Annotated in this window: 52 protein-coding genes (1 of these 52 running past the window's edge); 28 read left to right on the plus strand and 24 right to left on the minus strand. The window is 73.7% G+C overall.

The genetic code is table 11. From position 1 onward, the window contains the following. Positions 1 to 106 precede the first annotated feature (106 nt). Positions 107 to 1588 (plus strand): alpha,alpha-trehalose-phosphate synthase (UDP-forming), encoded by a 1482-nt coding sequence (locus ACTWLT_RS22665; RefSeq protein ID WP_445320123.1) that lies wholly within the window; start codon positions 107 to 109, stop codon positions 1586 to 1588. Positions 1589 to 1606: 18 nt separating this feature from the next. Here ACTWLT_RS22665 and ACTWLT_RS22670 read toward each other — a convergent pair whose 3' ends face one another. The 6 genes from ACTWLT_RS22670 to ACTWLT_RS22695 form a co-directional block, all read right to left on the minus strand. Then, complete coding sequence (locus ACTWLT_RS22670; protein ID WP_252419616.1) at positions 1607 to 2419, minus strand: alpha/beta hydrolase; 813 nt, start codon at positions 2417 to 2419, stop codon at positions 1607 to 1609. Between the two features lie 52 nt (positions 2420 to 2471). Further along, positions 2472 to 3878 carry a flavin-containing monooxygenase gene (locus ACTWLT_RS22675; RefSeq protein WP_445320124.1) on the minus strand — a complete coding sequence of 469 codons (1407 nt, stop codon included), beginning with the start codon at positions 3876 to 3878 and terminating at the stop codon, positions 2472 to 2474. 114 nt (positions 3879 to 3992) lie between these two features. Next, positions 3993 to 4697 carry an endonuclease/exonuclease/phosphatase family protein gene (locus ACTWLT_RS22680; RefSeq protein WP_445320125.1) on the minus strand — a complete coding sequence of 235 codons (705 nt, stop codon included), beginning with the start codon at positions 4695 to 4697 and terminating at the stop codon, positions 3993 to 3995. 11 nt (positions 4698 to 4708) lie between these two features. Next, positions 4709 to 5656: an ROK family glucokinase gene (locus ACTWLT_RS22685; protein WP_445320126.1), complete on the minus strand. Its 948-nt coding sequence runs from the start codon at positions 5654 to 5656 to the stop codon at positions 4709 to 4711. Positions 5657 to 5734: 78 nt separating this feature from the next. After that, complete coding sequence (locus tag ACTWLT_RS22690; RefSeq protein ID WP_445320127.1) at positions 5735 to 6427, minus strand: hypothetical protein; 693 nt, start codon at positions 6425 to 6427, stop codon at positions 5735 to 5737. 31 nt (positions 6428 to 6458) lie between these two features. Continuing rightward, positions 6459 to 6914: an SRPBCC family protein gene (locus ACTWLT_RS22695; RefSeq protein WP_445320128.1), complete on the minus strand. Its 456-nt coding sequence runs from the start codon at positions 6912 to 6914 to the stop codon at positions 6459 to 6461. Positions 6915 to 7090: 176 nt separating this feature from the next. Between ACTWLT_RS22695 and ACTWLT_RS22700 the strand changes: the two genes are divergently transcribed. The 7 genes from ACTWLT_RS22700 to ACTWLT_RS22730 all read left to right on the plus strand — a co-directional run bounded on the left by ACTWLT_RS22700 (position 7091) and on the right by ACTWLT_RS22730 (position 15423). After that, complete coding sequence (locus tag ACTWLT_RS22700; RefSeq protein ID WP_445320129.1) at positions 7091 to 8905, plus strand: AMP-dependent synthetase/ligase; 1815 nt, start codon at positions 7091 to 7093, stop codon at positions 8903 to 8905. Positions 8906 to 8919: 14 nt separating this feature from the next. Beyond that, positions 8920 to 10611 carry a sensor histidine kinase gene (locus tag ACTWLT_RS22705; protein WP_445320130.1) on the plus strand — a complete coding sequence of 564 codons (1692 nt, stop codon included), beginning with the start codon at positions 8920 to 8922 and terminating at the stop codon, positions 10609 to 10611. A 7-nt stretch (positions 10612 to 10618) separates the two neighbouring features. Beyond that, the gene (locus ACTWLT_RS22710) at positions 10619 to 11287 is read left to right on the plus strand and encodes a response regulator transcription factor (RefSeq protein WP_007072219.1); all 669 of its coding nucleotides are present in this window, start codon (positions 10619 to 10621) and stop codon (positions 11285 to 11287) included. A gap of 188 nt (positions 11288 to 11475) precedes the next feature. Next, positions 11476 to 12285, plus strand: coding sequence for an SAM-dependent methyltransferase (locus ACTWLT_RS22715; RefSeq protein WP_445320131.1), 810 nt, complete (start codon positions 11476 to 11478; stop codon positions 12283 to 12285). A gap of 79 nt (positions 12286 to 12364) precedes the next feature. After that, positions 12365 to 14023, plus strand: a complete 1659-nt coding sequence (locus ACTWLT_RS22720) for a putative bifunctional diguanylate cyclase/phosphodiesterase (protein WP_445320174.1) — start codon at positions 12365 to 12367, stop codon at positions 14021 to 14023. 117 nt (positions 14024 to 14140) lie between these two features. Then, positions 14141 to 14782: a TetR/AcrR family transcriptional regulator gene (locus ACTWLT_RS22725; protein ID WP_445320132.1), complete on the plus strand. Its 642-nt coding sequence runs from the start codon at positions 14141 to 14143 to the stop codon at positions 14780 to 14782. After that, the gene (locus ACTWLT_RS22730) at positions 14752 to 15423 is read left to right on the plus strand and encodes a lysophospholipid acyltransferase family protein (protein ID WP_445320133.1); all 672 of its coding nucleotides are present in this window, start codon (positions 14752 to 14754) and stop codon (positions 15421 to 15423) included. The genes ACTWLT_RS22725 and ACTWLT_RS22730 overlap by 31 nt, the downstream gene beginning before the upstream one ends. A 12-nt stretch (positions 15424 to 15435) precedes the next feature. Here ACTWLT_RS22730 and ACTWLT_RS22735 read toward each other — a convergent pair whose 3' ends face one another. The 4 genes from ACTWLT_RS22735 to ACTWLT_RS22750 form a co-directional block, all read right to left on the minus strand. Then, positions 15436 to 16560, minus strand: a complete 1125-nt coding sequence (locus tag ACTWLT_RS22735) for a glycosyltransferase family 4 protein (protein ID WP_445320134.1) — start codon at positions 16558 to 16560, stop codon at positions 15436 to 15438. Further along, on the minus strand, positions 16557 to 17816 hold the full coding sequence (locus ACTWLT_RS22740; RefSeq protein WP_445320135.1) for a M48 family metallopeptidase: 1260 nt from the start codon (positions 17814 to 17816) through the stop codon (positions 16557 to 16559). Before ACTWLT_RS22740 ends, ACTWLT_RS22735 begins: the two co-directional genes overlap by 4 nt. 155 nt (positions 17817 to 17971) lie before the next feature. Continuing rightward, the gene (locus ACTWLT_RS22745) at positions 17972 to 18190 is read right to left on the minus strand and encodes a hypothetical protein (RefSeq protein WP_445320136.1); all 219 of its coding nucleotides are present in this window, start codon (positions 18188 to 18190) and stop codon (positions 17972 to 17974) included. Positions 18191 to 18377: 187 nt separating this feature from the next. Next, positions 18378 to 19832, minus strand: coding sequence for an NYN domain-containing protein (locus ACTWLT_RS22750; protein WP_445320137.1), 1455 nt, complete (start codon positions 19830 to 19832; stop codon positions 18378 to 18380). 128 nt (positions 19833 to 19960) lie between these two features. On the opposite strand from ACTWLT_RS22750, the gene ACTWLT_RS22755 reads away from it, so the two are divergent. From ACTWLT_RS22755 to ACTWLT_RS22775, 5 genes are all read left to right on the plus strand, one after another. Then, entirely contained in the window at positions 19961 to 21715 is a 1755-nt protein-coding gene (locus tag ACTWLT_RS22755; protein ID WP_445320138.1) for a DEDD exonuclease domain-containing protein, read from the plus strand. A gap of 129 nt (positions 21716 to 21844) precedes the next feature. Next, positions 21845 to 23638: a RelA/SpoT family protein gene (locus tag ACTWLT_RS22760; RefSeq protein ID WP_445320175.1), complete on the plus strand. Its 1794-nt coding sequence runs from the start codon at positions 21845 to 21847 to the stop codon at positions 23636 to 23638. A gap of 53 nt (positions 23639 to 23691) precedes the next feature. After that, positions 23692 to 24234, plus strand: coding sequence for an NUDIX hydrolase (locus ACTWLT_RS22765; RefSeq protein ID WP_252419601.1), 543 nt, complete (start codon positions 23692 to 23694; stop codon positions 24232 to 24234). Further along, on the plus strand, positions 24231 to 25127 hold the full coding sequence (locus ACTWLT_RS22770; protein ID WP_445320139.1) for a nucleotidyltransferase family protein: 897 nt from the start codon (positions 24231 to 24233) through the stop codon (positions 25125 to 25127). Before ACTWLT_RS22765 ends, ACTWLT_RS22770 begins: the two co-directional genes overlap by 4 nt. A gap of 79 nt (positions 25128 to 25206) precedes the next feature. Then, positions 25207 to 25494, plus strand: coding sequence for an Lrp/AsnC family transcriptional regulator (locus ACTWLT_RS22775; protein ID WP_074313163.1), 288 nt, complete (start codon positions 25207 to 25209; stop codon positions 25492 to 25494). A 72-nt stretch (positions 25495 to 25566) separates the two neighbouring features. Here the strand turns inward: ACTWLT_RS22775 and ACTWLT_RS22780 are convergent, their stop codons facing one another. From ACTWLT_RS22780 to ctaE, 5 genes are all read right to left on the minus strand, one after another. Beyond that, a complete protein-coding gene (locus ACTWLT_RS22780) occupies positions 25567 to 26256 on the minus strand; it encodes a DUF4142 domain-containing protein (protein WP_445320140.1) in 690 nt (229 codons plus the stop codon). 192 nt (positions 26257 to 26448) lie between these two features. Next, entirely contained in the window at positions 26449 to 28080 is a 1632-nt protein-coding gene (gene qcrB, locus ACTWLT_RS22785) for a cytochrome bc1 complex cytochrome b subunit (protein ID WP_445320141.1), read from the minus strand. Next, positions 28077 to 29159, minus strand: a complete 1083-nt coding sequence (gene qcrA / locus ACTWLT_RS22790) for a cytochrome bc1 complex Rieske iron-sulfur subunit (protein WP_445320142.1) — start codon at positions 29157 to 29159, stop codon at positions 28077 to 28079. Before qcrA ends, qcrB begins: the two co-directional genes overlap by 4 nt. Positions 29160 to 29223: 64 nt before the next feature. Continuing rightward, positions 29224 to 30060: a cytochrome bc1 complex diheme cytochrome c subunit gene (gene qcrC, locus ACTWLT_RS22795; protein WP_445320143.1), complete on the minus strand. Its 837-nt coding sequence runs from the start codon at positions 30058 to 30060 to the stop codon at positions 29224 to 29226. Positions 30061 to 30132: 72 nt separating this feature from the next. Further along, a complete protein-coding gene (ctaE, locus tag ACTWLT_RS22800) occupies positions 30133 to 30732 on the minus strand; it encodes an aa3-type cytochrome oxidase subunit III (protein WP_252419595.1) in 600 nt (199 codons plus the stop codon). 108 nt (positions 30733 to 30840) lie between these two features. Here ctaE and ACTWLT_RS22805 point away from each other — a divergent pair, with 108 nt between their 5' ends. The 4 genes from ACTWLT_RS22805 to ACTWLT_RS22820 all read left to right on the plus strand — a co-directional run bounded on the left by ACTWLT_RS22805 (position 30841) and on the right by ACTWLT_RS22820 (position 33816). After that, the gene (locus ACTWLT_RS22805; RefSeq protein WP_445320144.1) at positions 30841 to 31818 is read left to right on the plus strand and encodes a cytochrome c oxidase assembly protein; all 978 of its coding nucleotides are present in this window, start codon (positions 30841 to 30843) and stop codon (positions 31816 to 31818) included. Between the two features lie 106 nt (positions 31819 to 31924). Then, positions 31925 to 32320, plus strand: coding sequence for a response regulator (locus tag ACTWLT_RS22810; RefSeq protein ID WP_252419593.1), 396 nt, complete (start codon positions 31925 to 31927; stop codon positions 32318 to 32320). A gap of 89 nt (positions 32321 to 32409) precedes the next feature. Then, positions 32410 to 33456 carry an anthranilate phosphoribosyltransferase gene (gene trpD, locus ACTWLT_RS22815; RefSeq protein ID WP_252419592.1) on the plus strand — a complete coding sequence of 349 codons (1047 nt, stop codon included), beginning with the start codon at positions 32410 to 32412 and terminating at the stop codon, positions 33454 to 33456. Positions 33457 to 33609: 153 nt separating this feature from the next. Beyond that, positions 33610 to 33816, plus strand: coding sequence for a hypothetical protein (locus tag ACTWLT_RS22820; RefSeq protein ID WP_445320145.1), 207 nt, complete (start codon positions 33610 to 33612; stop codon positions 33814 to 33816). 114 nt (positions 33817 to 33930) lie between these two features. Here the strand turns inward: ACTWLT_RS22820 and ACTWLT_RS22825 are convergent, their stop codons facing one another. Then, positions 33931 to 34356: a cytochrome c oxidase subunit 4 gene (locus ACTWLT_RS22825; RefSeq protein WP_252419590.1), complete on the minus strand. Its 426-nt coding sequence runs from the start codon at positions 34354 to 34356 to the stop codon at positions 33931 to 33933. 9 nt (positions 34357 to 34365) lie between these two features. Further along, positions 34366 to 35337 carry an aa3-type cytochrome oxidase subunit II gene (ctaC, locus tag ACTWLT_RS22830; protein WP_252419589.1) on the minus strand — a complete coding sequence of 324 codons (972 nt, stop codon included), beginning with the start codon at positions 35335 to 35337 and terminating at the stop codon, positions 34366 to 34368. Positions 35338 to 35545: 208 nt separating this feature from the next. Here ctaC and ACTWLT_RS22835 point away from each other — a divergent pair, with 208 nt between their 5' ends. Continuing rightward, positions 35546 to 36697: a cysteine desulfurase family protein gene (locus ACTWLT_RS22835; RefSeq protein WP_445320146.1), complete on the plus strand. Its 1152-nt coding sequence runs from the start codon at positions 35546 to 35548 to the stop codon at positions 36695 to 36697. Next, positions 36694 to 36927 carry a sulfurtransferase TusA family protein gene (locus ACTWLT_RS22840; RefSeq protein WP_109820182.1) on the plus strand — a complete coding sequence of 78 codons (234 nt, stop codon included), beginning with the start codon at positions 36694 to 36696 and terminating at the stop codon, positions 36925 to 36927. The genes ACTWLT_RS22835 and ACTWLT_RS22840 overlap by 4 nt, the downstream gene beginning before the upstream one ends. 126 nt (positions 36928 to 37053) lie before the next feature. Here ACTWLT_RS22840 and ACTWLT_RS22845 read toward each other — a convergent pair whose 3' ends face one another. From ACTWLT_RS22845 to ACTWLT_RS22855, 3 genes are all read right to left on the minus strand, one after another. Further along, positions 37054 to 38031 (minus strand): carbohydrate kinase family protein, encoded by a 978-nt coding sequence (locus ACTWLT_RS22845; protein WP_252419587.1) that lies wholly within the window; start codon positions 38029 to 38031, stop codon positions 37054 to 37056. A 209-nt stretch (positions 38032 to 38240) separates the two neighbouring features. Next, positions 38241 to 38609: an iron-sulfur cluster insertion protein ErpA gene (erpA, locus tag ACTWLT_RS22850; RefSeq protein ID WP_074313193.1), complete on the minus strand. Its 369-nt coding sequence runs from the start codon at positions 38607 to 38609 to the stop codon at positions 38241 to 38243. A 181-nt stretch (positions 38610 to 38790) separates the two neighbouring features. Further along, the gene (locus ACTWLT_RS22855; protein ID WP_445320147.1) at positions 38791 to 39930 is read right to left on the minus strand and encodes a glycerate kinase family protein; all 1140 of its coding nucleotides are present in this window, start codon (positions 39928 to 39930) and stop codon (positions 38791 to 38793) included. Between the two features lie 68 nt (positions 39931 to 39998). Between ACTWLT_RS22855 and nadA the strand changes: the two genes are divergently transcribed. The 3 genes from nadA (at position 39999) to ACTWLT_RS22870 (ending at position 43488) form a co-directional block, all read left to right on the plus strand. Then, entirely contained in the window at positions 39999 to 41198 is a 1200-nt protein-coding gene (gene nadA / locus ACTWLT_RS22860) for a quinolinate synthase NadA (protein ID WP_445320148.1), read from the plus strand. A 212-nt stretch (positions 41199 to 41410) separates the two neighbouring features. Next, entirely contained in the window at positions 41411 to 42766 is a 1356-nt protein-coding gene (murA, locus tag ACTWLT_RS22865) for a UDP-N-acetylglucosamine 1-carboxyvinyltransferase (protein ID WP_308209598.1), read from the plus strand. A gap of 128 nt (positions 42767 to 42894) precedes the next feature. Beyond that, positions 42895 to 43488 (plus strand): DUF3043 domain-containing protein, encoded by a 594-nt coding sequence (locus ACTWLT_RS22870; protein WP_252419584.1) that lies wholly within the window; start codon positions 42895 to 42897, stop codon positions 43486 to 43488. Positions 43489 to 43495: 7 nt separating this feature from the next. Here ACTWLT_RS22870 and ACTWLT_RS22875 read toward each other — a convergent pair whose 3' ends face one another. Together ACTWLT_RS22875 and ACTWLT_RS22880 are read right to left on the minus strand one after the other, a co-directional pair. Next, entirely contained in the window at positions 43496 to 43804 is a 309-nt protein-coding gene (locus ACTWLT_RS22875; RefSeq protein WP_252419583.1) for a branched-chain amino acid transport AzlD family protein, read from the minus strand. Further along, entirely contained in the window at positions 43798 to 44502 is a 705-nt protein-coding gene (locus tag ACTWLT_RS22880) for an AzlC family ABC transporter permease (protein WP_445320149.1), read from the minus strand. Before ACTWLT_RS22880 ends, ACTWLT_RS22875 begins: the two co-directional genes overlap by 7 nt. A 99-nt stretch (positions 44503 to 44601) precedes the next feature. On the opposite strand from ACTWLT_RS22880, the gene ACTWLT_RS22885 reads away from it, so the two are divergent. The 3 genes from ACTWLT_RS22885 (at position 44602) to ACTWLT_RS22895 (ending at position 51594) form a co-directional block, all read left to right on the plus strand. After that, complete coding sequence (locus tag ACTWLT_RS22885; protein ID WP_252419581.1) at positions 44602 to 45162, plus strand: helix-turn-helix domain-containing protein; 561 nt, start codon at positions 44602 to 44604, stop codon at positions 45160 to 45162. 381 nt (positions 45163 to 45543) lie between these two features. Then, entirely contained in the window at positions 45544 to 50553 is a 5010-nt protein-coding gene (locus ACTWLT_RS22890) for a WG repeat-containing protein (protein WP_445320150.1), read from the plus strand. A gap of 42 nt (positions 50554 to 50595) precedes the next feature. Continuing rightward, complete coding sequence (locus tag ACTWLT_RS22895; RefSeq protein ID WP_252419579.1) at positions 50596 to 51594, plus strand: aldo/keto reductase family protein; 999 nt, start codon at positions 50596 to 50598, stop codon at positions 51592 to 51594. Positions 51595 to 51657: 63 nt separating this feature from the next. On the opposite strand, the gene ACTWLT_RS22900 is transcribed toward ACTWLT_RS22895, so the two are convergent. Together ACTWLT_RS22900 and ACTWLT_RS22905 are read right to left on the minus strand one after the other, a co-directional pair. Then, positions 51658 to 52455: a site-2 protease family protein gene (locus ACTWLT_RS22900; protein WP_252419578.1), complete on the minus strand. Its 798-nt coding sequence runs from the start codon at positions 52453 to 52455 to the stop codon at positions 51658 to 51660. Continuing rightward, entirely contained in the window at positions 52455 to 52655 is a 201-nt protein-coding gene (locus ACTWLT_RS22905; RefSeq protein ID WP_252419577.1) for a hypothetical protein, read from the minus strand. The genes ACTWLT_RS22900 and ACTWLT_RS22905 overlap by 1 nt, the downstream gene beginning before the upstream one ends. 146 nt (positions 52656 to 52801) lie before the next feature. Between ACTWLT_RS22905 and ACTWLT_RS22910 the strand changes: the two genes are divergently transcribed. The 3 genes in view from ACTWLT_RS22910 to ACTWLT_RS22920 are tightly spaced (at most 60 nt apart) and all read left to right on the plus strand, a layout consistent with a single transcriptional unit that may run on beyond the window. Continuing rightward, on the plus strand, positions 52802 to 54571 hold the full coding sequence (locus ACTWLT_RS22910; protein WP_445320151.1) for a serine/threonine-protein kinase: 1770 nt from the start codon (positions 52802 to 52804) through the stop codon (positions 54569 to 54571). 60 nt (positions 54572 to 54631) lie between these two features. Then, positions 54632 to 56545, plus strand: coding sequence for a bifunctional adenosylcobinamide kinase/adenosylcobinamide-phosphate guanylyltransferase (locus ACTWLT_RS22915; protein ID WP_445320152.1), 1914 nt, complete (start codon positions 54632 to 54634; stop codon positions 56543 to 56545). After that, a protein-coding gene (locus tag ACTWLT_RS22920) for an adenosylcobinamide-GDP ribazoletransferase (RefSeq protein ID WP_445320153.1) crosses the window boundary here: on the plus strand, positions 56535 to 56755 show its start. It continues 553 nt past the right edge of the window; 221 of the gene's 774 nt are visible here — the first part of the coding sequence; the start codon lies at positions 56535 to 56537; its stop codon lies beyond the right edge, outside the window. The genes ACTWLT_RS22915 and ACTWLT_RS22920 overlap by 11 nt, the downstream gene beginning before the upstream one ends.

Consider the following 56755-nt stretch of genomic DNA (forward strand, 5'->3'; position numbering starts at 1 on the left):
GTAACTTACTGTCAGTAGGAATACCGCCGTACGTCACTTCCCTCGCTGACTGACCGGCTTTCCCATCTTCGTGGCGGTCAGTCCTCTGCTGATCGGAATGCCCGAGATGCGACAGAGTTCCCTCGTGGTGGTGGCCAACCGCCTTCCCATCGACGACAGCGTGGCGCCCGACGGGGCCTGCGAATGGCGGCGCAGCCCAGGAGGGCTGGTCAGCGCACTGCACCCCCTGCTGCGGCACACACCGGCGACGTGGGTCGGCTGGGCCGGCGGCACCGGGCCGGCCCCCGCCCTGCCGGACGTGGACGGCGTCCGGATGCACAGCGTCGCGCTCAGCCGCGAGGACCTGCGTGACCACTACGAGGGGTTCGCCAACGCCACCCTCTGGCCGCTCTACCACGACGCCGTCGAGCAGCCGCAGCACCACCGACGCTGGTGGGAGGCGTACCAGCGGGTCAACCAGCGCTTCGCCGAGGCCACCGCCGAGGCGGCCGAGCCGGGCGGTGTGGTCTGGGTGCAGGACTACCACCTGCAACTGGTCCCCGGCCTGCTCCGTGACCTCCGACCGGACCTGCGCATCGGGTTCTTCCTGCACGTGCCGTTCCCACCACCGGAGCTGTTCATGCAGTTGCCCCGCCGGGCCGAACTGCTGCGCGGCATGCTCGGCGCCGACCTGGTGGGCTTCCAGCGCGCCCAGGCGGCGCACAACTTCGCCCAACTGGTGACCCGGGTGCTGGAGCTGCCGGCCACCGACCGGCGGATCGGCATCGACGACCGGGTGGTGCGCATCGGCGCGTTCCCCGTCTCCATCGACACCGCCGAGATGGCCGCGCTCGCCGCCCGCCCCGACGTGGCGGCCCGTGCCCGCCGGCTGCGGCAGGACCTCGGCGACCCCCGGCAGGTCATCCTCAGCGTCGACCGGATGGACTACACCAAGGGCATCGAGCAGCGGCTCAAGGCGTACAGCGAGCTGCTCGCCAACGGCGACGTCAAGGTCCGCGACACGGTGCTGGTGCAGGTGGCCATGCCGAGCCGGGAGCGCGTCGGCCAGTACCAGATCCTGCGGGAACGGATCGAGCGCGAGGTCGGCCGGATCAACGGCGAGTTCGGCCGGGTCGGGGAACCGGCCATCCACTACCTCACCCAGCCCTTCGACCGGGCCGAACTGGCCGCCCTCTACCGGGTCGCCGACGTGATGGCGGTGACCCCGCTGCGCGACGGGATGAACCTCGTCGCCAAGGAGTACGTCGCCGCCCGGGTCGACGACTCCGGCGCACTGCTGCTCAGCGAGTTCGCCGGCACCGCCGCCGAACTGTCCCAGGCGTACCTGGTCAACCCGCACGACCTGGAAGGGCTCAAGCAGGGGTTGCGCACGGCGCTGCGGGCCAGCCCGGCCGACGTCACCGAGCGGATGCGCGCCATGCGCGCCTACCTGCACCAGCACGACATCCGGGCCTGGGCCGGCTCCTACCTCAGCGCGCTCGACGAGACGGGCGCGCTGGTCGGCCGCCTGACCAGCACCGACGACACCGCCCGGGTGCCACACCCGGCGAGCCGGGCCACCCCCGCCACCCACCACGCCGGCGGCTGACCGGCGGGCGCCGGGCGCTCAGCGCGTCGCGGGCTCCTTCTCCAACCAGTCCAGAATCGCGTCGATCGGCTCCGCCCAGCGCGCGTCCAGCATCAGGTCATGCCCCATGCCGGGGAAGAGCAACGGCGCCGACCCGTACCGCCGGGCCACCCCGTTCAACGCCGACGTCGGCACCACCCGGTCATCCGGGCTGCCCAACACGAGCACCGGCGGCGCACCCACGGCGGGCTCGGCGTCCGGCGCGCCCAGCAGCGCCCACTGCGCCCGCCGGCCGGCCCGACCGAGCCGGGCGACGTGCCGCCGGGCCTCCTCGTCGGGCAACTCGCGGCTGAAGAGCTGGCCACGACTGAGCCGCAACGGGCCGCCGAACACGGCCGGCAGCGTGCCGGACGGGTTGCGGCGCAGCGCCGCACCCAGCACTCCCCAGCCGCCGAACACCGGCGCCACCAGCACCGCGCCCCGCGCCGGGTAGCGGGCCAGCGCGTGCGCCACCACCAGCGCCCCGGCGCCGTGCCCCACCAGCACCGCCTGGCGCGGCAGGCCCGCGGCCACCTGGACCACATCGTGGGCGTACGCGCGCAGCGTCGCCTCCGGCGCGGCCTCGCTCGCGCCGTGCCCGCGCAGGCTCATCGCGTACGCCGGGAACCCCCGCGACGCCGCGTGCCCCAGCCAGTGCTCGGCGAACGCCCACGCGCCGTGGCCGAACCCGGGGACGAAGAGCAGCGGCGGCCGCCCCTCCTCCAGCTCAGGAGTGGCGCTGAGCACCTCACGCCGGGCCGGCCGGACCGGCCGGGACCACTCCCGACCCCGCATGATCCGCAGCTCACTCATCGGGTCGACCTCTCGTTCGCGACTGCGGGGCTCGCAAGTTCACTCCTCGCGCTCACTTGCCCTCCAGGTCGTGCAGGGCACGCTCGACGGCGCGGAGGTAGTCGGCGTGACCGACCTCGAACCAGTGCCGGCTGCTGTCCTTGACGTGCGCCGAGTAGCGCTCCCCGGCCCGGTCCCGCACCTTCTGCGCGAACGCCGCGGCACGCTCCGGCCGGTCCCGACGGGCCAACAGCAGCCGGGCGAAGAGCACCGTCTGCCAGTGCGACAGGGTGAACAGCCCGGAGTCCGGTTGGACCAGCCCGGCCACCGCCAGCGTCGGATGCCCCGGCGTGAACGCGTTGAGCCACAACGTGGGCCGGCCCACGCCGGCACTGTCACCGAACACCGACGCGTCGAGGAACTCGAAGCGCGGCAGATAGCCGGTGGCGAAGATGACCAGCTCGGGATCGATCTCACGGCCGTCGGCCAGCTCCACCGCGTACGGGTGGAACCGGGCCACGTCCGGCACCGGGCCGATCGCGCCGTGGCCCACGTAGTAGACGAGCTGGCTGTTCGCGATCGGGTGCGTCTCGTACACCCGGTGGTCGGGCTTGGGCAGGCCGAAACGGGTCAGGTCGCCGACGGTCAGCCGCAGCGTCCAGTGGTAGAGCCACTGGCGCACCCGCAGCGGCACCCGCATCGCCAGCAGGGCGTCGTTGACCTGGTCGGCGGGACGGCCGAGCACGTACTTCGGCGCGTACCAGTAGCCCCGCCGCGTGGAGTGCCAGCAGCGCGAGGCCTGCTGGGCGGCCTCCACGGCGATGTCGCAGCCGGTGTTGCCGGCGCCGACCACCAGCACCCGCTTGCCGCGCAGCTGCGCGGGGTCCTTGTAGGACGAGGCGTGCATGATTTCGCCGCGGAACTGCTCCAACCCTTCGTACCGGGGCAGCTTCGGCGACCAGTTGTGACCGTTGGCGACCACGACGGCGGCGTACTGCGAGGTGCGTTCCGGCCCGTACCCGCCGGTGGAGCGGGTCGTCACGTCCCAGCGGTCGCCCGCGGCCGGCTCGACCCGGATCACCTCGGTGCCGAACCAGATGTGCGAACGCAGGTTGAAGTGGTCGGCGTACCGCTCGAAGTACGACAGCAGCTGGCTGTGGTGCGGGTAGTCCGGCCAGGAGTCCGGCATCGGGAAGTCGGGGAACTGGGTGAACGGCTTCGACGACAGCAGGTGGGTGCTGGCGTACACCGGGCTGCGGTCGTGCCGCCAGTTCCAGGCGCCGCCGATGCCGGTCTCCCGCTCGTAGCAGTCCACGCCGAAGCCGTGCTCGCGCAGGTTCTTGATGGCGGTGAGGCCGCTGGCCCCGGCCCCGATGACGCAGACCGTGTCGCCCCGGTCGGAGACCGGGCGGTCGTCGCGGCCCAGCGCGGACGGGGTCGCCTCCGGGTCGGGCCGGCCATGGTCGGTGGAGGTGGACACCGGGACATCTCCTTTTGTGCGGCACACGTGCCGGTCGCCGCGAAATCCTCTCCACAACGGAGCCGGATGTCCAGCCCCGGCGCGGGCCGGTTCGACGGGTCGGGCCGGTGGGGGTCAGTCGGTGGCGGGCAGCAGCAGGTCGACCAGGACCGGGAAGTGGTCGCTGGCCCGCCGGGTCTGCGGGGTGTCCACCACGTCGTAGTCGACGACGGTGATGCGCGGGTCGACGAAGAGCGCGTCGATGCGGCGGCGCGGGTCGGCGCAGGAGTAGGTGAGCCGGTCCGCCCGGTCGGCCGCCACCGCAGCGTCGGTCAGCCCGTGCGCCACGCTGGCCCAGGCCGGCCCGTCCGGGCCCTCGTTCAGGTCGGCTCCCGCCACCACCGGGCTGCTCGCCTCGTCCAGCCCACGCCGGAACTCGGCGGCCTGCGCGGGACGCTCGGCCGGGTCGGTGGACAGGTGCGAGCCGGCGAGGGTGAACCGGGCGCCGCCGACCCGGCAGTCGGCGTACGCGGCGCCGCGCAGGTGCCGGCCGGGGGTGAGCGGGAAGCGCTGGCAGCGGGTGCCGAGCACCCGCACCCGCAGGCTGGTCAGCAGCAGGTTGCCCAGCGCGGGCAGCCCACCGGCGGCCACCACCAGGCCGAACGACTCGGCCAGCGAGGCGGACTTCTGCCGCCACCGGAACCGGCGGGGTCCCTCCTGCACGATCACCACGTCCGGCGACACGGCCCGGACCACCGCCGCCAGCGCGGCGGTGTCGTCGCGCTGGCTGTGGATGTTGTACGAGACGACGCGCAGCGGTACGCCGGCAGCCTGGTCCATCCCCGCCGGCCTCAGATCCGTCGGGCCAGGTCGGCGGCGCCGATCACGCCGGCGCTGTTGCCCAGCTCCGCCGGGAGCACCTCGGCCACCGGCAGCCGTCCCCGCTGGGAGAGCGCGTCGAGGTACGAGCGGCGGGTCGGGCCGAGCAGCAGGTCACCGGCGTCGATCACACCGCCGCCGACCACCAGGGTCTGCGGGTCGAGGATCTGCGCCATGTCGGCGAGGCTCGTGCCCAGCCAGCGGCCGATCTGCGCGAACGCCTCGGCGGAGACGGGATCGCCGCCCTGCGCGGCGGTGGTCACCATCGGGCCGGTGATCGCCTCGGCCTCCCCGCCGGCCAGCTCCAGCAGCGCGGTGGCCCGGTGCGGCTCCTGCCGGGCACCGGCCCGGGCGAAGCGGACCAGGGCGCTGCCGCTGGCGTACTGCTCGATGCAGCCCAGCCGCCCGCAGCCGCACTGGTGCCCGTCCGGCACGGCCAGCATGTGGCCCAGCTCCGCGGCGACGCCGTGCGCGCCGCGCATCAGCTCGCCGCCGAGGACGATGCCGCCACCGACGCCGGTGCCGATGGTGAACATGATCATCGAGTCGTCGGCGGCCCGGGCGGCACCGTAGCGGAACTCGGCCCAGGCGGCCACATTGGCGTCGTTCTCCACGATCACCGGCAGGCCGACGGCCGTGCCGACGTACTCGCGCAGCGGTTCGTCGCGCCAGGCGAGGTTGGGGGCGAAGAGCACCGTCGAGCGGGTGGCGTCGATCCAGCCGGCCGCGCCGATACCGACCGCCTCGATCGTCCGCCCAGCAGCCAGCTCGCCGACCACCTCGATGATGACGTCACGGGTCTTGCCGACGTCATCGGCGGGGGTGTCCCGTCGGATCTGCACGAGGACCCTGCCGGTGTCGTCCACGACACCGCCGGCCACCTTCGTGCCACCGACGTCGACTCCGATGGTCAGCGTCACCGCTGCCGCTCCCCTCTGCTGTGCTGTCCGGCCCGCGCGCCGGCGGCACGCCGGTCCGGGTCGTGGATGCTTCCGCGCTCAGGCGCCGTCGCCCGGCGCGTACGCGCCGGTGTCGTCGGGCACCCGCGAGGCGGGCACCGCGCTGTGGTTGGTCGCTGCCGGTGCGGACACCGGCCCGGCCTCGTCGACGGGTGGTGCGGCGGCCGGGACGGGTGGGTCCGCCGTCCGGGTGGCGACCGACCAGACGTCCCGCTCCGGCGCCGGCTGAGAATCATGCCCGGTGCGGGTGGCATCGCGCCACACGTGATCGTCGCCGGCTTCGGTGGAAGCGCCGGCCGGGGTGGGATCCGGGACCGCTGTACCGGCGGCCGGGGCGGGCGCGGGCCGGGTCGGGTCGGCGGGCGTGTCGGGGTCGGCGGCGGGCGGCTCGGCCGGGGCGAACGCGCGGAGCAGGCTGGCGACGCCCGCCGCGAGGTCCCCGGCGCCGGTGGCGAGCCGTTCGGCGAATTCGGGACTGGGGTCACGCAACGCGGCGATGCCACGGCAGACCGGGCAGATGCAGCATTCGGGCGTACCGGTGGCGAAACCACCACCGGGGCCGGGCCGACCGCCCGGGGTGACACTGTGACCGAGGACACCGGCCACCATCCCGCCCAGCGGGCCCCACGCCCCGGCCGCCGACCCGGCGGAGGCCATGCGGGCTCCCGCGAGCAGGGTGGCGACCAGCCGCTCCGCCTCTTCCCGGGCCGAACCCGGATCCGTTCCGCCCATGGTCGGCTCCTCTACCGTGCCGCGGGACGCGTCACTGCGCCGCACCGGCTGCTTCTACCCGGCGCTTGAGCTGCTTCAACGCGGTGTCCATGATCATCTTCTCGGCTTTGCGCCGAAACATGCCGAGCATTCCCACGGACAGCTCGACCTCCAGGGTGTACGTCACCGTGGTGCCACCGTCCGCGTTACCCACCAGGTCGTACGAACCGCGCTGGCTCTTCTGCATCTTCGAGGGCGCGACCAGGTGCCACTCGATCCGGGACAGGTCCTCGGCGTACTCGTAGGCGAGCACGTACTCGTCGGCCATCACCCCGGCGTCGATGGTGAAGCGCACCTGGCTGGCGTAGCCGTCCTCGTACTCCTCGATGACCTCCGCGTGGCGCACCGCCTCGGTCCACTCGGGGTAGCGGGCGAAGTCGCAGATGACCGCCGTCACCCGGTCCGGTGCGGCGCCGATGATGATCGACTGGGTGGAGGTGTCCGCCATGGGGGGAGGCTACCCGGCGGGCACCGGCCACGGGCCGCGCCGCCCCCGCCACGCGCCGCAACGCCCCCACCGGGCAGCCTGCCTACTACACCCGACCTGGTGGCCGGGTAAGTTTCGACACAGCCGACACCCCACGGTGGCGGCCGTCCGGCCAGTGCGAGCACGAGGGAGTGCAGGTGCGCGAGTTCTCCGTTCCGCCGATCGTCACCGTCGGCGACGCCGCCAACCTCACCGACCCGGTCTGGAAGAACGCCGAGGTCGCGCCGGACGCCGTGCAGTTCGCCCGCTCCACCCCCACCGCCGACGGCACCGGCGCCGTCTGGGTCGACGTGACCTGCCTGCAGTTCCGCGACGAGGTGGCGGCAGTGGCCCGCGGCCTGATCGCCGCCGGCATCCAGCCGGGCGAGCGGGTCGCGCTGATGAGCCGGACCCGCTACGAGTGGACGCTGCTGGACTACGCGATCTGGGCGGCCGGCGCCGTCACCGTGCCGATCTACGAAACCTCCAGCGCCGAGCAGGCCGCCTGGATCCTCTCCGACTCCGGCGCGGTCGCCGTCGTGGTGGAGACCGCCGACCACGCCGCTCTCGTGGCCGGCGTCCGGGACCGGCTGCCCGAACTCAACCAGGTCTGGCAGATCGACCTCGGCGGGGTCGACGAGCTGGTCACCGCCGGTGCCGCCGTCGAGCTGACCGCGGTCGAGCAGCGACGCAGTGCGGTCCGCTCCGCCGACCTGGCCACCATCATCTACACCAGCGGCACCACCGGCCGGCCCAAGGGCTGCATGCTGACGCACCGCAACATGTACGCCGACATCGCCAACGCGGTGCCGGTGCTGCCGAACCTGTTCAACGCCGGCGCGGCCACCCTGCTCTTCCTGCCGCTGGCGCACGCCTTCGCCCGGCTCATCCAGATCGGCGTGGTGCAGGCGCGGGCCACGATGGCGCACTGTGCGGACACCAAGAACCTGGTCGCCGAGCTGCAGGAGTTCAAGCCGACCTTCGTGCTCTCCGTGCCCCGGGTGTTCGAGAAGGTCTACAACGCGGCGAAGCAGAAGGCCGAGGCCGACGGCAAGGGCGGCATCTTCGCCCGCGCCGAGCACGTCGCCATCGCGTACAGCGAGGCGCTGGAGACCTCGCGAGGGCCCGGCCTGGCGCTGCGCGCGCAGCACGCGGTCTTCGACCGGCTGGTCTACCGCAAGCTGCGCGCCGCGCTGGGCGGCCGGTGCCGGGACGCCATCTCCGGCGGCGCGCCGCTCGGCGCCCGGCTGGGTCACTTCTTCCGCGGTATCGGGGTGACGATCCTGGAGGGCTACGGCCTGACCGAGACCTCCCCCGCCGCCGCGGCGAACCTGCCCACCGCCACCCGGATCGGCACCGTCGGCCGCCCGCTGCCCGGTGTGACCGTGCGGATCGACGACGACGGCGAGATCCTGATCGCCGGCGATCTCGTCTTCCAGGGCTACTGGCACAACGAGGCGGCGACCGCCGAGACGATCAGGCCGGACGGCTGGCTCTGCACCGGCGACCTGGGCCAGCTCGACAACGACGGCTATCTCAGCATCACCGGCCGCAAGAAGGAGCTGATCGTCACCGCCGGCGGCAAGAACGTCGCCCCGGCCGTGCTGGAGGACCTGGTCCGGGCGCATCCGCTGATCAGCCAGTGCGTCGTCGTCGGCGACCGGCAGCCGTTCATCGCGGCGCTGGTCACCGTCGACGAGGAGGCGCTGCCCAAGTGGCTGGAGAACGCCGACCTGCCCCCGGACACCCGGGTCGAGGAGCTGCGCGAGCACGAGGGCCTGCGCAAGGAGATCCAGTCCGCGATCGACACGGCCAACCAGGCCGTCTCCAAGGCCGAGGCGATCAAGGTGTTCAAGGTCCTGCCCCGCGACTTCACCGAGGACACCGGCGAGCTGACCCCGTCGCTCAAGGTCAAGCGCCAGGTCGTCCACAAGACGTACGCGGCGGAGATCGCCGATATCTACCGGGGCTGACTACCATCCGTCACGTGCCCGCATCCACATCCGCCGCACCGCACCCGCATCCCCTCGCCGCGGCAGCCCGCCTGGTGATGCTGGCGCTGGTGGCCGTCCTGACCCTGTTCGCCACCCACGACGTCAGCCAGCTCTGGTGGATCGCGCTCCTGGCGGTCGCCGGGCTGCCCGCGCTGCTCGCCCCCCAGCACCGGTTGATCGGCCCGCTGAGCCGGGTCGCCGAGGTGCTCGTGCTGGGGCTGGCCGCGAGCCAGGTGGCCGCCGTGGCGTCGATCGGCGGCACGGTCGACGGGCTCGGCGCCTCGGCGGTGCTGCCGTACCTGGCCGTGCCGGTGACCGTCACCGCCCTGCGCCGCCGGTTCCGAGAGGGCGCCGCCCTGCTCGCGGTCACCGCCGGCACCCTGCTGGTCAGCGGCGCGTTGACCGAGGTCGGCGACGGGCGTCAGCTCGGCCAGCCGGGCTACCTGGCGGTCTGCGCGCAGTGGCTGATCCTGGCCGCGTTGGGGCTCTACGCCGCCGGCACGCTGCACCGGGTGATGGCGGTACGCGGTGAGGGCAAGCCCCAGCCGTACGCGGAGGCGACCCGCCTGCTGACCCAGCTGCGCACGGTGGCCCGCCAACTTCCCGGGGCGACCCTGGACCCGGGTGGCATCTCCGAGCACCTGCTGGAGGAGCTGCGCACCGTGGCCCGGGCGGACCGGGGCGCGGTGCTGTCGGCCAGCGGCGGCGGCCGGCTCGTGGTGCTCGCCCAGGCCGGCGTGGACCGGGTGGACTGGGAGACGACGCTCGACGCCGACTCGGCCATCGCCGACGCGTGGGCCAGCCAGCAGGCACAGACCGCCACCCGCTCGCAGTCCCGCTCGCACCGGGGTGGCGACGTCTCCGCGCTGATCGTCCCGCTGGCCGCCGGCGTGCGCACGGTGGGGCTGGTGGTGCTGGAGGCGGACGTCGCACAGGCGTACCCGCCGCCGGTGGTGTCCCGGGTGACCGCGCTGACCCGTCCGGCCGCGCTGCGGCTGGAGGCGGCGCTGCTCTTCGACGAGGTCCGCTCGCTGGCCACGAACGAGGAGCGGCAGCGGCTGGCCCGGGAGATCCACGACGGGGTGGCACAGGAGCTGGTGATGGTCGGCTACGGCATCGACAACGCCCTGGCCACCGTCTTCGACGACGCCGACGAGACCGCCGAGGCACTGCGTACGCTGCGCGGCGAGGTGACCCGGGTGATCACCGAGCTGCGGCTGAGCCTGTTCGAGCTGCGCAGCGAGGTCGACCGGCAGGGCGGGCTGGCCGCGGCGATCGCCGAGTACGCGCGCACCGTGGGCGCGTCCGGCGGGCTGCGGGTGCACCTGTCGCTGGACGAGTCCACCGCGCGGCTCCCGGCGGCCACCGAGGCCGAGTTGCTGCGCATCGCGCAGGAGGCGGTGACCAACGCGCGCAAGCACGCCGGAGCGTCGAATCTGTGGGTCACGTGCGAGGTGGACCCCCCGTACGCGCAGATTGAAGTGTCGGATGACGGTCAGGGCATGGCTGACCAGCGCCCCGACGGGCGGTACGGTCTTGCGATCATGGCCGAGAGGGCGGAACGTATCCGGGGCCGGTTGGAGATCAGGCCGCGGCAACCGAGCGGCACGACCGTGGCGGTCGTCCTCGGCTCCTCGTCCCGGCGCGATAACGTGCGCGGTAGCGCAGCACCAGAAGGGGAGTAACCCGAGGATGACCACAAGTCCGACACCGGCCACTCGCACCAAGGTCCTCCTTGTCGACGATCATGACCTGATTCGCAAGGGCCTGCGACACGCCTTCGAGCGGGATCGCCAGTTCGAGGTCGTCGGTGAGGCCGCCACGGCGGCGGAGGGGGTCCGTCAGGCGGGCGCTCTCCAGCCGGACGTGGTGATCATGGATCTGCGGCTGCCCGACGGCAGCGGCCTGGAGGCCACCCGCGCGCTGCGCAAGTCCAGCGCGTCGATGGGCATCGTGGTGCTGACCATGTACGCGGGCGACGACCAGCTCTTCGGCGCTCTGGAGGCCGGCGCGAGCGCGTTCGTGCCGAAGACCGCCCCGGCCGACGAGGTGGTGGCCGCCGCCCGGCACGCCGCCTCCTCGCCCAGCGCGTTCACGGCGGCCGACCTGGCCGAGGCGATGAAGCGCCGGCTCGCCCCGTCCGGTCCGCAGCTCTCCCCCCGCGAGGGTCAGGTGCTGCGACTGCTCGCCGACGGGATGAGCGTGGCGGGCATCGCCAAGCAGTTGTTCGTCAGCGAGTCCACGGCCAAGACGCACATCTCCAAGCTCTACGAGAAGCTCGGTGCGGCCAACCGGGCGCAGGCGCTGATGACCGCGCTGCGGCTCGGCCTGCTCGAGGCGCCGGACGCCCCGAAGTTCTGACCTGCGCCCGCTGGCCGAGCGGGACAGCGCGACCGACGGTCCGCGCCAGCCTCCGGGCGGGCGCGGACCGTCGCGTATCGACCGAGGTCGGCGGCGAGGTGGGCGGCAGGCTATGGTCTGGCGGGCACGGCGGGGGCACAATACCCGCGCGGGCGACGGTGCCCGCGTCGCGGACTAGGGGTGAGCGCATGCAGCGGCCGGACTGGGCACCCGAGACGATCGACATCGAGCGCCCGAGCGTCGCCCGGATGTACGACTACTACCTCGGCGGGTCGCACAACTTCGCCGCCGACCGGGCTGCGGCCCAGGCGATGGTGGCCGCGGTGCCGGAGGCGCCACTGATGGCCCAGGCCAACCGGGCGTTCCTGCGTCGGGCGGTGCACCACCTCGCCGAGGCCGGGATCCGGCAGTTCCTGGACATCGGCTCGGGGATCCCGACCGTCGGCAACGTGCACGAGATCGCCCAGCGGATCGACCCGGAGTCGCGGGTGGTCTATGTGGACGTCGACCCGGTGGCGGTCGCGCACAGCCGCGAGATCCTGGCTGGCAACGAGCGCGCCGTGGTGGTGCAGGAGGACCTGCGGCACCCGGAGAAGATCCTGGCCGACCCGACCGTGCGCGGCCTGCTCGATTTCGACCAGCCGGTGGCCGTGATGGTCGTGGCCGTGCTGCACTTCGTCTCCGATGAGGACCGACCGGCGGAGCTGCTGCGGACCCTGCGCGACGCGCTGGCCCCCGGCAGCTACCTGGTGCTGTCGCAGGCCAGTGACGACGGGCGCAGCCGGGACGAGCGGGCCGAGGCGGAACGGGTCTACCGGCGTACCGACAACCCGCTGTGGGTCCGCAGCCGGGCCGAGCTGACCGCGCTCTTCGACGGGTTCGAGCTGGTCGACCCGGGTGTGGTCTGGGTTCCGGAGTGGCGACCCGACACCCCGGAGAGCGCGGAGGACGCCGAGCGCGCGGTCTTCATGGGCGGCGTCGGGCGGCTCGGTGGCTGAGTCGCCCGGTGCGACCTCCTGCCCGGGCACGTTCGCCCGGGCGTGGGCCAAGGCGGTCTCCGGGACCAGCTACCTGCCGATGACCCAGGCGCAGCTCGAAAGCCTGCTGCACCGGCTCACCGGGCAACTGGCCGGTGCGCTGCTCGCCGAGCCGTTCGACCTGCGCGCCGGGCACCGCGTCGGCGCCGAGATGGTCGCGGCGCACATCGCGTCCGCGGAAGGGCTGGGCCGTACCGTCGAGGTCATCCAGCTCCGGCTGGTGCGCGACCTGGGCCTGGTGGCCGAGGACGTCGAGGACCGGATGGCGCGGTTGCTGGCCGCCGTGGCGACCGGCTACGCCCGCGCGTTACGCGACCGGACGCTCGACGAGCAGGAGTCGATCCGCCGGGCCGCCATGATGGCCCGGACGCACGCCGAGCGTGCGCTGCGGGCCAGCGAGGCCCGGTTCCGCCACCAGGCCACCCACGACCCGCTCACCGGCCTGCCCAACCGGACGCTGTTCACCGAGCGGCTCACCGCCGCGCTGAACGAGCCGGGCCGGGGCGCGCGGCGGATCGGGGTGTGCTTCCTCGACCTGGACCGGTTCAAGGTCGTCAACGACACCCTGGGGCACCAGATCGGTGACCGGCTGCTGACCACGGTGGCCGAGCGGCTGTGCGAGGCCCTCGGTGAGCACCTGGTCGCCCGGCTGGGCGGGGACGAGTTCGTCATCCTGGTGGAGAGCACCGGTGGCACCGACGACATGGTGAAGGTGGCCGAGGCCGCGCTGGAGGCGGTGCGGACACCGGCGCTGGTCGACGGGCACGAGCTTCAGGTCTCGGCGAGCCTGGGCATCGTCGAGCGGCGGGTGGCCGGTGCCAACCCCGGTGACCTGATGCGGGCCGCCGACAGCACCCTGCACTGGGCGAAGTCGGCCGGCGGGGCGCGTTGGGCGCTCTACGACGCCGAGCGCAACCGGCGCGAGCTGGCCCGGTACGCGCTCTCCGCGGCCATCCCGGCGGCGTTGGAGCGGGGCGAGTTCTACCTCGACTACCAGCCGCTGACGTCACTGCGCGACGGGCGGCTGATCGGCGTGGAGGCTCTGGTCCGCTGGCGGCACCCGGAGCTGGGGGTGCTGCGGCCGGACAGCTTCATCGGGCTGGCCGAGGAGACCGGTCTCATCGTGCAACTGGGCGGGTGGGTGCTGGCCGAGGCGTGCCGCGAGGCGAAGGCCTGGTCCGCCGGCGGTGCGGCGGCGCCGTTCGTGAGCGTCAACCTGGCGGTCCGGCAGGTGCACCGGCCGGGGCTGGTGCAGGAGGTCTGCGCCCTGCTGACGCAGACGGGCCTGCCGCCGGAGCGGCTCCAGCTGGAGATCACCGAGAGCACGATGATGAACACCGCCGAGGAGCCGGTGCGTGCCCTGCGGGTGCTGGCCGACCTCGGGGTGCGGATCGCCATCGATGACTTCGGCACCGGTTACAGCAACCTGGCGTACCTGCGGGACCTGCCGGTGACCGAGCTGAAGGTGGCCGGGGAGTTCGTGGCCGGGCTGCAGTCGCCGGCGGTCGGGCGCACCGACGAGCGGATCCTCGCCTCGCTGGTCTCGCTGGCGCACGCCCTGGACCTGACGGTCACCGCCGAGGGTGTGGAGACGGCCGGGCAGGCCGAGCGGCTGCGGGCGATCGGCTGTGACGCCGCCCAGGGCTGGCACTTCGGTCGGCCGGCCCCCGCCGACCGGATCCTAACCCTCATCCGCTGACACCGCGCCGGGGCGCGTCCGCACCCTCGTCTACGCGGGCGACGTGAGGTGCCGGCTGCCGCTTGTCACCGACCTTTGTCCGTAGACAACGTCTACCCCGCCTGGTAGACACTGTCTATGAGCGAGGACGGGGGCGTCCGGGCGCGGCTGGTGGCCGCCGGGGTGGACCTGGTGCTGCGCGAGGGCCAGTCGGCGGTGTCGCTGCGGGAGATCGCCCGCCGGGCCGGCCTCTCCCACGGCGCACCACGCCGCTACTTCCCCACCCACGTCGACCTGCTTTCGGCCATCGCCCGGGAAGGCTTCGCCGACCTCACCGCCCGGGTCGACGAGACGATGCGCCACGCCGGCACCGACCCGCGCGCCCGGCTGACCGCGCTCGGCCGGACGTACCTGGACTTCGCCGCCGCACACCGCGGCATGTTCGAGCTGATGTTCCGGCACGACCTGCTCGCCACCGGCCGGCTCCGGCTGCGCGAGACGAGCCTGCCCCTGTTCGCCGTCCTGACCGACCTGGTGGCCCAACTGCGCCGGCCGACCGACGCGCCCACCCCGGTGCTGGCCGGCGCGCTCTGGGCCAACCTGCACGGCATCGCCCAACTCTGGGCCTGGGGCAGCCTGCCGCTGGCCACCGGCGCCACCGACGACGGCGACCTGCTGCGCGCCGCCCTGGACGCCCACCTCGGCCCCGCCCCCGACCGAACCGTCCACCCGCGTAAAACGGAGGGCCCGTGCCCCTGCTGTACGACCTCACCAGGCTGACCGTCGGCGCGACGCTGCGGCTGGGCTGGCGGCCCCGCGTGGAGGGGCTGGAGCATCTGCCCCGGCACGGCGGCGCGATCCTCGCCGGCAACCACCTCTCGGTCGCCGACGAGCTGTTCCTCGTCTGCGCGGCACCACGGCACGTCACGTTCTGGGCGAAGGTCGAGTACTTCAACGGCCGCGGCCCGGGCGGCTGGCTCAACCGTCGCATCGTCGCCGGCATGGGCGCCATCCCCGTCGAGCGCGCCAACGGCCGGGCCGCGCTCAGCGCCCTCGACGCCGCCGTGCCGGTGCTGCGCTCCGGCGGCCTGGTCGCCATCTACCCGGAGGGCACCCGCTCCCCCGACGGGCGGCTCTACCGGGGCCGGACCGGGATGACCCGGCTGGCCCGCGACGCCGGGGTGCCGATCGTCCCGGTCGGCGCGCTCGGCACCGCCGAGGTGCTGCCGGTCGACGCGCGGTGGCCCCGCCGGCACCCGGTCACCCTGCGGTTCGGCCCGCCGATCCCGGTCGCCGGCCGGATCAACGGTCCACGCGACATCCGGACGGTCACCGACGAGGTGATGGCGGCCATCCAACGGCTCACCGGCCAGGAGTACGTCCCCCGCTACGCACCCAGACGCGCGGAGCCCCGCGGCTGAACGGGCCGGCGGTCAACCCGCGAGCAGAGCCGCCATCCGCTGCGCCTGCGCCTCCCAGCGCCACTCCCGCTCCACCCACGCCCGACCGGCCGCGCCCAACTGGCGGGCCAGATCCCGGTCGGCGAGCAGCCGGGCCACCCGGTCGGCGAGCTGGGCGACGTCCCGGCCGCCTACCACGTAGCCGGTCTCCCCCTCGCGGACCGCGTCCGGTGCGCCGCCGGAGTCGCCGGCCACCACCGGCAGACCGGTCGCGGACGCCTCCAGGTAGACGATGCCGAGCCCTTCCACGTCCAGACCACGGTTGCGGGTGCGGCAGGGCATCGCGTAGACGTCGCCGGCCGCGTAGTGCGCCGGCAACTCGGCCGCCGGCACCGAACCGGTGAAGACCACGTCCCGCTCCACCCCGGCCTGCCGGGCCAGTTTCTCCAGGGTCGCCCGGTACGGGCCGCCGCCCACGATCAGCAGCGCCGCGTCGGGCACCCGGCGACGGATCTCCGGCAGTGCCCGGATCAGCATGTCCTGGCCCTTGCGCGGCACCAGCCGGGACACGCAGACCACCACCGGCCGGTCGGCCAGCCCCAGCCGCGACCGGACGTGCTCGCCGTCGACGGTCGGGTGATAGGTGTCCACGTCCACGCCGGGCGCCAGCCGGCGCAGCTCGGTCAGCCCGTCGAGCACCCGGGCCAGCCGGGTGCGGGTGTACTCGCCCAGGTAGGTGGTGACGTCGACACCTCGACCGATGCGCCGCAGCGCCGGCCGGGCGGCCGGCAGCGCCGCCCAACCGACCTCGTGGCCGTGGGTCTGGGCCACCACCCGGCGCACCCCGGCCCGCCGGCGCAGACCGGCGGCGAGCAGGCCGAGCGGGGCGGCCGCCCCGAACCACACCGTGTCGCAGTCGTACTCGCGGGCCAACCGGGCCGCCCGGCGGGCGATCAGCGGGGTGGGCAGCAGCACCCGGGTGCGTTCCCGGATCACCTCGAACGGTTGGTCGGCGTCGAACTTCGCCGCCCCCCGCCAGCTCGACGCATAGACGACCACCGAGCCGGCCGGCTGGCGCACCGCCAGGTTGTGCACGAAGGACTGGATCCCGCCCGGGCGGGGCGGGAAGTCGTTGGTGATCAGCAGTGTTCGGCTCATCGGCCGGCCTCCCGGGCGTACGCGCGGGCAGCGGCCATCCGCTCCACGGTGGACGGATGCGTGGCCGAGTAGAGGTACTCCCAGCGAGGCGGATCGGGATCGCCGAGGTTGATCGAGCCGAGCCGGCGCTGCATCGACTCGAAGGCCGCCGGGTCGCCGGTCAGCGCCAGCGCGTGCGCGTCAGCCCGCGCCTCGACCCGTCGGGACATCAGCGCCTGCACCGGCGCGGCGAGCAGCCCGGCCACCGTGACCAGGGCGACCAGCAGCGGGAACGCGCGCGGTTGGGCGACCGAGTCGACACCGGCCAGCCGCAGCAGCGGCCCCCACGAGCCGAGCAGGTAGAGCGCCACCACCGCGGCGGCGGCCCCCAGCGCCCCGGTCAACGTGCCGACCGTGACGTCCCGGTCCTTCGCGTGCCCCAGCTCGTGTGCCACCACGGCGGTCACCTCGGCGGGGGTGGCCTCGCGCAGCAGCGTGTCGTAGACCACCACCCGCCGGGTCGGCCCGAGACCGGAGACGTACGCGTTGACGGCCCTGGTCCGGCGGGAGGCGTCGGCGACCAGCACGTCGCGCACCGGAACCCCGTCGCGGGCGGCCATGCTGATCAGCTCGGTGCGCAGCGGCCCCTGCTCCAGCGGGGTGAACCGGTTGAACACCGGCTCCACGAGCACCGGCAGCACGAACGACAGGAGCACCACCAGCAGGGCCGCGCCGGCCGCGCCGAACGCCCACCACCAGCGCGGGGCGAGCCGGATGACCGCGTAGAAGCCGAACAGCGCCACCGCACCGATCACGGCGCTGACCGCGTACGACTTGAGCAGGTCCACCGCCCAGCCGCCCCAGCCGTTGGTGCTCAGCCCGTAGCGGGTGAGGACGCTCTGCCGCCAGGCGGCGAACGGGAGGGTGACCAGGTCGGCGACGAGCACCACGGCCAGCCCGCCGAGCACCGCCTGCGCGGCCCAGTGCCCGCCGAACGGCCGGCCCGCCAGCTCGACCAGGCGGCTGCCCAGCGGGGTCAGCCCGAGCGCGAGGGCGACCAACAGGCCCACGGCGAGCGCCGTGTAGCCGCCGGGGCGCAACGCGGCGCGGAACTCCCGCCCCCGGGCCACCTGGTCGGCGGGCAGGTCACGCAGCGCGGCGAGCTGGTCGGCCCGGGGCGCCGGCGGCCGGTGCCACGGGACGAGCAGCGCGGCCGTCACCAGCAGGGCGAGCGTCAACCCGGCCAGGGTCAGCAGCGCCCAGCCGCGCGGGGTCACCGGCACACCGCCGTACCCGCCGCTGCGCGGGCTTCCTCACCGTTGCCGGCAGGCGCGCCGTCGTCGCGTCGTACCCCGCTCATCTGGCCGCTCCTCCCGCCGTGACCGCCCATCCTATGGCCCGCGAAAAGCCCGCTCCGGGCGCGGTGTTGGGGTCAGGCCACGCGGCGCGGGGCGCGCCGGCGGGCGGCCCCCGGGCGTGCGGGCGCGGACAGCACGTCCACGTCGAAGCCGGCCCGGGCGAACACCTCGATCGCCTGGATCTCGGCGGCGGCCAGCCCGGCCGTCGGGGAATCCTCGTCGAACAGGGCGGCCACCAGGCAGTCGGAACATCCGTCCGCCCGCCTCGCGCACCCGTCGCAGTCGATGAGCATCACGCCTCCTGATCCGTTCGCGATGAACGGCCGGCACAGTGTCGTCGCCGGCCGAGCACCGTCGGTCACATCGACGCTAGCCACCGGGTATGACAGAAACCCGGACAACCGCCCCGAGCGGCCGTTTGAGGGAGAGATCGACTCCAGATCAGCGATATCGGGGTATCACGGCCGACGCGAGCGGGCGTCAGGAACGGGCGAGGCGCCGCAGCAGCGAGTCGGCTCCCAGCGGGTACGCCCCGTGCCGGCGTACCCCGTCGGCGACCTCGCGGTCGGAGGAGACCACGACGACCGGACGGCCCGCCGGCTCGGCCCGGACCAGCCGCCGGATCAGCTCGTCGGCGGTCTCCCCCTTGCGGGAGAAGAGCACCCGTACGCCGCGCGGCGCCGGCGGCAGCCCGTGCATCCGCTCGGCGCCGTCGAAGACCACGGTGACCTCGTCGCCGGTCTGCGCGGCGATCCCGCCGAGCCCGGTGATCAGGCGTTTGCGCTGCTGCTCCAGCGACATCTCGCCGAAGCCGCGCTTGGTGACGTTGTAGCCGTCCACCACCAGGTGCGCCCGGGGCAGGGCGAGCAGCTGGTCGAGGCGGGCCGGGTCGTCGGTGTCCCGGGCACGCGCGGACGGGCCGGCCGGCGCGGTGCCGGGCTGCTCGGCGAACGCGTCGGCGACGAAATCGGCGGGGAGCTTGTCGACCGGGTCCAGTGCCAGCTCCCGGCGCAGCCCGACGGCGGCCTGGCCGATGGTCTCCAGCAGCAGCCAGAGCCGGGCGTCGTCGACCGAGCGGGCCTCCTTGGCGCTGGCCCGGGCCACCCCGGCGGCGGCCTCGGCCTCGGCCAGCCGGGCGCGGGCCCGGCGGAGCTCGGCGTCCACGTCGGCGCTGGCGCGTGCGGCCCGGCCGCGTTCGGTGGCCAGCAGCTCGGTGGCCCTGCGTTCGCGGGCCTGGGTCTCCCGCAGGGTGCGGGCCAACTGCCGGGACTCCTCGCGGAGCTGGCCCAGCTCCTCCCGGACGCGGGCGAGCTCGTCGCGGAGCTTCTCCGCCTCGACCCGGGCGACCGCCCGGTCGTGCTCGGCGCGGGTGGCCCGCTGCTCGGCCTCGCGGACCAGCTCGGCGACGACCGCGCTGTCGGCCTCGGCGCGGACCGCCGCACCGCTGGCGTCGATCAGCTCCCGCCAGCCGCGCGGTCGGGCCAGGTAGGCCAGTGCGGCCACCTCGACCGGGTCGGCGGCGGCCGGCGCGGTGCCCTCGACCACGGCCCCGCCGAGGTCTCCGGCGTCGGCCAGCACCCGCGCGGTGACCCGCTGCCGGAACAGCGGATCGGCGGTGAGCTGGGCGGCGATGGCGGGCGCGCCGAGCCGGGCCCGCCGGTTCGGGGCGAACTTGGCCACCCGGCGCAGCGGCACCGGCACCTCGTCGGCGGGCAGCCCGGGCAGCACCGCGGCGGTCATTGCCACGATCCGCTGACGGACCGGCTCGGGCAGGGTCGGCTCGGGCTCGACCGCGTGCCCGTCGCCCGGTGTCACCGGGTCGGATGTGCCCGATGTCCCGGTGACTACGTTGTCGTCCGGGTCGCCCGCGGCACCGTCGAACACGACCGGATCCTCCTGCGGGAGGTGGTCGTCGGACGGCTCGGTGAGGGGCATGTGGCAAGTCTCCCACCGCGACCGGGCCCACCGCCCGGTGAGTGAGCCGATCTCTCATCCTAGCCCCCATGGTGACTCGTGGGACCGCTGCGACGGGAGTGTCGGACCGTGGCGCTAGCGTGCCGCCGATGGCACAGGCGGAGTACGTCCAGGAGTCACTGGCCGGTCTCGACCCGGCGGTGGGTGGGGTGGACCCGGCGCTGCCGCTGTACGCGACCACCTTCGTGGTGGTCGACCTGGAGACCACCGGGGGCGCGCCCGACGGCGGCGGCATCACCGAGATCGGCGCGGTCAAGGTGCGCGGCGGCGAGCAGCTCGGCGTGCTGGCAACCCTGGTCAACCCGGGGCAGCCGATTCCGCCGTTCATCACCGTGCTGACCGGCATCACCCAGGCCATGCTGCTGCCCGCGCCGCCGATCGAGCAGGTGCTGCCGAGCTTCCTGGAGTTCATCGCCGACGCGGTGCTGGTGGCCCACAACGCTCCCTACGACGTGGGCTTCCTCAAGGCCGCCTGCGCCAAGCACGGCTACCGGTGGCCCAACCCCCGCGTGCTGGACACGGCGGCGCTGGCCCGCCGGGTGCTGACCCGCGACGAGGTGCCCAACCGCAAGCTGGGCACCCTGGCCGCCTACTTCCGCACCGCCACCCAGCCCACCCACCGCGCGCTGGACGACGCGAAGGCCACCGTCGACGTGCTGCACGGCCTGATCGGCCGGCTCGGTGGGCACCGGGTGGACACGGTCGGCGACGCCATCGAGTTCGCCCGCGCGGTCACTCCGACGCAGCGCCGCAAGCGGCACCTCGCCGAGGGGCTGCCGAAGGTTCCGGGGGTCTACATCTTCCGGGCCGCCGACGAGCGACCGCTCTACGTCGGCACCTCCGGCGACATCGCCACCCGGGTGCGCAGCTACTTCACGGCCGGCGAGAAGCGCGCCCGGATCTCCGAGATGCTGGCCGCGGCCGAGCGGGTCGAGGCCGTGGAGTGCGCGCACTCCCTGGAGGCGGAGGTCCGCGAGCTGCGGCTGATCGCCGCGCACGCCCCGCCGTACAACCGGCGGTCGAAGTACCCGGAGCGGATGGTCTGGCTCAAGCTGACCGACGGGCCGTACCCCCGGCTGTCGATCGTCCGCGACCTCTCCCCCACCGACACCGCCTACCTGGGGCCGTTCACCTCCCGGCGGGCCGCGGAGCTGGCCGCCGCGGGCTTCCACGACGCCGTGCCGCTGCGCCAGTGCACGCACCGGCTCTCGCTGCGGACCATCACGCCGGCCTGCGCGCTGGCCGAGCTGGGTCGCTGCCCGGCGCCCTGCGAGCACAAGATCACCCCCGAGGAGTACGACCACCGCGCCGCGGCCCCGTTCCGCACGGCGACCGCCAGCGACCCGCAGCAGGTGGTGGACGCGCTGCTGGCCCGGATCGACGTGCTCTCCGACGGCCAGCGCTACGAGGAGGCGGCGGTGGTGCGGTCCCGGCTGGCGGCCGTGCTGCGCGCCACCGTCCGGATGCAGCGGTTGGCCGCGCTGACCGGCATCGTCGAGCTGGCCGCGGCCCGGCCGGCCGCGCGTGGCGGCTGGGAGCTGGCCCTGGTGCGGCACGGCCGGCTGGCCGGGGCGGGGGTGTCCCCGCCGAACGTCCATCCGCGACCCACGCTCAACGCCATCCGGGCCACCGCCGAGACGGTCCCGGGCGGCCACGGCCCGGTGCCGGCGGCCACCGCCGAGGAGTCCGAGCGCATCCTGTCCTGGTTGGAGCGCCCGGAGACCCGGCTGGTGGAGATGTCCTCCGGTTGGTCGTCGCCGGTCGGTGGTGCGGGCCGGTTCCGTGACCTGCTGGCGAAGGCCGAGAACGGCGCGTCCCACCAACTCTCGACCGAACGCTCATGACCAAGTGACCGATCGGACTACGTCGACTCGCTTAGGCTGTTAGAGAAGTGCAGTCCTGCCCGATTCGTGGGCCTGCTCCCGACCGCCGGGTTCCGGTGGCCGAGGAGCCGGGGTGAGGAGGTGTCCCTCGTGGACGTCGACGCCGGACACGGCGCCGCCCTGGGGGGCGCCCTGCCGACCCAGTCCGGTGAGCTACCGCTGACCCGCCGGCTGCGGTCGTTGCTCACCTGGCCGACCACCGACTCCGATCCGGTCACGCAGCTGGTCCGGACCCATCGGGGCATCCACGCCGGCACCGATCCGGCCGTGCTGCGCCGGGCCTACACCATCGCGGAGAACATGCACCGCGGGCAGTTCCGCAAGAGCGGCGAGCCGTACATCACCCACCCACTCGCGGTGGCGCAGATCTGCGCCGAGCTGGGGATGGACACCACCACCCTGGTGGCGGCGCTGCTGCACGACACGGTGGAGGACACCCGCTACACGCTCCAGGCCCTCTCGGAGGACTTCGGCGGCGAGGTGGCCCACCTGGTCGACGGGGTGACCAAGTTCGACAAGGCGTTCTACGGCAAGGCCGCCGAGGCGGAGACGATCCGCAAGATGATCGTGGCGGCCGCCAAGGACGTCCGGGTGCTGATCATCAAGCTGGCCGACCGGCTGCACAACATGCGCACCCTCGGCGTGCGCTCGGCGTCGTCGCGGGAACGGATCGCCCGCAAGACCCAGGAGGTGCTCGTCCCGCTCTGCGACCGGCTGGGCATCCAGACCCTCAAGCGCGAGCTGGACGACGTGGTGCTGCTGCACCTGGAGCCCGACGAGCACGCCCGGCTGGCCCGGCACGTGCACGACCGGCCGGGCTGGGACGCGTACCTGGAGTCGGTGGTCACGCGCGCACGGGTCGCGCTGCGGCGCAGCCGGGTCGACGCCGAGGTGAGCCCCCGACCCCGGCACCTCTACTCGATCTGGAAGGACACGGTCGCCGGCGGCCACACCGCGCCGTTCGACCTGCCGCGCATCGCCGTGGTGGTCGACGGCCCGGCCACCGACTGTTACGCCGCGCTGGGCGCGATCCACGGCACCTGGCGACCGGTCCCGGGCCGTTTCAAGGACTTCATCGCCTCGCCGAAGAACAACCTCTACCGCTCCCTGCACACCAGCGTCTGCGGCCCGCAGGACCGCACGGTGGAGGTGCTGATCCGCACGGAGGAGATGCACCGCTCCGCCGAGTACGGCATCGCCGCCGACTTCCGCTTCCCCCGCAGCGGCAGCAGCAGCGCGGCGGCCCGCGCCGAGCAGCTCGACTGGCTGCGCCGGGTGCTCGACTGGGAGCCGGACGCCGCCGACCCGGCGCAGTTCCTCGAGTCGCTGCGCTGCGACCTCGCCGAGGGGCAGATCCAGGTCTTCTCCGACGGGCGGCAGGTGGTGCTGCCGGCCGGCGCCACACCGGTCGACCTCGCCTACGAGCTGGGCAGCGAGCGCGGCGACCACTGCCTCGCCGCCCGGATCAACGGCCGGCTCGCGCCGCTGAGCTCAGAGCTGGACGAGGGCGACGTGGTCGAGATCTTCACCGAGAACGACGGGGACAACGGCTTCGAGGCGGGCGTGGCGCCACGCGGCCCGCGCCGGGAATGGCTCGGCTTCGTCAAGTCGCCGCACGCGCAGATGCAGATCAACCGGTGGTTCGCCGAGCACACCGAGCCGGGCATCACCATCAGCGACAAGGTTCGCCTCGGCCGTGCCACCATCGGGCTCGCGCTGCGCCAGCACAACCGCGGTCTCGCCAGTGACCTGCCGCTGCTGCGCCTCTCCGAGGAGCTGGGCTACCCCGACCTGGAGACCCTGCTCGTCGCGGTCTTCGACCGGGTGATCGAACCGGACACCGTGGTACGCCAGCTCATCGACCTGGTCGACCATCGGCAGTGACCGGCGGTGCCCCAGCGCGTCCGAGGGACATTCGTGACCACTAGCCTGGAGTCATGATCCCCCGCTCCCGCGCCACCGGTCGGGCCATCTTCTACCAGGCTTTCTACCGGCTGCCCCTGCCGGTGCGCCGCCGCCTGGTGCGGTTGGCCGTGCCGAAGTACATCGTCGGCGCGGTCACCCTGGTCCGTGACGCCGAGGCGGCGGGCGCGGGCCGTCTGCTGCTGCTGCGCCAGCCGCCGGGCAAGGGCTGGTCGCTGCCCGCCGGTCTGCTGGACCGGGGCGAGGCCCCGGTGGTCGGCGCGGCCCGCGAGTTGTACGAGGAGTCGGGCATCCGGCTGCCCCCGTCCCGGCTGCGCCCGGCGGTGCCGAACGCGGTCGTGCACGCCAAGGGCTGGGTGGACATGGTCTTCGAGACGGAGGTGCCGGCCTCCGACACCGAGCTGGTGGTCGACGGCGCCGAGGTCTTCGAGGCCGCCTGGCACCCGCTCGACGATCTGCCCAAGCTGACCTGGCCGACGGCCCGGCTGCTCGCCTACTACGACATCGGGCCGCTGGCCGGGCAGTTCCCGCCGCCGGTACCCGACACCACGCCATGAGCGGGCCGGCCGGCACGCCGGCTGACGGCCTGCCGGGCGACGGGCGGGCGGAGGTGTGCGCGGTGGTGCTCGCCGCTGGCGAGGGCACCCGGCTGCGCCCGCTGACCGAACGGGTGCCCAAGGCGCTCTGCCCGGTGGGCAACGTGCCGCTGCTGGACCGGGCGCTGGCCCGGCTGGCCGGGCTCGGCCTGGCCGGTCCCGGCCGGGTCGCGGTGAACGCCTGCTACCTCGCCGACCAGGTGGTCGCACACGTCGGCGACCGTGCGCACCTGTCGGTCGAGCCCGGCGAACCGCTGGGCACCGCCGGCGGGGTGGCGAACCTGCGGGACTGGATCGACGGTCGGCCGGTGCTGGTCGGTAACGCCGACGCGTACCTCGCCGATCCTGCCGCTCCCCCGGGCCCGGACGTGGCAGCCCTGCTCGACGGCTGGGACGGGCACCGGGTACGCCTGCTGGGTCAGCCGGCCGCGGACCCGACGGCTCCGGGCACCTTCGCCGGGCACAGCTTCACCGGCTTCTCGCTGCTGCCCTGGCGGCTGGTCCGTGACCTGCCGGTGGTCTTCTCCGACCTGGTACGCGCGGTCTGGCGGCCCGCCGAGGCGGCCGGCGCGCTGGAGGTCGTCGCCTACCGGGGCACCTTCTACGACACCGGAACCCCGGCCGACTACCTGGCGGCCAACCTGCACGCGGCGGCCGGCGGCGCCGTGGTCGACCCGTCCGCGTCGGTGACCGGCCGCTGCGTGGAGTCGGTGGTCGGCGCGGGCGCGCGGGTGCACGGCGACGTGCGGCGCACGGTGGTCTGGCCGGGCGCGACGGTACGCGAGGACGAGCGGCTGTGCGACGTGATCCGGGCCGGGGACGGCTGCACCGTGCCGGCAGCCGCGCACGACTGAGCCCCGACGGCTCCCGCCTCCAGGCCCGGGCGGAAACATCTAGCATGGGCGACGACGCCGACGAACGGAGAAATGTGCCGTGATCACCGCGATCGTGCTGATCGACTGCGCCACCGACGCGATCCCCGAGGTCGCGGAGAACCTGGCCAACCTTCCCGGCGTGAGCGAGGTCTACTCGGTGGCCGGGCACGTCGACCTCATCGCCATCGTCCGGGTCCGCGAGTTCGACCAGATCGCCCAGGTCATCGCGGGCAGCATCTCCAAGGTGCCGGGCGTGCTCAACACCGAGTCGCACATCGCGTTCCGCGCGTACTCCCAGCACGACCTGGAGGAGGCGTTCGCGATCGGCCTGGCCAGCGCCGACTGACCCGCCGGCCGGTGCGGGACGCACGGCGGCCGGTCCACCACGTGGGTGGACCGGCCGTCTGCTGCCGCTACGTCAGCTCTCGGTCGGAGCCGGCGTCTCGGTGGTGCCGCCGCCCGGAGCCGGCGACTCGGTCGTGCCGCCCGGAGCCGGCGACTCGGTGCCGGTGCCGCCCGGAGCCGGCGACTCGGTGCCCGTGCCGCCCGGGCTGGGCGTGCCGCTGGCGCTGGCCTGCGGGACCGGGATGCCCAGCTGGTTGGCGAGCTGGACCAGCTCGTCATAGTGCGCCTGCAGGATCGGCAGGGCGGTCTGGGCCAACTGGACCACCGACTGCTCGGAGCCCTGCGAGATCTCCGTCTGGGTGGCCTGGATGGCCTGGACGTGACCGGCCAGCTCGCTGGTCACCCAGAGCCGGTCGAACTCCGCGCCGCTGGCGTTGTTCAGCTGGTCGATGACGGCCTGCTGATCGGCGCTGGGCTCGTTCGGCAGTTCCACCCCGAGCTGGGACGCGGTCTGCTGCACCGTCTGGTCCAGCTGGGTGTGGTCGGTCTTCAACATCGCGCCCAGGTCCTTGACCCCCTGGTTCTGGCCCTTCTGCTGGGCCAGGTCACCGGCGGTGATCTCGAACAGGTTGACCTGGTGCACCGCCTGCAGATACTGGGTGTCCTGCGTCGACGGCTGTGCCGCGGCCTGCGCGGCCGCGGCCGGCGCAATGCCGACCAGTACCAGCGCGGCCAACAGGCCGAGGCGTTTGATACCCAACATGCTTCCCCCCCTTGAGACGTTGGACCGCACGGATACCCGGCTCACCGGGGTTATTCCTGCGATCGCCCGTCGCGCGGGGTCGACCGGTCGCGCCGTGGCCGTCCGACTCCTGGCCGGATGGGCGGGGACGCCGAAACGACGTCGCGCCCGCCGGAAATCCGGCGGGCGCCACGTAACGGTGCGTTCGGTGGGTCAGCGGCGGCTCTCGCCGCTGCCGATCTCCTCGCGCTCCGGCCGGGCCTCGACGGGCGGGTGGCCCGGCGAGACCGGTGCCTCGACCGGCTTCTCGATCGGGTAGAAGAAGCCCCGGACCGCCGGGCCGAGAGCCCCGAGCCGGTTCATCTTCTTCGGCACCACCCAGCCGGCGTACTCCAGCTCGCCGTGGCCGTCCGCGTGCCCGTCGGCCGCGCTGAGCGGCTGGTGCACCTCGACGAACCGGCCGTCCGGCAGGCGCCGGATGATGCCGGTCTCCACGCCGTGCGCGAGCACCTCCCGGTCGTGCTGCTGCAGACCCAGGCAGAGCCGGTAGGTGACGTAGTACGCCAGCGGCGGGACCACCAGCAGGCCGATCCGGCCGGCCCAGGTCATCGCGTTGAGGCTGATCTGGAACTTGTCGGCGATCACGTCGTTGGCGCCGGAGAGCGTCAGCACGACGTAGAAGGCGACGGCCATGGCGCCGACCGCGGTCCGGGCCGGAACGTCGCGGGGCCGCTGGAGCAGGTTGTGGCTCTTGCGGTCCTTGAGGTGCCGGGCCTCCAGGAACGGGTACATCGTCGACAGGCCCACCAGGATGCCGGGCAGCACCACCGTCGGCCAGAACAGCGGCGGGATGACGTACCCGTCGCCGATCGGGATGGGGATCTCCCACGCCGGCATGAGCCGCGTCGAGCCGTCGAGGAACATGACGTACCAGTCGGGCTGGCTGGCGGCGGAGACCACCCATGCCTCGTACGGACCGAACAGCCAGATCGGGTTGATCTGGAACAGACCGCCCATCAGCGCGATGACGCCGAAGACGACCATGAAGAAGCCGCCCTGCTTCAGCGCGTACCGCGGGAACATCCGCTCGCCGACCACGTTGCCGTTGGTCCGGCCCGGGCCGGGCCACTGGGTGTGCTTCTGCTTGAAGACCAGGCCCAGGTGGACGCTGATCAGCGCGACCAGCAGGCCCGGGATGAGCAGCACGTGGGCGATGAAGAACCGGCTGATGATGATCGTGCCGGGGAACTCACCGCCGAAGATCGACGAGGTGAGCCAGGAGCCGATCACCGGGATGGACAGCATGATCGCCGAGGCGATCCGCAGGCCGGTGCCGGACAGGCCATCGTCCGGCAGGGAGTAACCGGTGAAGCCGGCCAGGAAGCCGACCCAGAACAGCAGCGAGCCGATGATCCAGTTGGTCTCCCGCGGCTTGCGGAAGGCGCCGGTGAAGAAGACCCGCAGCATGTGCACGACGATCGCGGCCATGAACAGCAGCGCCGCCCAGTGGTGCATCTGCCGCATCACCAGACCGCCCCGGACGTCGAACGACAGGTCCAGGCTGGAGGCGTACGCGGCGGACATCGGCGTGCCCTGCAACGGCGCGTAGCTGCCGTCGTAGACCACCTCGGTCATGGCGGGCTCGAAGAAGAAGGTCAGGAACACACCGGTCAGCAGCAGCACCACGAACGAGAACAGCGCGATCTCGCCGAGGAGGAAGGACCAGTGGTCCGGGAAGACCTTGTTCAGCAACCGGCGCAGCGGGGTGGCCACCTGGAAGCGGTCGTCCACTCCCACCGCGGCCTTGCCCGGCGTCGCCGCAAGGTCAAACTTTCGACGCTTCATGGCCGCTCCCAGAAATCAGGCCCGACGGTCTCGGTGTAGTCGGACTTCGCCACGAAGAAGCCCTCGGAGTCCACCTCGATCGGCAACTGCGGCAGCCGCCGGCTGGCGGGGCCGAAGACGGGCCGGGCGTTGTCGGTGATCAGGAACTGGGACTGGTGGCACGGGCAGAGCAGCCGGTTGGTCTGCTGCTCGAACAGGCTCGCGGGGCAGCCAGCGTGGGTGCAGATCTTGGAGTACGCGGCGTAGTTGCCCCACATGTAGTCGCCGTGGCCGATCCGCTCGTTCGCCCGGCGCGACTCCTGTGCGTCGGAGTCCCGCAGGTGGATCAGCAGCGTCGGCGAGTCGGCGTGCTGGTTGCTCACGCCGTGCTCGATGCCCGGGAAGACCGTCAGCTGGCCACCGCTGCTGATGTCCGCGGGGCGGACCGGCCGGCCGTCCTCGCGGACCAGGCGGACCCGCTCGCCGCCCTCGGCCGCCGCGAAGCCGGTGGTGAACATCTGGTTGTTCTTGTGCGGCTGGGAGATCAGACCGCCGACCAGCGGCGCCGCGACCACCGCGCCGACCGGCGCGAGACCGGCCAGCAGCGAGATGCCGAGCAGGGGGCGACGCTTCACACCCAGTTCGTCGGCCATGTAGAGCATGGTCTGGCCGGTGACGGTGCGGCTGTCCTCGTCCACCGCGCCCTCGTGCCGGTCCTGGATCGAGACCTCCTTGGGCAGCAACTTCTTGCCCCAGGTCAGGATGCCGAAGCCGACGGCGAGCAGCGCGACGCCGAGGGTGAGGCCGAGCAGCGGGGTGTAGAACTTGTCGCCGCCACGGCCCGGCTCGTACTGCCACGGCCACCAGATGTAGATCGCCAGGAAGGCGGTCGCCGCCAGGCCGGTGATCAGGAACATCCCCGCCACGAACCGGGTGAGGCGACGCTCGGCCTTGGTGCCGGGCTGCACCTGCGGTTCGTAGTGGACGATCTCGATGTCGTCCCGGCGCGCACCCTCGCGGACGATGTCGAACCGGGTCACCCCGGGCGCGTTGATGTCGAGCGGCTCCCGGGCCTGCTGGGCCTGGTGCTCCGTGCTCATGCCGTCACCTCGCTACGGGTGGCGCCGAGCGGCACCACAGCACTGAATCGGATGATCCGCTCGGTCACGACTTGCCCGCAATCCACAGGCTAGCGAAGACGAGCGCCACGATGCCAACCAGGAAGATCGCCAGACCCTCGGTGGACGGCCCGTACCGGCCGAGGTTGAACCCACCCGGGTCCTGGTCGTGCTTCAGCGTCTCCTGGATGTAGGCGATGATGTCGGCCTTCTGCTCCGGCCGAAGCTGGTTGTCGCCGAACACCGGCATGTTCTGCGGGCCGCTCAGCATCGCCGCGTAGATCTGCCGGTCGCTGGCCGGACGCAGGCTCGGGGCGAACTTGCCCGAGGAGAGCGCGCCGCCGCCACCGCCGAAGGCGTGGCACTGCGAGCAGTTGATCCGGAACAGCTCACCGCCGGCGGCGATGTTGGCGTCCTCGTGGAGGTTGTCACCCTCCGGCACGATCGGGCCGCCGCCGAGTTCCTGGATGTACTGGGCCAGCTGGCGGGTCTGCTCGTCGGTGAAGAGCGGGGGCTTGCGGTGCGCCTGGGCCTCCTGCCGGGCCATCGGCATCCGGCCGGAGCTGACCTGGAACTCGACCGAGGCCGCGCCGACGCCGATCAGGCTCGGCCCGCGACCCTCGACGCCCTGGGCGTTGCGTCCGTGGCAGGTCACACAGCTCACGTCGAACAGCGCCTTGCCCTCGGCGGCGGCACCGGTCAGCGGCGGGTTGTCCTGCGCCTGCGCGCCGGGGGCGAAGACGGTGTAGGCGCCGCCGGCGAGCATCAGCGCGGCGAACAGCCGGACCGCGGCACCCAGCCGGCGGCGGCCCCTGCTGCGCGCGGCGGGCCGCCCGCGCAACCGCGCGAGCAGACCGCGTCGGCGGTCGTTGTCAGAAGTCATGAGCTGTGTCCTTAACCGGTTGGACCTTGTCTCAGGGGACGGAGCAGCGGCGCGGTTCGTGACGCGCCAAGATCACTGAAGCCAGTAGATCATGGCGTACAGCCCGATCCACACGACGTCGACGAAGTGCCAGTAGTACGACACGACGATCGCTGAGGTCGCCTGCGCCGGCGTGAACCGGCCCATGGTCGTACGGATCATGAAGATGATGAAGGCGACCAGACCGCCGGTCACGTGCAGGCCGTGGAAGCCGGTGGTCAGGTAGAACATCGAGCCGTAGCCGTCTTCGTTGATCTTGACGCCCTCGTGCACCAGCGTGCGGTACTCGTTGAGCTGGCCGAGCACGAAGATCAGACCCATCACGAAGGTGATGGTGAACCAACGCCGCAGCGCGTGCACGTCGCCCTTCTCCGCGGCGAAGACGCCGAGCTGGCACGTCACCGACGAGAGCACCAGGATCACGGTGAAGGTGGTCGCGTACGGGATGTTCAGGTGCTCGGTGTGCTTCTCCCACTGCTCCGGCGCAGCCGCGCGGATGGAGAAGTACATCGCGAACAGCGCCGCGAAGAACATAAGTTCGCTGGAGAGCCACACGATCGTCCCGACGCTGACCATGTTGGGTCGGGTCAGGGAGTGGATCCGGCTCTTGTCAATGGCTGGGGCCGCAGTCACGCCGTCATTATTGCCCCTGACCGGGGCCGGCGATCAGCGGGGTGGCAAACCTGCGCCTTCCGTGGCCCGGGCGTCAGGGTCCGGTTCGCCTGGCCTAGCCTGAAAAGCGTGCTGCACGTCGATCCGATCCTCGCCGCGACCTCGGCCGTCCCGGCCGCGGTGCTCGCGGGCACCCCGGCGCTGGCCGCCGGGGGTGAGGCGACCCCGCCCCCGTTCACCGTCGGCACGGTGCTGACCGAGACCCGGCTGGACAGCTGGCTGGCCCTCGGCCTGGTGCTCGCCGCCGGCCTCTACCTCTACGGGGTGTACCGGCTGCGCCTGCGCGGCGACCGCTGGCCCATCTCCCGGACGGTGTTCTTCCTCGGCCCCGGCCTCGGCGGCATCGCGCTGGTCACGGTGAGCGGACTGCACGCGTACGACACCGCGCTGCTGTCGGTGCACATGATCCAGCACATGGTGCTCTCCATGGTGGCGCCGATCTTCCTCGCGCTGGGTGCGCCCATGACGCTGGCGCTGCGGACCCTCCCGCTCCGGCCGCGCAAGCGCCTGCTGGCGATCGTGCACAGCCGCGTCGCCCGGGTCTACAGCTTCCCGCTGGTGGCGTTCGCCATCTTCGTGGTCAACCCGTTCGCGCTGTACTTCAGCGACCTGTACCGCTTCACCTTGGAACACGCCTGGGCGCACGAGCTGGTGCACGCGCACTTCATCATGACCGGCTGCGTGTTCTTCTGGCCGCTGCTCGGCCTCGACCCGCTGCCCGGCCGCTGGCCGTACCCGGCGCGGGCGCTGCTGATGCTGCTCTCCGTGCCGTTCCACACCGTGCTCGGGCTCACCATCATGCAGAGCAGCACGCTCTTCGGCGGCGACTGGTACCCCTCGCTCAACCTGGGCTGGGCCGACCCCTGGGCTGACCAGGTGCTCGCCGGCGGCATCCTCTGGGCCGGAGGCGAGTTCGTCAGTGTGACGATGCTCGCGGTGCTGGTCGTGCAGTGGGTCAAGCAGTCCGAGCGGGAGGCCCGCCGGGTCGACCGCGAGCTGGACCGCCAGGAGGCGCGCGAACGCGCCGCCGACGCCGCGGCCGCCTGAGCTGCGCCGACGGTACGCCGGACACCCGGCGACGGGCGGGATGTCGACTGCGTCACGTCGACCGGTACGATCGGCGGGCAGCTACGAGGTGGGAGCCAGTCCAGCCATGAGCGATCGTCAGTGCACCGTCCTGCTCTACAGCGACGACCCGCAGGTCCGTGACCGGATGCGGCTGGCCGTCGGCACCCGGCCCGCGCCCGGGCTGCAGATCGAGTTCGTCGACGCGTCGACCTACGCCGAGACCATCCGGCTCGTCGACGACTACGAGATCGACCTGCTGCTGCTCGACGGCGAGGCCAGCCCGGGCGGCGGCATCGGCATCGCCCGGCAGATCAAGGACGACCGGGACGACGCTCCCCCGACCTGCGTGGTGATCGCCCGTGCCGCCGACCGATGGCTCGCCGCGTACGCCGAGGTCGACGCGACGCTGGTGCACCCGCTCGACCCGGTGACCACCGGCAGCACGGTGGCCGAGCTGCTGCGGACGCACGCACCCGCCTGACGTCCCCCGCATCCCGGCACCGCCACGGCGCCGGAGAAGTCGGCGCCGGTTCCAGCCCACCCGCACTTCGTACGCTCGGGAGGCCCGCCATGGGCGATCGGACCTGGCCGCACCTGCTCAACGCGCTGCTGCGCGGCGACGAGCTGTCCACCGCCGACACCGCCTGGGCGATGGGCGAGATCATGGCCGGCTCGGCGAGCGCGGCGCAGATCGCCGGCTTCGCCGTGGCGTTGCGGGCCAAGGGTGAGACCCCGGCCGAGTTGGCCGGCCTGGTGGAGGCGATGCTTGCTCGCTCGGTCCCGGTGGTGCTCCCCGAGGAGCTGCGCCGCACCGCGCTCGACGTGGTCGGCACCGGCGGTGACCTCGCCCACACGGTCAACATCTCCACGATGACGGCGCTGGTGGTCGCCGGCGCGGGCGTCCGCGTCGTGAAGCACGGCAACCGGGCCGCCTCCTCGCTGTGCGGCACCGCCGACCTGCTGGAGTTCCTCGGCATCCCGCTGGACCTGGGCCCCGAGCAGGTCGCCCGCTGTGTCGAGGAGGCGGGCATCGGGTTCTGCTTCGCGGCCCGGTTCCACCCCGGCATGCGGCACGCCGGCCCGGTCCGTCGCGAGGTGGGCGTGCCCACCTTCTTCAACTTTCTCGGCCCGCTGACCAACCCGGCCCGCCCCCGCGCCGGCGCGGTCGGCTGCTTCGACGCCCGGATGGCCCCGGTGATGGCCAGCGTCTTCGCCGGCCGCGGCGACTCGGCGATCGTGATGCGCGGCGAGGACGGGCTGGACGAGTTCACCACGGCCGCACCGACCCGGGTCTGGGCGGCACAGGGCGGCACCGTACGCGAGGCCGTGCTGGACGCGACGGACCTGGGGGTGCCCCGGTCCACCCTCAGCGACCTGCGCGGCGGTGACGCGGCGTACAACGCCGGCGTGGCCCGTCGCCTGCTGGCCGGCGAGACCGGCCCGGTGCGGGACGCGGTGCTGGTCAACGCCGCGGCGGCGCTGGCCACGCAGGGCCCGCTCGACGGCGACCTGACCGAGGCGCTGCGCGCGGGCCTGGACCGCGCGGCCGAGGCGATCGACTCCGGCGCGGCGGCCGCCACCCTCGACCGCTGGATCGAGACCGCCACCACGGCCTGACCCGACCCGCGTGCCTGCCCGCCGGCTGCTGCTGGGCGGAGCACGCGGAAATGTCGGACCCGGGTGCGAAACTACAGTCGAGTAGTTCTCCGCTTCCGTTACGCGCCGTTGTGGCCTCCGGGGGCGGCCCGCCCGTAATGAGAGGAGACGCCCGTGTCGGACCGCGAGCTCTACTGCGACGTCTGCGAGGGCGTGGCACCGTTCGAGGCGCCGCCCTGCGCCGACGGCCACGGCGCCGACTGTCCCGAGCTGGTCTGCACCGGCTGCGGCGCCGCCGTGGTGATCGCCACGTTCACCTTCGGCGTCACCCGACTGGCCGACCGCAGACGCCGCCAGCCCACCCGCCGCCGCGCCGCCTGAGCCACGACAGCGGCCGGAGAGCCAGGGCTCCCGGACGACGACGAAGGCCCGCTCCCCCACGGGGGGACGGGCCTTCGTGGTGATACGGGTCGGCCGCCACGGCGACCGGTCGGATCAGTGCTCGGCGGTGCGCCGGGTGCCGGTGTAGTACTCGAACAGCAGGCCGCAGGCGGCGAAGACGACCGCCACCATACCGGCGCCGACCAGCCACAACTGCCAGAACACCAGGCCCATGCCGGCGATCGCGGCGGCCAGCGCCAGACCGAACGGCCAGTAGCTGCCCGGGCTGAAGAAGCCGACCTCACCGGCGCCGTCAGCGATCTCGGCGTCCGGCCGGTCCTCCGGCCGCAGGTCGATGCGGCGGGACACGAACCAGAAGAAGCCGCCACACATCGTGCAGAGCAGGAAGGACAGCAGCAGCGCGACCGTGCCCACCCACTCGACAGCGCCGGACTCACCCGCGGTCCAGGCGCCGTAGAGGATCGTCGCGCCGGCCAGGAACGCGGCGATGATCAGGAAGATACGCCATTCGGTCTTCATGCCGCTGCCTCAGCTTCCCGTACCGGCCGGAATGTTGTCCGGGTTGAAGTTGCTCTGCGTCCGCCGGGTCTCGAACGGCTGCGTGGTCTCCGCGTACGGCTTCTCACCGATCTCGGTCAGCGCGTCCTGCGTGGACTTGCCGCTCTGCTTGGCCGCCAGGAACTGGTCGTACTGCTCCGGCGAGACCACCCGCAGCTCGAAGTTCATGAACGCGTGGTAGCTGCCGCACAGCTCGGCGCAGCGGCCGACGTAGGCACCCTCGGTCTCCAGACTGGAGACCTCGAACACGTTGCGGATCTTGCCCGGCATGACGTCCCGCTTGAACAGCAGCTCCGGCACCCAGAACGAGTGGATGACGTCGCGGCTGGTCTCCTCGAACCGGATGGACCGGTTGGTCGGGAGCACCAGTACCGGGATGACCTCGCTCGTGCCGAGCGTGGACGCGGTGGTGCGGGCGTCCGCGCCCTGCCCGTCGCGGTAGTTGAACTGCCAGTTCCACTTGAACGCGACGACCTCGACGATGACGTCCGGGTTCTTCGACACCTTGTTCACGTCGGTCTGCACGATCGCCGTGTAGTAGAAGAGCACCGAGACGATCAGGATCGGCGCGATGGTGTAGAGGAACTCCATCGGCATGTTGTAGCGGGTCTGCACCGGCAGCGCGTTGCCACGCTTGCGGTAACGCACGACACACCAGAAGATCAGGCCCCACACGAAGACGCCGACCGCGAGGGCGGCGATGCAGGAGGCGATCCACAGGTCGTACATCCGCCGGGACTCGGCCGAGATGCCGCCCTGCGGCCAGCCGAAGCCGTCGAAAGCCGCACCGACGTCACAGCCCGTGAGCAGCACCAGCAGCGCCACACCACCGAGACCGAGACCGGCCACCCGGCCGGCACCGCGCCGCCGGCGTCCACCGACCCCCGGGGAAGCGCTGTGCCGTACGGCCGACGACCGTACCTCCGAACTCCTTGCGACCACCTGGTCCTGCCTCCCTAGCGCGCCGCGGTGCGTCTTTCCTCAGCACCGGCGGCAAAGGCGTCACCGACGGTCGCAGATTACTCGACCATGACGGCCTCGGCCGTGGTGGGGTCACTGTCCGCCCCCATCGGGGGGATCCGGGGCATACCGCCGCGATAGCGTTGGGATCCGTGAGCGAGCCCCGCAGTCGCGAACAGAAGGCGGCACCGTGAGCGCATCCCCGGTCTACCTGGACGCGGCGACCGCCGCGCCGCTGCATCCAGTGGCCCGGCAGGCACTGCTGGCCGCCCTCGACGACGGCTGGGCCGACCCCGGCAAGCTCTACACCCAGGCCCGACGTGCCCGGCAACTGCTCGACGCCGCCCGCGAGGCCACCGCGCAGACGCTCGGCGTGCGCGCCGACGAGCTGTCCTTCACCCCCAGCGGTACGGCGGCAGCGCACGGCGCGGTGCTCGGTGGCCTGGCCGCGCGGCACCGGGTCGGGTCGACGCTGGTGCACTCGGCGATCGAGCACTCGGCGGTGCTGCACGCCGCGGAGCGGCACGTCGCGACCGGCGGCACCGCCGACGCGGTGCCCGTCGACCGGCTGGGCCGGCTGGACCTGACCGCCTGGTCGGACGCGGTCCGGGCCCCCGGCGTCGCGCTGGCCGCCCTGATCACCGCCAGTCACGAGGTGGGCACCGTGCAACCGGTCGTCGAGGCGGCCGCCGCGTGCGCCGACGCCGGGGTGCCGCTGTACGTCGACGCAGCGCAGTCGGTCGGGCGTGTGCCCCTGCCGGCCGGCTGGTCGGTGCTCAGCGCCAGCGCGCACAAGTGGGGCGGCCCTCCCGGGGTGGGGGTGCTGGCGGTCCGCAAGGGCACCCGCTGGGAGTCACCCTGGCCGGCCGACGAGCGGGAGGGCGGACGTACCCCCGGCGCGGTGAACCTGCCCGCGGTGGTGGCTGCGGCGGCGAGCCTGCGCGCGGCGGCGGCCGACGCCGCGGCGCAGGAGAGCCGGCTGGCGCCGCTGGTGGACCGGATCCGGGCGCGGGTCGCCGTGGAGGTGCCCGACGTGGAGGTGGTCGGCGACCCGGTGCACCGGCTCCCCCACCTGGTGACCTTCTCCTGCCTGTACGTCGACGGCGAGGCGCTGCTGCACGCGCTGGACAGGCGCGGCTTCGCCGTGTCGTCCGGCTCGTCCTGCACCTCGTCGACGCTGCGCCCGTCGCACGTGCTGGAGGCCATGGGGGTGCTCTCGCACGGCAACGTCCGGGTCAGCCTGCACCGGGAGACCACCGAGGCGGACGTGGAGCGGTTCCTCGCCGAACTGCCCGGCATCGTCGCCGGGCTGCGCGCCGAGGCGGGGGTGGTGGGGCTGTGACGATGCCGGACGAGGTGCTCGACTGCCGTGGCCAGCGCTGCCCGCTGCCGGTGATCGCGGCGGCCCGACGGATGCCCGAGGTGCCGGTCGGCACGGTGGTCCGGGTGCTCGCCGACGACCCCGCCGCGGCGGTGGACATCCCCGCCTGGTGCCGGATGCGCGGCCAGGAGTTCGTCGCCGCCATCACCGGCCCCGACGGCCCCGCCTACGACATCCGGCGCGCCCACTGACGTCTGCTCCGTGCCTGCGACGATGCGCTGCTCTTGATCGTTGGAGGCTCAGCGGTCTCTGTCACGGCGTGTCGCGCTGCTGAGCGTCCAACGATCAGGAAGGCCGACCGTAGAGCAGGAGGTCACTCACGGCAGGAGGTGCGGGCGGATCTCGTCGGCGGCCGTGTCGCCGTAGGACTCGGCGAGGCGCTTCACGAACAGGTCGCGGCGGACGTCGTACTCCTGGGTGCCGACGGTCTCCAGGACCAGCGTGGCCAGCAGGGAGCCGACCTGGGCGGCCCGCTCCAGGCCGAGCCCCCACGAGAGCGCGGTGAAGAAGCCGGCCCGGAAACCGTCGCCCACACCGGTCGGGTCGACCGCGCGGATCTCCCGCGCGATCGGCACGTGGATCGGGTCGATGCCGCGGCCCGCGATCTCCACACCGTGCTTGCCCAACGTGGTGACCCGCACCTTGACCAGGTCGAGCAGCTGGTCGTCGCTCAGCCCGGCCTTGCTCTGCAGCAGCGACTTCTCGTAGTCGTTGGTCATCAGGTACTCGGCGCCCTCGATCAGCGCCACCACGTCCTCCCCCGGCATCCGGGCGAGCTGCTGCGAGGGGTCGGCGGCGAACGCGTACCCACGGTCACGGCACTCGGCCGAGTGGCGCAGCATCGCCTCCGGGTCGTTGGCGCTGACCAGCACCAGGTCCAGGCCGCCGAGCCGGTCGGCGACCGGAGCCAGCTCGATGTTGCGGGCCTCACTCATCGCGCCGGCGTAGAACGACGCGATCTGGCACATGTCGGTGTCGGTGGTGCAGACGAACCGCGCGGTGTGGGCGACCTCGCTGATGTGCACCGAGTCGCAGTCCACGCCGTGCCGCTCCAGCCACGAGCGGTAGTCGGCGAAGTCGGCACCCACCGCGCCGAGCAGCACCGGACGCAGCCCGAGCTGTCCCATGCCGAAGGCGATGTTCGCCGCCACGCCGCCGCGGCGGAGCACCAGGTCGTCCACCAGGAACGAGAGGGACACCTTGTGCAGCTGATCGGCGATGAGCTGGTCGGCGAAGCGACCGGGGAAGCTCATCAGGTGATCGGTGGCGATCGAGCCGGTCACGGCGATCTTCATGTCAACCCTCGGGGTCGGGAGCAGGGCGCGGTCAGCCTACCGGCCCGGCCACCCGGCAGTGTCCGCTCGGTCGGACTACGGCAACCTGCGAGTAACCGCGCACCCAGCGCCGTCCCGGGACCGCTCCCATCCCCGCTGGTCACCGCTTGCACAACGACGACGGGGCCGTCCCGAAGGACGGCCCCGTCGTCGTTGGTGCGTGGCGTGACTCAGTTGAACGAGTCACCGCAGGCGCAGGAGTTGCCCGCGTTGGGGTTGTCGATGGTGAAGCCCTGAGCGTCGATCCGGTCGGCGAAGTCGATCGTCGCGCCGGACAGGTACGGGGCGCTCATCCGGTCGACGACGACCTCGACGCCACCGAAATCGGTGACGACGTCACCGTCGAGCGAACGCTCGTCGAAGAAGAGCTGGTACCGCAGGCCGGAGCAGCCACCCGGCTGCACCGCGACGCGGAGCCGCAGGTCGTCGCGGCCCTCCTGCTCGATCAGGGCCTTGACCTTCTGCGCCGCGACGTCGGTGAGGACGACGGAAGTAGGGGCCTTGGCCTCGGTCGACTCGGTCTGCGCTGGCGTGGTCACGTGGAAGTCTCCCTGCGCGGTATGGGTCCGGACGCACTGGCCAACGCCGCGCGCCGTCCAGTGATTCCCGGTTGTGGTCCAGGTCCGATCGTACGCCGCCCGGGCCGGACGCACCCGCGTGGCGTGACCCCCGCCGCAGGTCGGCCCGGTCGCGGCCACGCTCCCCGCGCGGCCGGAGCGCTCAGCGGCTCCACTGCCGGGCCAGCCGGGCGCCCAGCTCGCGCAGCCCGTCGGCCGGTCGGCTCATCGCGGCGGTGAGCCCGCCGCCCTCCTCCCCGCCGAAGTGCTCGACCAGGCTGTACGCGTCGGTCACCCCCGCCGCGGCGGCCTCCCGCCGGCCGGTGCTCACCTGCCCCGCCACCACCACGCAGGGGACCCCCCGGTCCCGGGCGGCCCCGGCCACCCCGGCGACCACCTTGCCGCGCAGCGACTGGTGGTCGAAGGACCCCTCGCCGGTGATCACCAGGTCGGCGGTGTCGAGCGCGGCGTCCAGCCTGGTGGCCCTGGTGACCAGGCCGATGCCCGACTCGCAGCCCCCGCCCAGGGCGAGGATGGTCGCACCGATGCCGCCGGCCGCACCCCCGCCGGGCAGCGCGCCGAGGCCCGCCGGGCAGCCGGGCAGGTCCCGCTCCAGCACCGCCGCGAAGCGCTCCAGCGCGGCGTCGAGCAGCAGCACGTCGGCCCGGTCGGCGCCCTTCTGCGGGCCGAACACGTTGCTCGCGCCGTGCAGGCCGAGCAGTGGGTTGTCCACGTCGGTGGCGGCGACCAGCCGGGCGCCGCGCAGCCGGGCGGCGCCGTCCAGCGCCGCGACCGCGGTCAGCGCGGCCCCGCCGTACGGCAGTGCCGCCCCGGCGGCGTCGAGCGGGGTCACGCCGAGCGCGGCCAGCATGCCGGCGCCGGCGTCGTTGGTGCCGGAGCCGCCCAGCCCGATCACCACCGTGCGGGCCCCGCTCTCCACCGCGGCGGCCACCAGCAGCCCCAGCCCGTACGACGTGGTGGCCTTCGGGTCCCGCTCGGCGGTGGCGAGCAGGTGCAGCCCGCACGCCTGGGCGCTCTCCAGGTAGGCGGTCGTGCCGTCGGCGGTGATCAGGATCTCACCGGCTGCCGGCCGGCCCAGCGGGTCGACCGTCCGCACCGGCACCCGCCGGCCGCCGAGGGCCTCGGCGAGCACCTCCACGAAGCCCGGCCCACCGTCGGCGAGTGGCCGGATCAGCAGCTCGTCACCGTCGGCGACGGTGCGCCACCCGGCGGCCACCGCGGCGGCCACCTCCGGTGCGGGCAGGGTGCCGGCGAACTTGTCGGGGCAGAGCAGCACACGCATGCCGAGCAGTGTGGCAGCCCACACCGACGGAAGCTGCGGCGCGCTCGCGCTGTGGGACCATGGGCTACGTGACTTCGACCTGGGTGGAACCCTCCAACACGGCGACGGCTCTGCTGCTGCTCGGCCGGGGCAGCGACCCCGACACCGAGCGCGGCGTCGAGTGTCCGGGCGACCTGCCGGCGCCCAGCGACCCCGACCTGGTGGCCCGCGCCACGGCGGCGAAGGCGAAGCTGGGCAGCAAGGTCTTCGTGCTGGGGCACCACTACCAGCGCGACGAGGTGATCCAGTTCGCGGACGTGACCGGCGACTCGTTCAAGCTCGCCCGGGAGGCCGCGGCCCGTCCGGACGCGGAGTACATCGTCTTCTGCGGCGTGCACTTCATGGCCGAGAGCGCCGACATCCTGACCACCGACGCCCAGCGGGTGATCCTCCCCGACCTGGCGGCGGGCTGCTCGATGGCGGACATGGCCGTGCTGGGCCAGGTCGAGGCCGCCTGGGACACGCTGAGCGAGCTGGGCATCGCCGGCGAGACGGTGCCGGTGACGTACATGAACTCCTCGGCCGACATCAAGGGCTTCGTCGGCCGGCACGGCGGCGTGGTCTGCACCTCCTCCAACGCCAAGCGCGCCCTGGACTGGGCGTTCGAGCAGGGGTCGAAGGTGCTCTTCCTGCCCGACCAGCACCTCGGCCGCAACACGGCGGTGCTGGAGATGGGCCTGTCGCTGGACGACTGCGTGCTCTACGACCCGCACAAGCCGGGCGGAGGGCTCACCCCGGAGCAGCTGCGCGACGCCAAGATGATCCTCTGGCGGGGGCACTGCTCGGTGCACGGCCGGTTCACGCTGGAGAGCGTCAACGACGTGCGGGAGCGGGTGCCGGGCGTCGACGTGCTGGTCCACCCGGAGTGCCGCCACGAGGTGGTCACGGCCTCCGACTACGTCGGGTCCACCGAGTACATCATCAAGACCATCGAGGCCGCCCCGGCCGGCTCGGCCTGGGCGCTCGGCACCGAGCTGAACCTGGTCCGCCGGCTGGCGCTGGCGCACCCGGACAAGCAGATCATGTTCCTGGACAAGGCGGTCTGCTACTGCTCGACGATGAATCGCATCGACCTGCCGCACCTGGTGTGGGCGCTGGAGGAACTGGTCGCCGGCCGGGTGGTCAACCAGATCACGGTGGACGCCGACACCGCGCACCACGCCCGGGTGGCCCTCGACCAGATGCTCGCCCTGCCCGGCGCGGTCACCCCGCCGCCAGTCGGAGTCTGATCACGCTGGGTAGTGCCCTTGGTACGCAAAAGTGCCGGATCACCGATTAATGCCACACACGGCGATGTGACCGAGTCCTTTTTCGTCACCGAGGGCTATGCTGCCGGAGCGACGACGCGAGCGGGCCGTTTCAGTATGGCCGCATCCTGGGTAGCGACAGGGTTCACGCTCCCCACCATCAACACGACAGCACCGACACGCTGGAGGTTGCGTTGACCGACGACGTCCTGGTCGTGCACGGAGGCACTCCGCTCGAAGGGCGGATCCGCGTGCGCGGCGCGAAGAACCTGGTTTCGAAGGCGATGGTCGCCGCGCTGCTCGGCGACACCCCGAGCCGGCTGTTCGACGTGCCGAAGATCCGCGACGTCGAGGTGGTCCGGGGCCTGCTCGGTCTGCACGGCGTCAAGGTGACCGACGGCACCGAGGACGGCGAGCTCGTCTTCGACCCCGCGAACGTGGAGAGCGCCAGCACCGACCAGATCAACGTGCACGCCGGCTCCAGCCGGATCCCGATCCTGTTCTGCGGCCCACTGCTGCACCGGCTCGGGCACGCGTTCATCCCCGACCTGGGCGGCTGCCACATCGGCCCGCGGCCGATCGACTTCCACCTGCAGGCGCTGCGCGAGTTCGGCGCCACGGTCGACAAGCGGCCCGAGGGGCTGCACCTGTCGGCGCCGAACGGGCTGCACGGCACGAAGTTCGCCCTGCCGTACCCGAGTGTCGGCGCAACCGAGCAGGTGCTGCTGACCGCGGTGATGGCCGAGGGCGTCACCGAGCTGCGCAACGCGGCGGTGGAGCCGGAGATCATCGACCTGATCTGCATCCTGCAGAAGATGGGCGCGATCATCAAGGTCCACACCGACCGGGTGATCGAGATCCAGGGCGTGCCGAAGCTGCACGGCTACACCCACCGACCGATCCCGGACCGGATCGAGGCGGCGAGCTGGGCTGCGGCCGCTCTGGCCACCCGCGGTCACGTCGAGGTGCTCGGCGCGCAGCAGGCCGACATGATGACCTTCCTGAACATCTTCCGGTCGGTCGGCGGCGAGTACGAGGTCACCGACGCCCGGCCGCCGAAGCTGGGCGACCTGGGCCAGGAGGGTGGCATCCGCTTCTGGCACCCGGGCGGCGAACTGAACGCCGTGGCGCTGGAGACCGACGTGCACCCCGGCTTCATGACCGACTGGCAGCAGCCGCTGGTCGTGGCCCTGACCCAGGCCCGCGGGCTGTCGATCGTCCACGAGACGGTCTACGAGCAGCGGTTGGGCTACACCGAGGCGCTGAACTCGATGGGCGCCAACATCCAGGTCTACCGGGACTGCCTCGGCGGCACCCCGTGCCGCTTCGGCCGGCGCAACTTCAAGCACTCGGCGGTCATCGCCGGGCCGAGCAAGCTGCACGCCGCCGACCTGGTCATCCCGGACCTGCGGGCCGGCTTCAGCCACCTGATCGCGGCGCTCGCGGCCGAGGGCACCTCCCGGGTGTACGGCGTCGACCTGATCAACCGCGGCTACGAGGACTTCGAGGCGAAGCTCGCCGACCTCGGCGCGCACGCCGAGCGTCCGTAACCTCGAACACCTTCCGTTCGCTACGACAACTCCAGCTCGGCGCGTCTGACACCGCGCTGCGACCTGGAGCCGTCGGCCCGGTGCACCGCGATGTGCACCGGGCGCGAACCGTTGGCTACCCTTGCCGCGTGCCGTCGCTCTTTCGCCGCAAGTCCACCGACCTCGTCGACGAGGCCGTCCCCCCGGTGACCCCCGAGGAGACCGCCGAGCGGTCCCGGGGCTACACCCCGGCCAAGGGTCGGGAGACGCCGAAGCGGCCGACCGTCGGTCGCCGCCCGGCCGGCCCCAGCCGCCCCCTGACGAAGGAGGAGGAGCGGGAGCGTCGCCGGCAGTTGCGTGCCGAGGCCGCGTCGGAGTTCCGCCGCGAGGGCGGCCCCCGCGACCGTGGCCCGGAGCGTCTGCTGGCCCGCAACGTGGTCGACTCCCGGCGTACCGTCGGCACCTGGTTCTTCGGCGGCGCGCTGATCGTGCTGATCGGGTCGAACGCGGCCATGCCGGCGCCGGTCCGGTTGATCTCCAACCTGCTCTGGGGCGCGTTGGCGCTGGGCGTGGTCGTCGACTCGATCCTGATCTGCCGCAAGATCGGCAAGCTGGTCCGGGAGCGCTTCCCGAAGACCGGCCAGCGGATGGGTTCGCTCTACCTCTACGCGGTCATGCGGTCGATCACCTTCCGGCGGATGCGCGCCCCGGCCCCCCAGGTCAAGATCGGCGACAAGGTCTGATCCCGGCTCAGGCCACGCCGAGCAGCCGCAGCACCGCCGTGGTGGCGGCGGCGCCGACCACCACCAGGACGAACGGCACCCGCCGCCAGGCGAGCAGCACGCCGACCAGCACCCCGGCCGGTCGTGCCCAGCCGGCGAACCGCCCGGCCTCGGTCACCGCCGCGGTGGCGGCCAGCGCGGCGAGCAACGCGGCGGCGCCGACCGGCAACAGCCGCCGGGACCAGTCGGGCAGGTCCAGCCGGTCACGCAGCAGGACACCGGCCAACCGGAAGCCATAGGTTCCGGCGGCCAACGCCAGGATCACCGCGATCAGCACGACATCTCCCCGGTGCGCTCGACGACGGCAGGCGCCGGTGGGCCGGCTCCGTCGGTCGGAGTGGACCGGCGGCGGAAGGCGACAGCGGCCGGTCCGGCGAGCGCGAGCAGCACCGGCAGCCCGGCCGGCAGCACCGGCGTGGCGACGACCGCCAGCGCGGCCCCGGCCAGCGCCGCGTGCCGGGTGTCCCGGTCGCGCAGGGACGGCAGCAGCAGTGCGATCAGTCCCGCCGGGAACGCGGCGTCGAGGCCGAGCGCGGCCGGGTCGCCGACCGTGCCACCGGCGAGCACGCCGAGCAGGGTGCCGACGTTCCAGGCCACGAAGAGCAGCGTGCCGGCCAGCCAGAACGCCCGACGCCGAGCCTCGCCGGCCGGTTGGGCCAGGGTGAACGCGGTCGTCTCGTCGGTCAGCAGGTGACTGCCGAGCAGCCGGTGCCGCAGTCGGGGGCCGAGGCTGTCGCCCACGGCGAGGCCGAACGGCAGGTGACGGGCGTTGAGCAGCAGCCCGGCCAGTACGGCGGCCAGCGGGCTGCCGGCGGCCACCAGGCCCACGGCCATGAACTGCGCGCCGCCGGCGTAGAGGACGGCGGACATGGTCAGGGTGGCCCACACGGGCAGCCCGGCGGCGACCGCCACCGCTCCGAACGAGGCACCCACCGCGATCATGGCCGCGCCGAGGGCCAGTACGTCACGAAGCATCCGGCCGACCGCTGTTCGTTGTACCGTACGCATGGTTCACCATGCTGAACATCTCACCGGTGTTCGTCAAACCGAACATTGATCCAATGGAGCGAACGGATGCCTCCCGAGCCGGCCGCACCCCTGGCCACCATCGCCGCCGCCCTGCGCCGGGAGCGGGAACGGGTCGGCATCTCGCTGACCGAGCTCGCCCGCCGGGCGGGCGTTGCCAAGTCCACCCTCTCCCAACTGGAGTCGGGCACCGGCAACCCGAGCGTGGAGACCCTCTGGGCGCTCGGCGTGGCGCTCGGTGTGCCGTTCAGCCGGCTCGTGGAGCCGGCCGACGACACCATCCGGGTGATCCGGGCCGGCGAAGGGCCACGCGTCCGCTCGGAGCAGGCCGACTTCACGGGCACGCTGCTCAGCGCCGGGGCGGCGCACCTGCGTCGGGACATCTACCTGATCGACCTGGAGCCGGGCGCCGTCCGGGCAGCGGAGGGGCACACCCCTCGCAGCATCGAGCACGTGGTGGTCGCAGCCGGCCGGCTGCGGGTGGGACCCGAAGGAGGCATGGTCGAGCTGGGCCCCGGCGACTACGCCACGTTCCCCGGTGACACCCCGCACCGCTACGAGGCCTTGGTGCCCGGGACCTTCGCCGTACTCATCATGGAACATCCCTAGAGGCCGGCGGTCCCGCCGGCGCCGACGAACCGGCAGATGGGCCTGCGCCGGAATCCAGTTTCGCTTATTGGCCCAAATGTCCGAAACCATGGGATAACGTTTGGGCCCGTGGGCGGCGCCACAGTGGCGGTGAGAGAGCCCACGCCGTTACCCTCCATCCGCAGCCACGCCCTGCCGGAATGGGCGACTTGACCGGCACGCGAGGCCCCAGCGCGACAATTTGCAACGAGGTGACAACGCCGTGAGCGAGCGGACGCGAGCCGGCCACCGGAGCGTGGCAGGCGGCGACCGGACGCCCGGCGGTCACCCGGTCGCGCTCGCGGACGGCCCGCCTCCGACGGGGAGCGGCCGACCGGCCGGGTGTGGCGACGGGCTCGACGGATGAACGGCCGCTACACCGACCGGTGGCCGGACCCGAACGAACCATCCTGGGTGGTCGAACCGACCACCGAGTGGCATCCCCAGTTCCCCGGCCAGCGCTACCCCGGCGACATCGGCCTGTCCCACCAGCCGCCCCCGCCGCCGCGCGGCCGGGCGACCGTGGTCGGCCGCACCGAGGTGCCTCCTCTTGCGCCCACCCGCCCCGACGGCACCTACCTCGGCCGCTCCTGGTCCGATGAGGAGCCGGCCGAGACGGCACCCTACGGCCGGTCCTGGCCCGACGAGGAGCCCGCCCACGGACGGTCCCGGAGCGACGACCGCCCGGCGGAGGCGTCCGCCTACGGCCGGCCCGACGGTGCCGACGCCGCGCGCTACGACCACGAACCGTACCGACGGCCGCTACCCGAGCCGACCCGGCGCGACGACCGCCGTTCCCCCGAGTCCGACCGGCGGACCGCCTGGTCCGACCGCCGCCCCGGCGAGGAACGGGCACCGGCCCGGGAGGCCGCCTGGCACCGGGACCAGCCCGCCGAGCGGTACGACAGCCGCCCACCCCGGCAGGAGCCGGCCGACCCGGAGCGGGGGTACCGGCCCGCGCCACCGGTGTCCCCCGCACCGCGCACCCAGCCCGGCTGGGTGCCGGAGCCGGAGGAGGCGCCACGCCGGCGCGGCACACCGGAGCGACCGGCAGCCGGATACGACCGGCGCCCCGACGACGGCTACGGCACCCGGCACCCCGACGGCTACGGCACCCGGCCCGCCCGCGGCACCGACGGCCGGACGGCCGACGGCTGGGCCGCCGACGGCGCTGGTCAGTGGGCCACCGTGGACGGCCGGTCGCGGTACCGCGACGACAGGTACCCCGACCGGGCCGCCGAGGACACGCGCCGCCCTGATCGCGGTGCCGACAGCGCACGCCGCCCGGACCGGGTCACGGAGGAGAACGGCCGCCCCGACCGGGACGCGCGCCACCCCGACCGCGCCGCGGACGACGCGCGACCGGCGGCACGGGCCCGCACGGACGCCGGTCCACCCGGCGAGCGGCGGTACCACCCGGACGAGCGGGTCGGCCCGCCACAGACGCCCGACGATGGACGCCGCCGTCGGCCGGAACCGGAGACACCCGGTCAGCCGCGCCGGGACGACGAGCGGCGTCGACCCGACGCCGACCCGCACCGGCAGGCACCCCGCGACGCGGCGGCCCGAGCCGAGGCGTACCCGGACCGGCGCCCCCGCGAGGAGATCCGGCCGGAGGTCTACCGCGAGGAGGCCTACCGCGAGCCCCGGCCGCAGCCGGGCCACCGACCGGACGGCGGCCTGCCCTGGCCGCCGCCGGGTCCCGTACGCCCGGACCGCACCCGCGAGCCGGGCTACCGTGCCGAGCCGCACCAGACCGCCGACCCGCACCGCACGGCCGAGCCGGGCGTCCCGTCGCGGCCGCCCGCACAGCAGCCGACCGCGCCGTCCCGGTACGACGATCGACCGGCACGCCCCGCCGCGACGGCTCCGCCCGCCCAGGCCACCTCCGGCAGGGCCGCCCCGGTTCCGCCGGTCTCTCCGGAGCGACCGGTGTCGCCGGCACCCGGCCGGGACCGACCGGTCTCTCCCGCCCCTGTCTCCCCCGCTCCGGCGGACCACGAGCGTCGCCCGGCGGCCCACATCCCGCCCGCTCGCCCGGATCGGGACCGGCCGGTGTCGGCGGCCCCGGTCTCCCCGGCGACGGACGTACCCGTCTCCGGTCCGCCGGCCGCCCGACTCCGGCTGGAGTACCTGCCCGCTCCGGTGGACCCACCGCTGCCCGACGAGCGCCCGGACCACCAGCGGCACGGCGGCGAGCCCACCACGGACCGCCGCCCGGTCAACGGGCCACTGGGCGCCACGCCGACGGCCGACCGTCGGCCAACAGCGCCGGCGCACCCGACAGCGCCGGAGCGGCCTGCCTCGACCGGTAACACGCGTCCACCGGTCGCGCCGCCACCCACCTGGCAGGTTGCGGATCCCCCGGCCACTCGGCCGGCACCGACACCTCCCGCACCGACACCTTCCGCACCGACACCTCCGGCCCCGGCAACACCGACACACCCGGTCCCGACGCCCACGGCGACGGACGCCGGGTCGGCGCTTCCGATCGCCCCCGGCAGGCCACGCCGGTACGTACCGCCGCCGCCGTCGGAACCGCCCCTGGCACCCGCTCCAGAGCCGGCGGAGACGCCCGTCACCGGCGGACCGGCCGCCTGGTTCAGCCCCGCCCAGTCCGACTCCGACCAGGACGAGTCCGCGACGGACCGCCCACCCACCGACGCCGCGGACGATCGACTGGCGACCGACGCCGAAGCCGGGTCCCCGGCACCGGCCGGAACGGAGCGCGAACCGTCAGCCCCGGTCGCCGAACCAGCCGTCGCTGACGAGACGACCGACCGGCACCCCGACGGGGCGGCCGACCGGCGCCCCGCCGTGGCGAGTGACCCGGCTCCAGACGGAGCGGTCGCCCGACCGGTCTCCGCGCCGCCCGGCCCACCGGTGTCCACACCGGCAGTCCAGCCGGTCTCCGCACCGCCGGCGCGTCCCTTCTCGGCACCGCCGGCCGCACCGGTCTCCGGCGACCGCGACCCCTGGACCGACGACACGGGCACCGAACCGGGGTCCAGTGTCGGGTGGACAGCGGCCGACGCACCCGGGCCGATCTCCGCACCGCCGGTCCACCCGGTCTCCGCACCGCCGGTCCACCCGGTCTCCGGTGCACCCCGTAGCTCGGTGGACGACCTGCTCGACGACACGCAGGCCGCCGTTGAGTCGACACCGACCGAAGCCGACCGGCCGGTCTCCGGTACGCCGAGCACCGAGACAGGGCACCACCAGACCGAACTCTCCGCCGAGGCCGACCACCCGGTCTCCAGCCCGCCGAACACGCCGACCTCCGGCGCGCCCCCCGCCTGGGTGGCCGATCGCCGCGCCGACCCGGAACCAGTGGACCGGCCGACGTCGGCGCCGCCCGCGTTCGGTGCGCAAGCGCCGATCCCCGCCCAGGTGGACCGGCCGGTCTCCGCACCCCCGGACGGAAACACGGACCCGGTCGAGCGCGACCCGGCCGGACAGGCATCGGCCTCGTCGCACGACCCGTCGGCGGACACGGCCTCCGGTTGGAGCACCGCCGGACCGGCGGCCGGCACGCACCCGGACGACCGGCCCGCAGCGGGTGGGCCGCCGGACCGACCCGCGCCGACCGACCACGACGCGGTACACCCCGTCTCGGCCCCTCCGGTCTCGGCCCCACCCGCACCACCTGCGGCAGCAGCGCCCGTCTCCGCGCCGCCCGCAGCGCCGGTCTCCGCGGCACCCATCTCCGCACCGCCCGTCTCCGCACCGCCCGTCTCCGCACCGCCGGACGTCGCCACACCGGTCTCCGGGCCGCCGGCGTACGAGCGGCCGGTCTCCGGGCCGCCGGCGTACGAACAGCCGGTGTCCGCACCGCCGGTCGCCGCGGAATCCATCTCCGCACCGCCCGTCTCCGCACCGCCGGACGTCGCCACACCGGTCTCCGGGCCGCCGGCGTACGAGCGGCCAATCTCCGGGCCGCCGTCGTACGAACAGCCGGTGTCCGCGCCGCCTGCCGGAGCCGTTCCCGGGCCGCGGGGCGGGTCATCCGAGGAGAACGTGCCGGTGTCGGCGCCGCCCGACACTCCGCCGCCGGCGGCACCTCGCCGGACGTTGGCCGACCAGGGTGACCCGGAGCAGGTCCTCGGGGCGTACCGCTGGCGGCTCGACCCGGTCACCCTGCGGGAGGATCTGACGGAGCCCGACGAGCTACGGGCGATCCGGCGGCGGCTGACCGAGAAGTTGGGTTCGGCCGTCGACAACCGGGCCAGGGCTCGGCTGCTCAGCCTGCGGGCGGTGGCGTCCCGGATCCTCGGCGACCTCGACGACGCGCTGGCCGACGGCCGGCTCGCCCTCACCTACGCCGAGGCCACCGGCGAGCTGCGCCGGACGGCGCTGGCCCAGGCCCGGCTGGCCCACGTGCTGCGCTGGCGCGGGGACTTCGCCGAAGCCGACCAGCTCTTCGCCCAGGCGAACTCCATCGAGCTGCCCGACCGGCTGCGGGCCGCGCTGCACGAACACGCCGGTCGGTCCTGCTACGACCAGGGCCGGCTCATGGAGGCCTGCCAGCACTTCGAGTGGGCGCTCGACCTGCGCGGGGCCGGCGACCCCGACCTGCTGGACCGGATCCGGGTGGCCCTCGACGCGGTCACCGCACGGGCCACGGCGCAGGGCTTCGGGCCGTACCCCCGGGGTCGGGACGAGGTGCTCGACCGTGACCGCCCCCCGCTGCCGGTGCGGGACGGACCGCTGTGGGGCTACACCGACGCGGACGGCGACCTGATCATCCCCGCCCGGTACGCGGAGGTGCAGCCGTTCCACGACGGGCTGGCCTGGGTCCGCCGGCCGGAGACCGACCGGTGGTCGTTGATTAACCTGCTCGGTACGACGGTGATCCCGCCGACGTACCGCGCGGCGCGTCCGTTCAGCGACGGCCTGGCCTGGGTGGCGGACAGCGCGAACGGCTGGCAGGCGATCGACGCCACCAACGCGGTCCACGTTCCGCCCGGTTTCGCCGAGGTGCGACCGTTCCGTCGTGGGGTGGCCGCGGTACGGCGGGAGGGGTGGGGCGCGGTCGACCGGACCGGCCGGATCGTGGTCCCGACCCGCCACAACGGCTTCGTGACCGAGCTGGCCGATGGCCAGCAGGTCGACGGCTTCACCGACGAGGGCCTCGCGGTGGTCGACGTGGCCGGCCGGCGCGGTGTGGTGGACCGCGGCGGCTCGGTGCTGGTCGCGCCGGCACACCCGATGCTGGTCATCCACCCGGTGGCGTTCCTGGTGGGCAGCGGCCCCGGTCGGTGGGGCGCGCTGGACCGCCGCGGCGAGCCGCTGATCGACCCGGTGCACCCGGACCGGGCCGCGGTGCTGGCGGAGATCGACCGGCTGCTCACCGATGCCAACCCGGTGCTCTGAACCGGTTCGGCGCTTGTAAACCAGCGGGGCTAGGGTCGGGGCATGGAATTCCGACACCTGGGCCGTTCCGGCCTGATGGTCAGCGAGATCTCGTACGGCAACTGGATCACCCACGGTTCGCAGGTCGAGGAGGACGCCGCGTTCGCCTGCGTCCGGGCCGCCCTCGACGCGGGCATCACCACCTTCGACACCGCCGACGTGTACGCCGGCACCCGGGCGGAGGACGTGCTCGGCCGGGCGCTGCAGAACGAGCGCCGTGAGGGCCTGGAGATCTTCACCAAGGTCTACTGGCCGACCGGGCCGGGTCGCAACGACCGTGGCCTGTCCCGCAAGCACATCATGGAGTCGATCAACGGCTCGCTGCGCCGGCTGCGCACCGACTACGTGGACCTCTACCAGGCCCACCGGTACGACCACAGCACGCCGCTGGAAGAGACGATGGAGGCGTTCGCCGACGTCGTGCACTCCGGCAAGGCGCACTACATCGGTGTCTCCGAGTGGACTGCCGCGCAGCTGCGCGCCGCCCACCCACTCGCCCGGGAGCTGCACATCCCGCTGGTCTCCAACCAGCCGCAGTACTCGATGCTCTGGCGGGTCATCGAGGCCGAGGTCGTGCCGGCGAGCGAGGAGCTGGGCATCGGCCAGATCGTCTGGTCGCCGATGGCGCAGGGCGTGCTGTCCGGCAAGTACCTGCCGGGGCAGCCGCCGCCGGCCGGTTCCCGGGCCACCGACGAGAAGTCCGGCGCGGGCTTCATCTCCCGGTTCATGACCGACGAGGTGCTGACCCGGGTCCAGCAGCTCAAGCCGCTGGCCGAGCAGGCCGGGCTGAGCATGGCCCAGCTCGCCGTGGCGTGGGTGTTGCAGAACCCGAACGTCTCCTCGGCCATCATCGGCGCGTCCCGCCCGGAGCAGGTGCACGACAACGTGAAGGCCGCCGGGGTGAAGCTCGACGCCGAGCTGCTCAAGGCGATCGACGAGATCGTCGAGCCGGTGACGGAGCGGAACCCGGAGAAGACCGAGTCCCCCGCCCAGCGCCCGTAACGCTCGGCCCTCGACCGCACCGATCCAGGGTCTGGCGCCAGACCCTGGATCGGTGTGGCGGGGTCAGCCCTGCCAGAAGCGGATCAGCTGAAGGCCGGTCGCGTAGAGCCAGGAGGGCAGGCCCAGGGCGTCTCCCACGGCGAAGACCCCGTCGAAGAACCAGCCGCCGATGCGCGGGTTCCACAGCAGCGCGAAGAGCAGCAGGAAGCCGTACGGGGCGAACAGGTCGTACATCCGGCGCCACTGCGGGTTGAGCCACGGCTGGATCATGTTGCCGCCGTCCAGGCCGGGGACCGGCAGAAGGTTCAGCACGCTCGCGGTGAGCTGGAGGAAGGCCAGCAGCGCCACTCCGGCCCAGAACTCCACCGGGCCGCCCGCCGGTGCGCCGATCCGTATCGCCGCGACCAGCACCAGCGTGAACAACACGTTGGTCGCCGGGCCGGCGAGGCTGACCAGGGTGTGCCGCAGCCGGCCCGGGATGGCGTGCCGGTCCACCCACACCGCGCCGCCGGGCAGGCCGATGCCGCCGAGCAGCACCACCACGACCGGCAGCACGATCGACAGCAGCGGGTGGGTGTACTTCAACGGGTTGAGCGTCAGGTAGCCGCGGTGGGCGATGTCCCGGTCGCCGGCGCGGAAGGCCACCACCGCGTGGGCGTACTCGTGCAGGCAGAGTGACACCAGCCAGCCGGAGACCACGAAGAGGAACACGTCGAACCGGACGCTGCCGTACCCCTTCCAGGTCAGCACGCCGCTGACCACGAAGAGGGCGACCAGGCCGAGGAAGACCGGGCTGGGCCGGAACGCCGCCCGTGGCACCCCGAGCACCAGCCGTTCCCCGCCCGGCCGGTCGTAGCCCATCACTCGGCCGTGGGCAGCAGGCTCATCCGGTAGTCCACCCGGTCGTCTTCGACGAGCGCGACCGAGGTGACGCCGGACGCCGCGAGCTCCCGCCAGGTCTGACCGATCCAGGATTCGGCGTCGGCCTGGCTGCCGAACGACTCCGCCGGTCCCTCGACCGCCTGGCCGTCCGTGCCCTCGTACCGCCAGCTCCACGCCATGCCGCGTCTCCCCTCGCCGCTGATGTCCCCGTGGGACGAACCCTCGCCAGCGTAGTCGGCCCGGCGCGCAACGACCGCTCGCTCGCCCTCGGCCGAGACCCACGGGTTGATCAATCCCCGTCGACGCGGGCCGGTACGGTGGCTCGGTGCTGACACGGGGAGTGCTGCTCGGGGACCGGTACCGGCTGGGCGAACGGGTGGCGACGGGCGGGATGGGGGCGGTCTGGCGCGGCACCGACGTGCTGCTGGAACGCGAGGTGGCGGTGAAGGTGCTGCTGCCGTCGCTGGTCGCCGACCCGGAGTTCACCGCCCGGTTCCGGGCCGAGGCGCGGATGTTGGCGGCGCTGCGGCACCCCGGCGTGGTGGCCGTGCACGACGTCGGGCAGGCCGTGCTGGCCGACGGCAGCCGGGTCGACTACCTGGTGATGGAGTACGTCGAGGGCGAGCCGTTGTCCGCCCGGGTGCGCGGGACGGGCCGACTGGACCCGGCGACCACCATGTCGGTGCTGGCGCAGGCGGCGGACGCGCTGCACACCGCCCACCTCGCCGGCATCGTGCACCGGGACGTGAAGCCGGGCAACCTGCTGGTCAAGGCCGACGGTCGGGTGGTGCTGGTCGACTTCGGCATCGCCCGCTCCACCACCATGGCGGGGCTCACCGCCGCGAACATGGTGCTCGGCACCGCCTCGTACATGTCGCCCGAGCAGGCCACCGGCCAGCAGGTCTCCCCCGCCACCGACGTCTACGCGCTCGGCGCGGTGGCGTACTTCTGCCTGGCCGGACAGCCGCCGTTCGACGGGGACAACCCTCTCGCCGTGGCGCTGCGGCACGCGCAGGAGGAACCGGCGCCGCTGCCGGCGGACACCCCGCCGGCCGTGGCGGCGGTGGTCGCCCGCGCGCTGGCCAAGCGTCCCGAGGACCGCTTCGGCAGCGCCGCCGAGCTGGCCGGCGCCGCCGCCGACGCCCGCGACGCGACCCTGGCGAGCATCCCGGTCGCCGCCCGCCCACCGTGGGCGGTGGCCGCCCCCACCCCGGGCGCCCCGATCCCGACCCCGCCGCCCGTCCCGACGCCCACGTCGCCGACCCCCGCGCCGCCGTCCGCGCCGACGCCGGCCCCGCCGACGGACCCCCGTCCCCCGGTCGTCCTGGCGAGCGAACCGACGGGGACCCGGCCGACGCGGGAGGACGCGCTCCGGCCGGGCTCGGCCCGACGGCGTCTGCCACTGCTGGTCGGCGCCGGTGTGGTCGCCCTCGTCGCGCTGGTCGCCGTGGCCGTGGCGGTACTGCGACCCGACGGGGAGCCCGGCGGCGCGGAGCTTCCGCCGGCGCTGGCCGGCGAGTCCGCGTCGGCCTCGGACGTCCCGGCGCCGAGCGGCGACGCGACCACCCCGGGGCTCCGGCCGAGCGGCACGCCGGGCGCCAGCCGCAGCGCGACAGCCGACCCGACCGGCACCGGCGGCGAACCCGGCGCGCCGGCCAGCGGTGACCCGGCCCCCCGCACCGCGGCACCGGGGAGCACACCCACCGGGTCCGCCAGCAGCAGGCCGACATCCGGTGGCAGCCCGGTGGAGCGGCCCAACCCGTACACGGCCGCGCAGGCGTGCGGCAGCGGCTACCAGGTGATCGACTCGGCGACGTTGACCGGCGGTGACGGCCGCCGTAAGGGCCGGGTCTACCTGCTCTACCACTCCGGCAGCGGCGCCAACTGCGTGGTCACCCTCAAGGACACCGCGGTCGGCACACGGTCGGCGGTCTCGGCGTACCTGGAGGTGCAGGGGGGTGCCCGCAGCACCGACAGCGGGTCCTTCGACTACTACGCCGGGCCGGTACGGGCCAGCGCCGCCGGAAAGTGTGTGAAGTGGGGCGGCGCCACCGGCGGGGTCAGCTACGGCAGCGGGTTCGAACACTGCGGCTGACCACATCGCGAGCGCCGGGCCGGCAGGCAGCGGGACACCGGGCGGCCTTAAGGTACGGGCATGTCCGTTGACGGGTGGAACACGGTCCTGGTGCTCGGCGGTATCCGGTCCGGCAAGTCCGAGTTCGCCGAGTCCCTGGTCACCGACGCGCCGGTGGTCCGCTACCTCGCCACCGCGCCCGAGGGGGACCCGGAGGACACCGAGTGGGCGACCCGGCTCGCGGCGCACCGCGCCCGACGGCCGGGCAGCTGGACCACCGAGGAGACCGCCGCCGACCCGCGGCGTCTGGCCGACGTGCTCGAGTCCGCCCAGCCCAACGAGACGCTGCTCGTGGACGACCTGGGCGGCTGGGTGACGGTGCTGCTCGACCCGGATCACCAGCCCGCCGACGACCTCGCGACGATCGCCGAGCTGGCCGAGGCGCTGCGCGGGTGCTCGGCACGGGTGGTGCTGGTCAGCCCCGAGGTGGGGCTGTCACTGGTGCCGACCACGCCGCTGGGCCGGGCGTTCACCGACGCGCTCGGCGCGGCCAACCGCGCGGTGGCGGACGCCTGCGACGCGGTGGTGCTGGTGGTCGCCGGTCAGCCGGTCTGGCTGAAGCCGGCCGTCGCACCCGTGAGCACGTCGGAGACCGCGACCGCGTCGGCGTCGGTCGGCTCCGGGGCGGTCGTCTCCGCGCCCGTCGGCGTCAGCCTGGCCGACAGCGAGCCCACCCCCGAGGTGCAGCTGCCGGACGTGCTGACCCACACGCCGCCGGTCGCCCCCAACCAGGAGCCCGGCAACCCCTGGGCCGCACCGACCATGGCGCTGCCGATAGTGGCCACCGGGTTGGTCATCCAGCCCGGCATGGAGCTGCCGATGCCCGACGAGCACACCGGGCCGCAGGCGGTGGACCGGCTGGCCACCCTCGACGTTCCCGGTGCCGGGCTGGGCGTGCTCGACCGGGTGGTCGGCTTCGCCGCGGCCACCCAGGGCACCCCGACCCCGGTCGCCTGGAGTTCGGTACGGGTGCTGCTGCTGCACGGCGACCACGCCGGCGGGGCGTCCGCCGGCGCCGTGGCCGGGGATTCGGCGCGCCGGGCCGCGCAGGCCCGCGCCGGCCAGGGTGCGCTGGCCCGGCTGGCCGCCGAGAGTGGTGCCAGCCTGCAGGTGGTGGACACTCCGGCCGCCGCCCCGATCGAGGACCAGCCGGCGCTCGCCCCGGAGCAGGTGGAGTCCGCACTGCGCTACGGCTGGCGGTTGGCCGAGCAGGCCGCCGACGCCGGCGTAGAGCTGCTCGTGCTGGGCGCGTGCGGCGCCGGCACCGAGGCGGCCGCCGCGGCGGTGCTGGCGGCCACGGCGGGCGCCGAGCCGCAGGCCGTGCTCAGCCGGGTGATCACCGACTCCGGCGAGATCGACGACGCGGCCTGGATGATCCGCTGCGCGACGGTACGCGACGCGCTGCACCGCACCCGTCGCTCCCCGCGCAGCGCCAAGGACGTGCTGGCCGAACTGGGCGGCGGCGACGTGGCGGTCGCCACCGGCGTGCTGCTCGGGGCCACCGCCCGCCGGGTACCGGTGCTGCTGGACGGGCCGGTCGGCCTGGCCGCCGGCATGGTCAGTCGCGATCTGGCCGGGCAGGCGCGGCACTGGTGCCTGCTCGCCGACCACGGCGGGCACCCGGCGGTGCGGCTGGCCGCCGACGTGCTCGGCATCACCCCGCTGCTCGACCTGCGGCTGGACCTCGGCGAGGGGGCGAACGCCCTGGTCGCGCTCCCGCTGCTGCGCTCGGTGCTGGCGCTGGCCGCCGCGCTGCCGGTCCACCCGTCGCTGGCCACCGGAGAGCCGGACCACGAGCAGCCGGAGTCCGGCGCCCCGGAGCCCACCGAGCCGGAGTACACCGACCCGGAGTTCGTCGAGCCTGAGCCGGACGGACCGGGCCCGGCCACCACCGGGGCCGACGAGCAGGCCGCGTCGGGCTGGCGTGCCGGCTGAGTCGCGGCTCGCCGCGGGGGCCCGGCTGGCGGTCACCACGTTCAGCATCCTGCCGGTGCGGGCCGGGCGGATCGACTGTCCGGTGGCGGGTACCGCGATGGCGCTCGCCCCGGCGGTCGGGGTGCTGCTCGGCGCGCTGCTGGCCGGTGTCCTGCTGCTGGTCGGTGCGCTCGCTCCCCCGCTGGTGGCCGCCGGCGTGACGGTGGGCGC

The sequence above is a fragment of the Micromonospora yongxingensis genome, from assembly GCF_052601155.1.

Bases quoted from the DNA above. Each gene is read 5' to 3' on its own strand.
- ACTWLT_RS22665 (WP_445320123.1), top strand. From the start codon at position 107: ATGCGACAGAGTTCCCTCGTGGTGGTGGCCAACCGCCTTCCCATCGAC.
- ACTWLT_RS22670 (WP_252419616.1), bottom strand. From the start codon at position 2,419: ATGAGTGAGCTGCGGATCATGCGGGGTCGGGAGTGGTCCCGGCCGGTC.
- ACTWLT_RS22680 (WP_445320125.1), bottom strand. From the start codon at position 4,697: ATGGACCAGGCTGCCGGCGTACCGCTGCGCGTCGTCTCGTACAACATC.
- ACTWLT_RS22690 (WP_445320127.1), bottom strand. From the start codon at position 6,427: ATGGGCGGAACGGATCCGGGTTCGGCCCGGGAAGAGGCGGAGCGGCTG.
- ACTWLT_RS22695 (WP_445320128.1), bottom strand. From the start codon at position 6,914: ATGGCGGACACCTCCACCCAGTCGATCATCATCGGCGCCGCACCGGAC.
- ACTWLT_RS22710 (WP_007072219.1), top strand. From the start codon at position 10,619: ATGACCACAAGTCCGACACCGGCCACTCGCACCAAGGTCCTCCTTGTC.
- ACTWLT_RS22715 (WP_445320131.1), top strand. From the start codon at position 11,476: ATGCAGCGGCCGGACTGGGCACCCGAGACGATCGACATCGAGCGCCCG.
- ACTWLT_RS22720 (WP_445320174.1), top strand. From the start codon at position 12,365: ATGACCCAGGCGCAGCTCGAAAGCCTGCTGCACCGGCTCACCGGGCAA.
- ACTWLT_RS22725 (WP_445320132.1), top strand. From the start codon at position 14,141: ATGAGCGAGGACGGGGGCGTCCGGGCGCGGCTGGTGGCCGCCGGGGTG.
- ACTWLT_RS22735 (WP_445320134.1), bottom strand. From the start codon at position 16,560: ATGAGCCGAACACTGCTGATCACCAACGACTTCCCGCCCCGCCCGGGC.
- ACTWLT_RS22745 (WP_445320136.1), bottom strand. From the start codon at position 18,190: ATGCTCATCGACTGCGACGGGTGCGCGAGGCGGGCGGACGGATGTTCC.
- ACTWLT_RS22750 (WP_445320137.1), bottom strand. From the start codon at position 19,832: ATGCCCCTCACCGAGCCGTCCGACGACCACCTCCCGCAGGAGGATCCG.
- ACTWLT_RS22755 (WP_445320138.1), top strand. From the start codon at position 19,961: ATGGCACAGGCGGAGTACGTCCAGGAGTCACTGGCCGGTCTCGACCCG.
- ACTWLT_RS22765 (WP_252419601.1), top strand. From the start codon at position 23,692: ATGATCCCCCGCTCCCGCGCCACCGGTCGGGCCATCTTCTACCAGGCT.
- ACTWLT_RS22770 (WP_445320139.1), top strand. From the start codon at position 24,231: ATGAGCGGGCCGGCCGGCACGCCGGCTGACGGCCTGCCGGGCGACGGG.
- ACTWLT_RS22780 (WP_445320140.1), bottom strand. From the start codon at position 26,256: ATGTTGGGTATCAAACGCCTCGGCCTGTTGGCCGCGCTGGTACTGGTC.
- qcrB (WP_445320141.1), bottom strand. From the start codon at position 28,080: ATGAAGCGTCGAAAGTTTGACCTTGCGGCGACGCCGGGCAAGGCCGCG.
- qcrA (WP_445320142.1), bottom strand. From the start codon at position 29,159: ATGAGCACGGAGCACCAGGCCCAGCAGGCCCGGGAGCCGCTCGACATC.
- qcrC (WP_445320143.1), bottom strand. From the start codon at position 30,060: ATGACTTCTGACAACGACCGCCGACGCGGTCTGCTCGCGCGGTTGCGC.
- ACTWLT_RS22810 (WP_252419593.1), top strand. From the start codon at position 31,925: ATGAGCGATCGTCAGTGCACCGTCCTGCTCTACAGCGACGACCCGCAG.
- trpD (WP_252419592.1), top strand. From the start codon at position 32,410: ATGGGCGATCGGACCTGGCCGCACCTGCTCAACGCGCTGCTGCGCGGC.
- ACTWLT_RS22825 (WP_252419590.1), bottom strand. From the start codon at position 34,356: ATGAAGACCGAATGGCGTATCTTCCTGATCATCGCCGCGTTCCTGGCC.
- ACTWLT_RS22845 (WP_252419587.1), bottom strand. From the start codon at position 38,031: ATGAAGATCGCCGTGACCGGCTCGATCGCCACCGATCACCTGATGAGC.
- ACTWLT_RS22855 (WP_445320147.1), bottom strand. From the start codon at position 39,930: ATGCGTGTGCTGCTCTGCCCCGACAAGTTCGCCGGCACCCTGCCCGCA.
- ACTWLT_RS22880 (WP_445320149.1), bottom strand. From the start codon at position 44,502: ATGCTTCGTGACGTACTGGCCCTCGGCGCGGCCATGATCGCGGTGGGT.
- ACTWLT_RS22885 (WP_252419581.1), top strand. From the start codon at position 44,602: ATGCCTCCCGAGCCGGCCGCACCCCTGGCCACCATCGCCGCCGCCCTG.
- ACTWLT_RS22890 (WP_445320150.1), top strand. From the start codon at position 45,544: ATGAACGGCCGCTACACCGACCGGTGGCCGGACCCGAACGAACCATCC.
- ACTWLT_RS22895 (WP_252419579.1), top strand. From the start codon at position 50,596: ATGGAATTCCGACACCTGGGCCGTTCCGGCCTGATGGTCAGCGAGATC.
- ACTWLT_RS22900 (WP_252419578.1), bottom strand. From the start codon at position 52,455: ATGGGCTACGACCGGCCGGGCGGGGAACGGCTGGTGCTCGGGGTGCCA.
- ACTWLT_RS22905 (WP_252419577.1), bottom strand. From the start codon at position 52,655: ATGGCGTGGAGCTGGCGGTACGAGGGCACGGACGGCCAGGCGGTCGAG.
- ACTWLT_RS22915 (WP_445320152.1), top strand. From the start codon at position 54,632: ATGTCCGTTGACGGGTGGAACACGGTCCTGGTGCTCGGCGGTATCCGG.